46 protein-coding genes (1 of these 46 running past the window's edge) are annotated in these 57,671 nt (G+C 43.4%); 19 read left to right on the top strand and 27 right to left on the bottom strand.

The window, feature by feature from the left end; all coding sequences use genetic code 11:
* Nucleotides 1–137 precede the first annotated feature (137 nt).
* From ACFFGT_RS22785 to ACFFGT_RS22835, 11 genes are all read right to left on the bottom strand, one after another.
* Nucleotides 138–2,420 (bottom strand): GH92 family glycosyl hydrolase, encoded by a 2,283-nt coding sequence (locus tag ACFFGT_RS22785; RefSeq protein ID WP_377024821.1) that lies wholly within the window; start codon nucleotides 2,418–2,420, stop codon nucleotides 138–140.
* A gap of 103 nt (nucleotides 2,421–2,523) precedes the next feature.
* On the bottom strand, nucleotides 2,524–4,026 hold the full coding sequence (locus ACFFGT_RS22790; RefSeq protein ID WP_377024822.1) for a RagB/SusD family nutrient uptake outer membrane protein: 1,503 nt from the start codon (nucleotides 4,024–4,026) through the stop codon (nucleotides 2,524–2,526).
* 24 nt (nucleotides 4,027–4,050) lie between these two features.
* Nucleotides 4,051–7,452, bottom strand: a complete 3,402-nt coding sequence (locus ACFFGT_RS22795) for a TonB-dependent receptor (RefSeq protein WP_377024823.1) — start codon at nucleotides 7,450–7,452, stop codon at nucleotides 4,051–4,053.
* A gap of 274 nt (nucleotides 7,453–7,726) precedes the next feature.
* Nucleotides 7,727–8,926 carry a FecR family protein gene (locus ACFFGT_RS22800; RefSeq protein ID WP_377024824.1) on the bottom strand — a complete coding sequence of 400 codons (1,200 nt, stop codon included), beginning with the start codon at nucleotides 8,924–8,926 and terminating at the stop codon, nucleotides 7,727–7,729.
* A gap of 95 nt (nucleotides 8,927–9,021) precedes the next feature.
* Nucleotides 9,022–9,618 (bottom strand): RNA polymerase sigma factor, encoded by a 597-nt coding sequence (locus ACFFGT_RS22805; RefSeq protein WP_377024825.1) that lies wholly within the window; start codon nucleotides 9,616–9,618, stop codon nucleotides 9,022–9,024.
* 187 nt (nucleotides 9,619–9,805) lie between these two features.
* Nucleotides 9,806–10,357, bottom strand: coding sequence for a pyridoxamine 5'-phosphate oxidase family protein (locus ACFFGT_RS22810; protein WP_377024826.1), 552 nt, complete (start codon nucleotides 10,355–10,357; stop codon nucleotides 9,806–9,808).
* A 135-nt stretch (nucleotides 10,358–10,492) separates the two neighbouring features.
* Nucleotides 10,493–11,095, bottom strand: coding sequence for a TMEM175 family protein (locus tag ACFFGT_RS22815; RefSeq protein WP_377024827.1), 603 nt, complete (start codon nucleotides 11,093–11,095; stop codon nucleotides 10,493–10,495).
* A 15-nt stretch (nucleotides 11,096–11,110) separates the two neighbouring features.
* Nucleotides 11,111–12,319, bottom strand: a complete 1,209-nt coding sequence (locus tag ACFFGT_RS22820) for a glycoside hydrolase family 88 protein (protein WP_377024828.1) — start codon at nucleotides 12,317–12,319, stop codon at nucleotides 11,111–11,113.
* Between the two features lie 300 nt (nucleotides 12,320–12,619).
* The gene (locus ACFFGT_RS22825) at nucleotides 12,620–13,456 is read right to left on the bottom strand and encodes an alpha/beta fold hydrolase (protein WP_377024829.1); all 837 of its coding nucleotides are present in this window, start codon (nucleotides 13,454–13,456) and stop codon (nucleotides 12,620–12,622) included.
* 7 nt (nucleotides 13,457–13,463) lie between these two features.
* Entirely contained in the window at nucleotides 13,464–14,111 is a 648-nt protein-coding gene (locus ACFFGT_RS22830; RefSeq protein ID WP_377024830.1) for a LamG-like jellyroll fold domain-containing protein, read from the bottom strand.
* A gap of 16 nt (nucleotides 14,112–14,127) precedes the next feature.
* On the bottom strand, nucleotides 14,128–14,778 hold the full coding sequence (locus tag ACFFGT_RS22835) for a hypothetical protein (protein ID WP_377024831.1): 651 nt from the start codon (nucleotides 14,776–14,778) through the stop codon (nucleotides 14,128–14,130).
* A gap of 133 nt (nucleotides 14,779–14,911) precedes the next feature.
* On the opposite strand from ACFFGT_RS22835, the gene ACFFGT_RS22840 reads away from it, so the two are divergent.
* Nucleotides 14,912–16,192: a hypothetical protein gene (locus ACFFGT_RS22840; protein WP_377024832.1), complete on the top strand. Its 1,281-nt coding sequence runs from the start codon at nucleotides 14,912–14,914 to the stop codon at nucleotides 16,190–16,192.
* Nucleotides 16,193–16,228: 36 nt separating this feature from the next.
* Here the strand turns inward: ACFFGT_RS22840 and ACFFGT_RS22845 are convergent, their stop codons facing one another.
* The 8 genes from ACFFGT_RS22845 to ACFFGT_RS22880 form a co-directional block, all read right to left on the bottom strand.
* Nucleotides 16,229–16,690, bottom strand: a complete 462-nt coding sequence (locus tag ACFFGT_RS22845; protein WP_377024833.1) for a PIN domain-containing protein — start codon at nucleotides 16,688–16,690, stop codon at nucleotides 16,229–16,231.
* Nucleotides 16,683–16,901 (bottom strand): UPF0175 family protein, encoded by a 219-nt coding sequence (locus ACFFGT_RS22850; RefSeq protein ID WP_377024834.1) that lies wholly within the window; start codon nucleotides 16,899–16,901, stop codon nucleotides 16,683–16,685. Before ACFFGT_RS22850 ends, ACFFGT_RS22845 begins: the two co-directional genes overlap by 8 nt.
* 75 nt (nucleotides 16,902–16,976) lie before the next feature.
* Entirely contained in the window at nucleotides 16,977–17,423 is a 447-nt protein-coding gene (locus tag ACFFGT_RS22855) for a hypothetical protein (RefSeq protein ID WP_377024835.1), read from the bottom strand.
* A gap of 9 nt (nucleotides 17,424–17,432) precedes the next feature.
* On the bottom strand, nucleotides 17,433–19,637 hold the full coding sequence (locus ACFFGT_RS22860; RefSeq protein WP_377024836.1) for an outer membrane protein assembly factor BamB family protein: 2,205 nt from the start codon (nucleotides 19,635–19,637) through the stop codon (nucleotides 17,433–17,435).
* Between the two features lie 207 nt (nucleotides 19,638–19,844).
* The gene (locus ACFFGT_RS22865; protein WP_377024837.1) at nucleotides 19,845–21,419 is read right to left on the bottom strand and encodes an alginate lyase family protein; all 1,575 of its coding nucleotides are present in this window, start codon (nucleotides 21,417–21,419) and stop codon (nucleotides 19,845–19,847) included.
* 663 nt (nucleotides 21,420–22,082) lie between these two features.
* Nucleotides 22,083–23,441: a hypothetical protein gene (locus ACFFGT_RS22870; RefSeq protein ID WP_377024838.1), complete on the bottom strand. Its 1,359-nt coding sequence runs from the start codon at nucleotides 23,439–23,441 to the stop codon at nucleotides 22,083–22,085.
* 48 nt (nucleotides 23,442–23,489) lie between these two features.
* Complete coding sequence (locus ACFFGT_RS22875; protein ID WP_377024839.1) at nucleotides 23,490–24,785, bottom strand: hypothetical protein; 1,296 nt, start codon at nucleotides 24,783–24,785, stop codon at nucleotides 23,490–23,492.
* Nucleotides 24,782–25,423, bottom strand: a complete 642-nt coding sequence (locus ACFFGT_RS22880) for an RNA polymerase sigma factor (RefSeq protein ID WP_377024840.1) — start codon at nucleotides 25,421–25,423, stop codon at nucleotides 24,782–24,784. The genes ACFFGT_RS22875 and ACFFGT_RS22880 overlap by 4 nt, the downstream gene beginning before the upstream one ends.
* A gap of 300 nt (nucleotides 25,424–25,723) precedes the next feature.
* On the opposite strand from ACFFGT_RS22880, the gene ACFFGT_RS22885 reads away from it, so the two are divergent.
* Together ACFFGT_RS22885 and ACFFGT_RS22890 are read left to right on the top strand one after the other, a co-directional pair.
* The gene (locus tag ACFFGT_RS22885) at nucleotides 25,724–25,900 is read left to right on the top strand and encodes a hypothetical protein (RefSeq protein ID WP_377024841.1); all 177 of its coding nucleotides are present in this window, start codon (nucleotides 25,724–25,726) and stop codon (nucleotides 25,898–25,900) included.
* Nucleotides 25,901–26,017: 117 nt separating this feature from the next.
* Nucleotides 26,018–26,818, top strand: coding sequence for a glycosyltransferase family 2 protein (locus tag ACFFGT_RS22890; protein ID WP_377024842.1), 801 nt, complete (start codon nucleotides 26,018–26,020; stop codon nucleotides 26,816–26,818).
* On the opposite strand, the gene ACFFGT_RS22895 is transcribed toward ACFFGT_RS22890, so the two are convergent.
* Both ACFFGT_RS22895 and ACFFGT_RS22900 read right to left on the bottom strand, forming a co-directional pair.
* Nucleotides 26,815–28,029 (bottom strand): glycosyltransferase family 4 protein, encoded by a 1,215-nt coding sequence (locus tag ACFFGT_RS22895; protein ID WP_377024843.1) that lies wholly within the window; start codon nucleotides 28,027–28,029, stop codon nucleotides 26,815–26,817. The genes ACFFGT_RS22890 and ACFFGT_RS22895 overlap by 4 nt on opposite strands.
* The gene (locus ACFFGT_RS22900) at nucleotides 28,026–29,438 is read right to left on the bottom strand and encodes an oligosaccharide flippase family protein (RefSeq protein WP_377024844.1); all 1,413 of its coding nucleotides are present in this window, start codon (nucleotides 29,436–29,438) and stop codon (nucleotides 28,026–28,028) included. Before ACFFGT_RS22900 ends, ACFFGT_RS22895 begins: the two co-directional genes overlap by 4 nt.
* A 199-nt stretch (nucleotides 29,439–29,637) precedes the next feature.
* On the opposite strand from ACFFGT_RS22900, the gene ACFFGT_RS22905 reads away from it, so the two are divergent.
* From ACFFGT_RS22905 to ACFFGT_RS22930, 6 genes are all read left to right on the top strand, one after another.
* Nucleotides 29,638–31,326 (top strand): hypothetical protein, encoded by a 1,689-nt coding sequence (locus tag ACFFGT_RS22905; protein WP_377024845.1) that lies wholly within the window; start codon nucleotides 29,638–29,640, stop codon nucleotides 31,324–31,326.
* Nucleotides 31,319–32,341, top strand: a complete 1,023-nt coding sequence (locus ACFFGT_RS22910; RefSeq protein ID WP_377024846.1) for a glycosyltransferase — start codon at nucleotides 31,319–31,321, stop codon at nucleotides 32,339–32,341. Before ACFFGT_RS22905 ends, ACFFGT_RS22910 begins: the two co-directional genes overlap by 8 nt.
* Nucleotides 32,331–33,533 (top strand): glycosyltransferase family 4 protein, encoded by a 1,203-nt coding sequence (locus ACFFGT_RS22915; protein ID WP_377024847.1) that lies wholly within the window; start codon nucleotides 32,331–32,333, stop codon nucleotides 33,531–33,533. Before ACFFGT_RS22910 ends, ACFFGT_RS22915 begins: the two co-directional genes overlap by 11 nt.
* On the top strand, nucleotides 33,472–34,596 hold the full coding sequence (locus tag ACFFGT_RS22920; RefSeq protein WP_377024848.1) for a DUF1972 domain-containing protein: 1,125 nt from the start codon (nucleotides 33,472–33,474) through the stop codon (nucleotides 34,594–34,596). Before ACFFGT_RS22915 ends, ACFFGT_RS22920 begins: the two co-directional genes overlap by 62 nt.
* Nucleotides 34,574–35,839, top strand: a complete 1,266-nt coding sequence (locus ACFFGT_RS22925) for an O-antigen ligase family protein (protein ID WP_377024849.1) — start codon at nucleotides 34,574–34,576, stop codon at nucleotides 35,837–35,839. Before ACFFGT_RS22920 ends, ACFFGT_RS22925 begins: the two co-directional genes overlap by 23 nt.
* Nucleotides 35,840–35,900: 61 nt before the next feature.
* Entirely contained in the window at nucleotides 35,901–36,863 is a 963-nt protein-coding gene (locus ACFFGT_RS22930; RefSeq protein WP_377024850.1) for a hypothetical protein, read from the top strand.
* A gap of 282 nt (nucleotides 36,864–37,145) precedes the next feature.
* On the opposite strand, the gene ACFFGT_RS22935 is transcribed toward ACFFGT_RS22930, so the two are convergent.
* The 4 genes from ACFFGT_RS22935 to ACFFGT_RS22950 form a co-directional block, all read right to left on the bottom strand.
* Nucleotides 37,146–37,967 carry a class I SAM-dependent methyltransferase gene (locus ACFFGT_RS22935; protein ID WP_377024851.1) on the bottom strand — a complete coding sequence of 274 codons (822 nt, stop codon included), beginning with the start codon at nucleotides 37,965–37,967 and terminating at the stop codon, nucleotides 37,146–37,148.
* Entirely contained in the window at nucleotides 37,964–39,427 is a 1,464-nt protein-coding gene (locus tag ACFFGT_RS22940) for a B12-binding domain-containing radical SAM protein (protein ID WP_377024852.1), read from the bottom strand. Before ACFFGT_RS22940 ends, ACFFGT_RS22935 begins: the two co-directional genes overlap by 4 nt.
* Before the next feature lie 193 nt (nucleotides 39,428–39,620).
* A complete protein-coding gene (locus tag ACFFGT_RS22945) occupies nucleotides 39,621–40,673 on the bottom strand; it encodes a radical SAM protein (protein ID WP_377024853.1) in 1,053 nt (350 codons plus the stop codon).
* A gap of 3 nt (nucleotides 40,674–40,676) precedes the next feature.
* Nucleotides 40,677–42,179 carry a B12-binding domain-containing radical SAM protein gene (locus tag ACFFGT_RS22950; protein ID WP_377024854.1) on the bottom strand — a complete coding sequence of 501 codons (1,503 nt, stop codon included), beginning with the start codon at nucleotides 42,177–42,179 and terminating at the stop codon, nucleotides 40,677–40,679.
* Between the two features lie 250 nt (nucleotides 42,180–42,429).
* Here ACFFGT_RS22950 and ACFFGT_RS22955 point away from each other — a divergent pair, with 250 nt between their 5' ends.
* From ACFFGT_RS22955 to ACFFGT_RS22980, 6 genes are read left to right on the top strand one after another with little or no spacing between them, the layout of a single operon-like run.
* Nucleotides 42,430–43,254 carry a class I SAM-dependent methyltransferase gene (locus tag ACFFGT_RS22955; protein WP_377024855.1) on the top strand — a complete coding sequence of 275 codons (825 nt, stop codon included), beginning with the start codon at nucleotides 42,430–42,432 and terminating at the stop codon, nucleotides 43,252–43,254.
* Nucleotides 43,241–44,398, top strand: coding sequence for an amidohydrolase family protein (locus ACFFGT_RS22960; protein ID WP_377024856.1), 1,158 nt, complete (start codon nucleotides 43,241–43,243; stop codon nucleotides 44,396–44,398). The genes ACFFGT_RS22955 and ACFFGT_RS22960 overlap by 14 nt, the downstream gene beginning before the upstream one ends.
* Nucleotides 44,395–45,399 (top strand): polysaccharide deacetylase family protein, encoded by a 1,005-nt coding sequence (locus ACFFGT_RS22965; protein WP_377024857.1) that lies wholly within the window; start codon nucleotides 44,395–44,397, stop codon nucleotides 45,397–45,399. Before ACFFGT_RS22960 ends, ACFFGT_RS22965 begins: the two co-directional genes overlap by 4 nt.
* Nucleotides 45,392–46,327 (top strand): GNAT family N-acetyltransferase, encoded by a 936-nt coding sequence (locus ACFFGT_RS22970; protein WP_377024858.1) that lies wholly within the window; start codon nucleotides 45,392–45,394, stop codon nucleotides 46,325–46,327. Before ACFFGT_RS22965 ends, ACFFGT_RS22970 begins: the two co-directional genes overlap by 8 nt.
* Nucleotides 46,328–46,335: 8 nt before the next feature.
* Nucleotides 46,336–47,256, top strand: a complete 921-nt coding sequence (locus ACFFGT_RS22975; protein WP_377024859.1) for a hypothetical protein — start codon at nucleotides 46,336–46,338, stop codon at nucleotides 47,254–47,256.
* Nucleotides 47,256–48,356 (top strand): glycosyltransferase family 4 protein, encoded by a 1,101-nt coding sequence (locus ACFFGT_RS22980; RefSeq protein WP_377024860.1) that lies wholly within the window; start codon nucleotides 47,256–47,258, stop codon nucleotides 48,354–48,356. Before ACFFGT_RS22975 ends, ACFFGT_RS22980 begins: the two co-directional genes overlap by 1 nt.
* Nucleotides 48,357–48,712: 356 nt before the next feature.
* Here ACFFGT_RS22980 and ACFFGT_RS22985 read toward each other — a convergent pair whose 3' ends face one another.
* Together ACFFGT_RS22985 and ACFFGT_RS22990 are read right to left on the bottom strand one after the other, a co-directional pair.
* Nucleotides 48,713–50,377: an ATP-binding cassette domain-containing protein gene (locus ACFFGT_RS22985; RefSeq protein ID WP_377024861.1), complete on the bottom strand. Its 1,665-nt coding sequence runs from the start codon at nucleotides 50,375–50,377 to the stop codon at nucleotides 48,713–48,715.
* 218 nt (nucleotides 50,378–50,595) lie between these two features.
* A complete protein-coding gene (locus tag ACFFGT_RS22990; protein WP_377024862.1) occupies nucleotides 50,596–52,266 on the bottom strand; it encodes an alpha-amylase family protein in 1,671 nt (556 codons plus the stop codon).
* 396 nt (nucleotides 52,267–52,662) lie between these two features.
* Here ACFFGT_RS22990 and ACFFGT_RS22995 point away from each other — a divergent pair, with 396 nt between their 5' ends.
* From ACFFGT_RS22995 to ACFFGT_RS23010, 4 genes are all read left to right on the top strand, one after another.
* Entirely contained in the window at nucleotides 52,663–53,211 is a 549-nt protein-coding gene (locus tag ACFFGT_RS22995) for an RNA polymerase sigma factor (protein ID WP_377024863.1), read from the top strand.
* Nucleotides 53,212–53,278: 67 nt separating this feature from the next.
* Entirely contained in the window at nucleotides 53,279–54,313 is a 1,035-nt protein-coding gene (locus tag ACFFGT_RS23000) for a FecR family protein (RefSeq protein WP_377024864.1), read from the top strand.
* Nucleotides 54,314–54,452: 139 nt separating this feature from the next.
* On the top strand, nucleotides 54,453–57,644 hold the full coding sequence (locus tag ACFFGT_RS23005; RefSeq protein WP_377024865.1) for a TonB-dependent receptor: 3,192 nt from the start codon (nucleotides 54,453–54,455) through the stop codon (nucleotides 57,642–57,644).
* A gap of 24 nt (nucleotides 57,645–57,668) precedes the next feature.
* On the top strand, nucleotides 57,669–57,671 hold the beginning of the coding sequence (locus tag ACFFGT_RS23010) for a RagB/SusD family nutrient uptake outer membrane protein (protein ID WP_377024866.1). Its footprint extends 1,578 nt past the window's final position; the window shows 3 of its 1,581 coding nt (coding positions 1–3); its start codon is at nucleotides 57,669–57,671; its stop codon lies off the right edge, out of view.

The raw sequence follows: 57,671 nt of genomic DNA on the forward strand, positions 1-57,671 counted from the left end.
ATCCTTTATCAGCAAACGATACGTTTGCAAATAATTCCGTTTTAAGGTTAGATCATTTGTGTTGATTCGCATAGCTTTAAGTTAGGCTATTTTGTCTCCGAATTATCTAACCTTTACAGCAATGACGAAAATATTTATTACTTCTCCGTACTCAATGAATACGGTACATCGCTCACTTTTACTGCCCTTGTTTTATTAGGCTGAGGTGCCATATTAAAGTTAAGAACGGCGCCCTTTTTAAGCTCTGAATGGCTTAACCAGGTATAATCATACGGTTTACCGTTAACAGTTAAGGTATTAATATATTTATTAACCGGACTGTTGTTTGCTGCATTGATCACTACGGTTTTGCCGTTTTCCAAATTCAATGTTATTTTTTTGAACAGCGGCGTACCTAATACGTACTGGTCGCTGGCCGGAGTTACAGGGTAAAAGCCCATTGCCGAAAATACATACCAGGCCGATGTTTGCCCGTTGTCTTCATCGCCGCAATAACCATCAGGAGTAGCTTTGTAAAGCTTGCTCATAGCATCACGTACGTGGAACTGGGTTTTCCATGGCTCGCCTGCGTAGTTATACAGGTAAATCATATGCTGGATTGGCTGGTTCCCATGCGCGTACTGCCCCATGTTCATGATCTGCATTTCGCGGATCTCGTGGATGGTTTCGCCATAGTAGCTATCATCAAATACCGGCGGCATGGTAAATACCGAATCAAGCTTGGTGATAAACTTCTGCCTGCCGCCCATCAGGTCAATTAAGCCCTGCATATCCTGGAAAACACTCCAGCTATAATGCCAGCTGTTACCTTCGGTAAAGGCATCCCCCCATTTAAAAGGACTAAACGGTGTTTCGAACGAACCGTCTTTGTTTTTACCACGCATCAGTTTGGTTTCCGGATCGAACAGGTTTTTATAGTTCATGGCACGCTGTTTATAAATGCCAATCTCCGATTCGGGCTTGCCCAGCGCTTTACCTAATTTGTAGATAGCAAAGTCGTCATAAGCATATTCCAACGTACGTGCAGCATTTTCATCTATCTTAACATCATAAGGCACATAACCTAATTTGTTATAGTACTCCACTCCCTGCCTGCCTGTGGCCTGCGGACCGGCATTATTGGCACCATGTACCAAAGCCTCCCACAAAGTACTGATATCATAACCGCGTAACCCTTTTAAATAAGCTTCAGAAACTACCGATGCCGAGTTATTACCGATCATCACTGCCGAATAGCCCGGACTTGACCACTCAGGTAACCAGCCACCTTCTTTGTAGTCATTAATGAGGCCTTCCTGCATTTCTTTATTGATGGATGGATAAACCAGGTTCAGGAAGGGATATAAAGCCCTGAAAGTATCCCAAAAGCCGGTGCCGGCAAACTTATAGCCAGGGAACACTTTGCCCGTTGATGCACTGTAGTGCACGATTTTGTTGTCTTTATCTATCTCATATAACTTGTTCGGGAAGAACACCATGCGGTAAAAGCATGAGTAAAAGGTGCGCATCTGATCAACAGAGCCGCCTTCAACCTGTAAGTGGTTAAGGGTTTTATTCCAAACGGCTTTTGCTTTTTGGCAAGTTACATCAAAGCTGTCTTCCCCTTGCTCGCGCTCCAGGTTAAGTTCGGCTTGTTCAATACTAATAAATGACGAAGCTACACGCAGGTGAACCTTTTCGCCTTTTGTAGTTTTAAAACCTATCAAAGCGCTTGCATGCTCGGCTTTCAGCTCCAAACCATCAGCCTGGGTAGTATCGCTGAAAGTATGCGCATAGGTGATAGGCTTATCTACATAAATAACAAAGTAGTTTTTAAAGTTTTTAAGCGGACCGCGTGCGTACTTGGTTGAGTAGCCTACGATCTTTTTCTGATCGGGCATGATCTTTACGTACGAACCTTTGTTCAGCGCATCTATCACAACAAACGAGCTATCCGTTTTAGGATAAGTAAACCTGAACTGCGCCGAACGCTCGGTTGGCGTAATTTCTGTAGTTACATCATGATCGGCAAGGTATACACTATAGTAATATGGTTTGGCGGTTTCGGCTTTATGTGAGAACCAGCTGGCCCTTTTATTTTGCCCTACCACTGCATGTCTGGTAACCGGCATAATAGCAAACTGCCCATAGTCGTTCATCCATGGTGATGGCTGGTGAGTTTGTTTAAAACCGCGGATCTTGTGCGCGTCGTAGGTATACGCCCATCCGTCGCCCATAACACCGGTTTGCGGTGTCCAGAAGTTCATACCCCAGGGCAGGGCAATTGCAGGATAAGTGTTACCATTTGAAAGATCGTAGTGCGAATCGGTACCCATCAACGGGTTGATGTACTCAACAGGGTCGGTAACTTTATTTACCTGCTGAGCAAAAGTACCGGAGGCCAACAACACGGATGTGATAAGTACCAGGGCTTTTTTCATTTTTTTAAGTATTTGATTTGTGGTGAAACGTTTTACCAGCCGTAAATATAAAAGACTGGCTTGATATGGCCAGTCTTTTATGTGTATTATTTGCAATATACAATTACCAACCCGGATTTTGGGTCAATTTACTGTTAGTGCTGATTTCACGCTGCGGTATCGGCCACAGGTAATATTGTGCTTTAAAAGTTACCCCCTGCTCTGTTTGTGAAGCTGTAGGATCGGCAAAGGTGTTTGATTGCGGCAGGTAGGCCATATGTGTACGCTGCATATCAAAGTATGCCTTGTTTTCATAGGCAAGCTCATGATAACGCTCCCTCCAGATTGCTTCGCGGAAGGTATCCTTAGTTAAATTACTTAACGGAGCCAGCTTAGCACGTGCACGGATAGCATTAACAGCAGCATAGGCTTCTGCAGTCGGGCCGCTTACTTCGTTAGTTGCTTCGGCATAGATCAGCTGAGCCTCAGGTAAGCGCAATAAAGTCCAGTTTTCATCACTCTGACCACTTTGGGCTGCACTCTCTACATGAAAGTATTTATAAAGCGCATGCTCGCCAAATTGAATTATGTTATTAGGATTACCAAATTGAGGATAGCTTGAGAAATAGAACTGACGCTCTTGTGTACGAAGGTCGCCGGCCTCATAGCTTGCCACAAACTGGTTGGTAGGGATCATAGCACCCAGGTGGTCACCATAAGCACCAACCAACAAATTGAATGGAATGGTTAGCTGAGGGATAGCATTAGTTTGAGTACCTACCAGGTAATTGATCTGGAATATTAATTCCTGCTGATTTTTGTGATTATTATCATGCAGGAAAGCATAATCCGAAAACAAGGAATACCAGCCTAAAACAGGCTCAATTTCAGATGCTGCCTTAGCATAATTTTCGGTTTGTTTAAGCGGGAAGCCGGCAGTTGTTAAATAAACACTGGCCAGCAAGGTTTTTACCGCACCTAAAGAAACACGGCCGGTTGCATCGGTATTTGGCATACCCGACGCTTCGGCTGCCTGCAAATCACTGATAATTTGTTTGTAAACATCGGCTACAGGCGAGCGTGAAGGGTAAAGGTCGGGGCTGTTTACTGTTTGCGACTTAGTAATCAGCGGTACATCTCCATATAAACGCACCAGGTGATAATAATAAAATGCCCTGAAAAAGTAAGCCTCCCCAATTAATTTTTTCTTCAGCCCATCATCCATAGGTGATATAGCCGGGATATTCTCAATGGCAAGGTTAGCATTGGCTATGCCCCTGTACCAATTATACCATATGGTTTCAAAACCAGGATTAACAGCATCTGTACGCTGATGGATCACGTTGCCGTTGTTAACGCTTTGCCCTAATGATGTGGCATGACCGGCAAATAATTCAAGCGTTATAAATGGACTTTCACCATAAGCATCACCATTCTGGAAAGAATACATTACGTTATACAAACCGTTTACAAAGGTTTGTGCCTGGTTTGAGCTGGCAAAATAATTACTCTTAACAAAGTTGCTCTTATCTTTTTCATCAAGATATTTTTTGCAACCACTGCCGATAGTAGCAGCAAGGATAAGTAAAAGGCCACCTACCCCGTATTTTTTTAAGTTAAATTTCATAGTATGATATTTTAACATTTTTAATTAAAGACTAACATTAACACCTAACAGGAAAGTACGTGGTTTTGGATAATCATAAAACTGGATACCCTGCGTAAAGTTACTTGAGGCATTGTAGGTTGATACCTCAGGATCATAACCGGTATACTTGGTTATCAGGAACAAGTTTTGCGCCTGTGCATAAACTCTTAAGCGGCTTAATTTTAACTTTCTAAGTATGTTATCGTTAAACGTATAACCCAATGTTACCGCCCTGCCGCGAATGAAGTTTCCGCTTTCAACTTTGGTTGAATAAATTTCGGTTTGGTAACGTACATAAGCAGGCCTGTCTTCGGCAATGCTGGTGTTTTGGTTTGTTGGTGTCCAGGCGTTCAATACAGTTGCATAGCTGTTAGCTTGCCCTGTACGGTCCTGACCCGAGTGACGGGTAAGGTTCATGATCTGGTTACCGTAGTTAAACTGCAGGTCGACACCAAGATCGATGTTTTTATAACGGAAGTTGTTGCTGAAAGTACCGTAACCGTCAGGTATTGATTTACCCAATACCACTTTATCGGCAGCACTAACTTTACCATCACCATTGGTATCCTGGATTTTCAAATCACCAGGTAACAAACCATATTTTGCAGCTTCGGCAGCCTCGGCTGTTCCCCATGTTCCAAGCACTTTGTAACCATAAAAGCTACCGGCCGGAAGACCAACACGCATCAGGTTAAATTGCGACAGGAAGGTTGGGGCAAGGAAGATATCGTCATTAGATGCACCTAACTGAAGGATCTTGTTTTTAAGGAACGATATATTAAAGGTGGTGTTCCAGGTAAAATCCTGAGCTTTTATCGGAGTTCCGTTTATTGTAAACTCCAGACCTTTATTTTGCAGCTTGCCTATATTTTTATATACTGTTTGAAAACCGCTTGTTTCGGGCAGTGGTGCATTTAACAGCAACGCTTTTGTTTTTTTCAGGTAAGCATCTGCTTCAATGTTTAAACGGTTGTTAAACAAGCCCAATGAAAAGCCTAAATCATACTCAGCTGTTTTTTCCCACTGCAAATCCTCATTACCAATAGAAGTTTGAGTGGTACCTACTGCACTGTTGCCGCCAAAGGCATAGCCAACTGTATTAATGTTTGCCAGTGAACGGTACTCGCCAATTTCGGAGTTACCGGTTAAACCATAGCTCAACCTTAATTTAAGGTCGGATATATTTTTATTATCCTTCAGGAAATCTTCCTGAGATACGCGCCATGCAAAAGCTGCCGATGGGAAGAAACCGTACTTTTTGTTGGTACCAAAACGAGATGAACCGTCTTCGCGGCCTGTTAAGGTCAACAGGTATTTTTCGTTGTAGTTATAGTTCAACCTGCCGAAGAAAGACTGCATTTGCCATGCATCATAATCAGACTCTGGCTTATTAGGTAAAATACCCGCAGAAAGGTTATAGTACTGGTAAAAGTCATCAGACAAAGTACCGGTTGAGCCTTTTAAACGAAGTTGTTCATAGTTTTGACGCTCGGCACCTACAACCAGGTTTACATTATGTACTTTGTTAAAGGTTTTGTTGTAGGTAAAGTAGTTTTGCCATTGCCAAAATGTTCTGTTAAACTCCTCTATCGAGGCAGAGCTGTAGCTTTGTCCTGCAACCGGGCCACCAACAAGACCGCTCTGTGAAGCAGGGTTATAGTTTGCTGATGTGGTTACACCTAAAACGCTGCGGAATTCAAGGCCAGGGATAATGTTCAGATTCAAATAACCATTACCGCTAAATATACGGTTGCGGGTAAGAGATTGAATTTCGTTGGCTTGGGCTACCGGGTTATCACCGCCCTCAAGGTTTGGATAATCGGTACGTTTGCCATAAGTTCCGTCAGGGTATCTGACAGGGATAAAAGGTACCATCTCAATCAACATACGCGGAATGTTGTTACCGCCTGTTCCCTGATCCTGGTTACGGCCATCCTGGTAGTTATAGTTTAATGTAGCACCAACTTTTACCCATGGTTTAATCTGGTTATCAACAGTTAAACGCACATTATAACGTTTCAGGTAGCTGTTAAGGATAATACCTTCATCATCGGCATAGTTCAGGAATAAACCATAGTTTACATTTTCGGCGCCGCCGGTAAACGAAACGTTATGGTTTTGACTTACCGAAGTACGGGTTGTTGCTTTTTGCCAGTCAACATCATACAGTGGGTTCAGGTTTTGGTCGAACAGTTTGCCTATCAGGGCAGTTCTTTGTGTTACCGGATTACGGTCGGTATAATCACCCGCAGCCCAACCGGTAGGATCGTACTTTTTGATATTGGCGTAAGAAATATCCTCAACCTGCATAAACTCTTTTGAGTTAAGCACCGGTATTTCTTTAAACATATGGTTTACGGCTACATAGGCATCGTACGAAATAGTACCGCCTTTTTTGCCACGTTTGGTAGTTACCAAAATTACACCGTTTGCACCGCGTGTACCGTAAATAGCGGTTGATGATGCATCTTTCAATACGTCGATAGTTTCGATATCGTTAGGGTTGATAGCGTTACCACCCTCCGTCCAAACCACACCATCCACAACATATAAAGGGTCGGTATTGGTGTTGATAGAGCTGTAACCACGGATCCTGATCTTGGTTGCACCGCCTGGTGCACCTGAGTTGCTGGATACGTTTACACCGGCAATTTTACCTGATAATTCCTGCTCAAGATTGGTTTGGGGGCGCTCCTGCAATTGCTTTGCGCCAACGCTGCCTACCGATCCGGTGAGGTCAACCTTTTTAGCGGTACCGTAACCAACTACCACCACCTCGCTCAATGCTTTTGGCTCTTCAGTTAAAACAACATCAATCTGCGTTTTACCTGCAATAGGCACTTCCTTCGTTGTGTATCCAATAAATGTAAATACAAGAGTGCCATTACCATCGGGTGCGGTTAAAGAGTATTTACCATTAATATCGGTTTGCACACCAACATTGGTGCCTTTTGCCCTAACAGTAACCCCCGGAAGAGGGCCTTTGGCATCGCTTACCGTACCCGTTACCTTAATGGGGGCAACGGCTATCTGCGCGGCAACCGGTTCGTCTTTCTTTTTTACAACAATGGTTTGATCAAAAATTTTGTAAGTAAGCGGCTGATCTTTAAAGCATTGATCAAGCGCATTTTCTATAGATACGTTTGCAACTTCAATGTTGATTGCCCCGGCTTTTGATACATCCTGCTTATCATACATGAAATGATAGCCAGTTTGTTTTTCTATTGAGCGGAGTACTTTTTCAACGGTAGTGTTTTTTTGGTGCAAAGTAACTATCTGGCTATAACTTTTGGCGCTCACGTTGGTAAGGGCCGCAATTATAATAAAGGCAGTTAGCTTCATGGCCAATATAAATTTGCGTAATTGGGGCCATGCCAAAGGCGTGGCCTTAGAATTAAAATTCATAAGTTTGTAGAGTTTGGGTTAAACATTAACTTTCAATTCGTCGATTGTAGATTTTTGGGACCCAAATACTTAGGCCGGGAAAGTACTGCGAATACTTCCCGGTTTTTTTATATGGTTATTTTGTGATTTAGCACATGTGTTTAAACACATGATAAACCGTTTTACCATTTTGGGCCCAGGGGTCGGCTAACTTATCTTAGGTATTTCTTCCATCATAGGGTTGTTTAAATTGTTAACGATTGGTTGTTTAATATAGTAGGTATAATAACTATGCTTACTGTTGTATAGTAATGCGCTTATTTTCAATTTTAAATTTCACCCCGGCGTAGCCAAGCATGTTCATTAATTCGGATGCTTTTACATTACGGGAGATCCGGCCTGTAAATTCGCGCTGTGGTATTTTGCCTTCATAGGCCACCTCCACATCATACCAACGGGCGGCCTGCCTCATAATAGCATCTATCCCCGCATCCCTGAACTGAAAAATGCCGTCTTTCCAGGCTATTTCATCATCTACATCAACATCGCTAAGTACTTTCAGCCTGCCCGCTTTATTAAGTAAAGCCTGCTGCCCCGGCTTTAAAATACCGCTTGCAGTGCCGTTGCTTATTTTTACAGAGCCTTCTAATAAGGTAGTTTTCATTTCGGCTTCGTCACTATAAGCCATGATATTAAAATGCGTACCTAAAACCTCAACTGTTGTGTTATCGGATTTAACCCTGAAAGGCATCTTCGCGTTTTTAGTAACCTCAAAGTAAGCTTCGCCGGTGATGGTGACCTCACGCGTTTTGCCCGTAAACCTGGTTGGAAAACTTAATGACGATGCCGAATTCAGACAAACCTTGCTCCCATCCGGCAAAACCAGCTGATACTGGCCGCCACGCGGAGTTGAAATAGTATTTATAACCGGAGCCTGGGCATCAGCATTAGTACCGGCTACATAAACCAGCTGGCCGTTACGTGTTTTATTAACCTTAGTGGCGCCCTGCTGTGCCAGCAAACCATTCTGGGCACTATCAAGTGTAATGGTTTTACCGTTGGCTAATGTCAAAACAGCTTTGTTGCTACCCGGCAAAGCATCATTTTTAGGATATGTTTTGGCAATAGTTTTTTTTGTAACAACCTGCCTTTTTTGATTGCTGTAAATGTAAGCGCCAAAGCCAACAAGTAATAAAAACGAAGCAGCCACACCTAATCTTCTCCATGGCAAACTATTACGTTTGGCCGGAACCGGAACAGGTTGCGCGGTATTAGTCCTTAAAATTTCATTGAGCATACCCTCACTTTTTGAGCGGTCAAAAAGTGGCCCGTTATCATCAAGGTTATCCCAGGCCTGGTATATGAGCGAGGCAAGCTCCGCATCAGTTGCCGACGAATTGATGATCTGAAAAAGCTCATCAAGCTCGGCCTGTGTAGCGGTGCCGTTATAATAACCATTAAATAAATAGTCCAGCCTGGCGTAAAGTTCGCTCATAGTAAATATTTTTCGGTATAACTGTATAATTGGCTACAGTGAGGCAGATCTCATATACATGACACCTGTGGGATTAAAAAAGGGGGTACTACTTTTTAAAAAAAATAAAAAAAGTGGATCAGCGCCATTACCAATGCTATAACTTCCATATGCTCATGCACATAGTCTTTTATTGAAGTAGTAGCAATTTGTAGGTATTTTTTAACGGTTTCGCGGGATAGCTCCAGCTCATCGGCAATTTCATGGTACTTTAAACGGTTATGCCTGCTCATCAGGTAAACCTTTTGCTGCTGTGGGGGCAGCTGATCAATAGCTTCGTCAATTAAATTATAGTAATGGTCTGTTGGCTGTACTTCTGTGCTAAAAGGCACCATGCGGGTTTCTTCCAGCTTTTTAAGTTGCATCTGCTCCCGTGCAACTTTTCGTAAACAATTTAAAGCATGATTTTTGGAGATCACAAACACGTAAGCTTTGAAATTATCAACATGGGTAAGGGCTTCGCGGGTCATCCAGATCTTCATAAAAACATCCTGAACCACCTCTTCTGCCAGTTCAGCAGAGTGGGTAATGCGCAAAATGTGTACGCCTAAACGCTGATGATACGCTGAAAACAACTGCCGGAAAGCAAACTCATTACCTTGAGCCACCTGCATAAGCAGTTCCTTCTCATTTAATTGAGTAAATTCAAACATAGGTTAATGTATGGTTGCTGCAAATATTATAAAATTCGCAGTATTTGCAGCATTAATAATTATATCGACGAAACCACCATATAACTATAAGGAAATTGAAAATGTTTTAAAAATATAACAAACCTATATTCCTTAAAGTTGTCTCAACTATGTTTTAACTATTAAGTATATATTATATAAAGCGTTATCAATACAATGGCGTTGGCAAACCATCTAAACTAACGCGGTTTTTCTCCTGCTTATAGTCGGCCAGCCCCTGCTCACCTTTCTTTTCGGCCCACTTTATGGCATAGTCGCGTTCGCCTAAATATTCATAAAGCGGTACGCTGAACCCGCATGAAGTTTGCACCATATCAATATCGCCCACTATAATCTGGCGTGTAGCCATGTGGATATTGAAATACGAAGACAGCATATTCCACTCATCATTGCTATCATCGGGTAAAATGCTGTAACCTTTGCCATACAGGCGCAGGATATTGGGCGGCCCGTCAAAAGCACAAAACATAAAAGTTATCCTTCCGTTTTCGAGCAGGTGGGCGGCGGTTTCATTCCCGCTGCCAATAATATCCATATAAGCTACCCGGTTATTGGAAAGAATGCGGAAACTCGCGTTATCTTTTGGCGAAAGATTTACATGCCCGTTTGGTGTTAGCGGGGCTGTAGCCACAAAGAAGATTTTTTGATGGGCAATAAAATCCTTGTGGTGATCAAGTATCTCATTAAAAAACTTACCCATGATACAAGGTATTTAATTAGCAATACTCAAAGTTACAAAAATTAGGTTAATCTAATATCAAAAATTAGATTAATTGTATTTTTCAAAAAAACCATACCAGTGACTTTATCCTTTTCCAACCCGGTTCTTCGGTACTTACCCGCCTTCCCCCTGGCTTCCATCGGCTAACCTGCGTTCAAAACGTTTATCGGGTATAAACCAGCTTCCTGCTACCATAACGTAAATTACAACACTGATAGTAGGATTTAACCAGGTACATAAAATAGCGACTGCGTATAGCACCACAGAAATTTTACCTTTAAAATCATTTCCGAAGGCTTGAGCTATCAATGAGTTTTCGCCGTGATGTTTGATAAGGGTAAGCGCTAAAATACGGTAAGCTATACCGTTCATGATCAATACTATCCCATAAAAAAAGACCGGCCATTGGGTCAAGTGGTTCTCCCCCATCCAGCTGGTTACAAATGGTATCAGCGACAGCCAGAACAACAGGTGCAAGTTAGCCCACAATATTTTACCATTTACCGACCGCACGGCCTGCATGGTATGGTGATGGTTGTTCCAGTAAATACCTACATAAACAAAGCTTAGCAGATAGCTTAGAAAAACAGGGATAAGCGGCTTTAAATCTTCCAGGCTTTCGCCGTGCGGAACCTTCAGCTCTAACACCATAATGGTAATAATGATGGCTATTACGCCATCACTAAATGCCTCTAATCTGCCTTTACCTAATGCCATGGGCTAAATATAGCATTATTTGGCAAAAGCCTTATAACGCTGCATAGCTTCAATAAAGTAGTAATCGGCATAGGTTAGCGGCACATCAATTTCGGTACCTGCCGGGAAGTGGCCTACGCTGTGTTTCAGAATAAAACCGCCATTGGTATTCAAATCAGCTTTATATGCCGGAGCAGATAGATTTTTGATGATGGTTTGTGCGGTGTTAAAATATTCCTGGCCATCCTTTTTATCAACGTAACGGCAAAGTTCCAGTAATGCCGAAGCCATGATAGATGCCGCAGAGGCATCACGCAAAGCGTTAGGGATATTGGTTGCATTGTAATCCCAGTATGGGATTTTATCGGCAGGCAGGTTTGGATTGGTCAATAAGAAATGTGCAATGCCCTTAGCTTGCTCAAGGTATTTTTTATCTTTAGTTTCGCGGTACATTACAGTGAAGCCATATAAGCCCCATGATTGTCCCCTTGCCCAGGCCGACTCGTTAGCAAAGCCCTGCGCGGTTTTCTTTTCTTTTACCGCTCCTGTATTCGCATCGTAATTGATTACGTGGTACGAGCTAAAATCCGGGCGGTAGTGGTTTTTCATGGTGGTATTGGCGTGGGTAACCGCTATTTTGTAAAAGCTGGAATCGCCGGTTGCTTTTGTAGCGTAGAACAATAACTCCAGGTTCATCATGTTATCAATGATCACAAGGTAATCATCGGCCTTTGAATTCCATGAGCGGATACAGCCTACTGTTGGGTTAAACCTGGTTGAAAGCGATTTGGCACTGTTAACCAGGATCTCTTTGTATTCGGGCTTTGGCTCAAAACGGTTTGCCGTGCCGAAGCTGCAATACATCATGAAACCAAGGTCATGTGTGCCTTTGTTGTACTGCTCTTTTTCAAGGCCTTTTAAATTTTTGTTAGCCTCGTTAAGCAGTTCAGTATCTTTAGTTTGCTGATAGATATCAAGTAACGTACCCGAGTAAAAACCGCTGCACCACCAGCTGCTGTTGCTTGTTTCAAACTTATCCTTATCAGGATGATAGGTTTTGGGAAACTGGCCATCGGTAAATTGCTTAGTCATGTACTTGTATTGCACATCGGCATCGGCAAAGTTTTTTTTGATGGTTGCCAATACCTCTTTTTGGGGCTTAAAGCTATTTTGAGAAAAAGACTGGAGACTCAGCGCTAATAAACAGGCAGTAAGTGTCGATTTGTACAGGTGCTTAAATTTCATAGACGGTATATAACTGGTTAAAGTGCTTATGCAGGGCACATTTCAAGTCATAAAAGTGCAGATTTTGCACGGACAAAAACAAGCACCAGGCAGGCATTTGGTCATATTTTTCTACTACATCGATGTAGTGAGGGGAATTTTGCACCGATGTGATATCTCCACTACGTCATTGCGAGGTACAGCCTGTCCCGAACTTGCTTCGGGAAAGCAATCCCAAACTGTACAGGGCGACCTTGTATAGCCGCTCTGCTTATAGGGGATTGCTTCGTACCTCGCAATGACGGGAGGATAATATATTCCCTACTTCAACACAAACCCTACCACCATCGTTTCTATCAAAGCCGGCTGGCGGTAAAAAATAATATGATCAGAATTTGGGATGATAGCCAGTTGTGCCGATGGCAGCAGTTTATAAATATTTACAAAACTTTCAATGGGGTTATACTGATCGCGATCGCCGGCGGTAACCAGTACCGGGCATTTGATATTTTTTATCTGTTCGGGAGGTATTGTGGTTTGATTGATCCAGGCATGTTTGAGCAGATCGACAAACTCGCCCCAGCGTTCGGGCTCGGGCATCAGCTTTTTTCGCTCCCGCACAAAATCAGGAGCATCACGCTCAAGCGATGCGCCGGATAAACGTTTCAACTCCTCCATTTCGCCGGGGCGGTAGCTTGCCGCCGAGACATTGCCGCCTGCAAATACCAGCTTCTTCACCAAATCCGGATGCCGAATGGTAAGATCAAGGGCTATTACTGCCCCGTCGCTGAAACCGATGAGGGTAACACTGTCTTTAGTAACATGCCTGATCACCGTATAAGCATCGTCCGACATCAGCTCATAAGTATAAGGCTGATGCCCTATCTCTGATTTGGTATGCCCGCGGGTGGCTACGGCTATCACCATAAAGTTTTTACTCAACACCGGGATCAGGTTTTCGTATTCGCCAATTTCGCCATAAAGCCCGCCGTGCAGCAATACCAGCGGTTTGCCAGTTCCGTAGGTTTCGTAATAAATGCGGGTACCGTCCTTTACTTTTAAATAATTGCCTGCAGCGGGATTATTGCCATAGGGGATATTTTGCGCTTTAACTATCGCCGGTATAAAAAACAGCAGTATCAATAAGATCTTCTTCATAACAGAATTAGTTAAAGGACTTTACAACAAGGTTTTTATAAGCGCCCTGTGGGCAGTTTCCGTGCCAATAACCTACCGCACCGCTTTTTAATGATGCATCAAGCGCAGTATATACCATGGCAGGCTTTGCGGCATTATCTACATAAACTTCCATTTTACTGCCCTGAACAACTACTTTGATATGGAACCATTTATTTTGCGGAATTATCGCTTTAGCCTGGTATTTTGTAGCCTCGTAATCCCACCAGTTAAATTCGGCTTTCTTTTCGGGCATGTACTGGATGGCGTTTATAGTGCCTGACGACCCCGGCCTGAAATAAACTGTTTCATAATGATGGGCATCCCGGATATGAAAGGCAAGACCGACAAAACCGCCCTTCGGAATGGTACAGGCCACATCCATTTCAATAATGCCGTCTTTAAAGTTTAAACCTGGTTTATAGGCTAAACTGGCCGATTTGTAGTTTTGGATTTTCCGTTTGATGATTAGCGCTTTTTGTCCGTCAAAAGCACCCAGCTCATAATCGAGCGTATCATTTTGGGGGATGATCCATTGTTTGGGGTTTACTACCGAAAGGTTATGCACCTGGTACTTTTGCTGTGCCTGTGTTTTTGCAACAGCAAACATCGCTAACATTAAGATTAATTTTTTCATGATGATTGGTTTATAATTATTGAGTGATGACAAGATTTGCAAAATCGCCGGGCAGGCCTGACGACCAGAGGCCAATGAGTCCGCCCTGCCGGTTGTTCAATTTTTTTACGGTGAGCGATGGTTTGTCTGAATGGTCAACGTATACAACAATATCACCGGCATTAACCACAATCCGCGCATGGAACCATGCTGTAGCCAGCGGAGAAGGGTTCACCTCGTTTTCATAAACCAATGGATGCTCTTTGCGGAGTTTATCCCAGGGAAAATCCGGAGAGCACATGTATTGTACCGAGTGTTTTCGCCGCAGGGTATCTGTCGACTGGAAATTAAAAGGGCGGAAATAAATAACATCATTGGTTGTGGTATCAACCCCGTGAAAGGCTATGCCTAAAAAACTTTGCTGAAAAACATCCCTCCCACGCAGGTCTATATCGATAGTGCCTGTTTTAAAGTTTACATCTTTAAGCCATAAAATATAGTCCAAGGTAAGGCCTTGTTTACTGCCATCCGTAAGCCCGGTAACAGTTTGGCGGGTGTAGGGTTTAACCAGTTTATTTTCCTTAAGCAGGCGGTTAATATCATATGTAATTTTTTTCTGCTGGCTGTAACAAAAACTGCTGCCAAGCGTCATGCTTAGTATGGCAATCAATAAAATCTTGCTGTTCATGGGTTTTGGTTTTAACTTTAATCAAAACTTGCAAATTGCCTTTATAATAAAGCGCGGGCGGCGTTTCAAGTTAAGTTCAAGTTTGTTCAAAGCATTTTAAGGATTTTTAAACCGCATTATTACCTGTAGATCAATGGAAAAGGAAAAACAATTGCTTTTGCTATGCCGGCAGCTTATTGAGCAAATGTTAAACTGGGGCGACAGCAGTATTTGGGGCAATGATGATTTTGAGCAATTAAGCCAGCAGATCTTTGATAAAACACGGGTACAGCTCAGTGTATCAACCCTGAAAAGGATTTGGGGTAAAGTACGATATGAAAGTTTCCCTAATGCAGCCACGCTGAATGCCCTTGCCGGTTACCTGGATTACACCAGCTGGCGCGATTTCAGACAGCACTACCAGGTTAACGGTGTAGTTGAACAGCCTGTTGAAAGCATTGATTTGAATCCACAGCCGGTCATCCCTCAGTCAAACACCCGTTTACGGTACGTATGGTTTGGCAGTGCTGCATTGCTGGTGCTTGGGGCTTTGTTTTTTATGAGCAGCAAGCGCAATAAACCTGTTGATCCGGCTTCAATTAAGTTCAGCTACAAAAAGGTTTCTGATGATTTGCCCAACTCCGTAGTGTTTAATTACGATGCTTCGGCATTTCACTCCGATAGTGTTTTTATCCAGCAGTCATGGGATCCCGAACGCCGTGAGCAGGTGCCGGGAGATGGCAAACAGTTTACCTCAATTTATTATAATCCGGGCTATTTTATTGCTAAGCTCATTGTGGATAATCATATAAAAAAAACAACATCGGTATTTATCAAAACCAAAGGCTGGAAAGGCATCCTTGACCATCAGCCTGTACCTGTTTACCTTTCGCCCGCAGAAATTAAAGGGCAGGGCTATATGGGGATCACCGCCGACCTGATGCAGCAAAAGCTGGGTACACCTGTTTTTAACAATACCTGGGTAAAGTTTGCCAACATCCGCGAATTTCCCGGCATCAACGCCGATAACTTTACGCTGGATTGCACATTGCGCAACACTTCAACGCCCGGCCAATCTGCCTGTGCCAAAGCCGATCTTACCATTTTAGGTAACGGCACCGCTATTGTAATCCCCATAGTAAACAAAGGCTGCATTGCCGATATGGGCATTTTAACCGGCGAGGAATGGGTTGGCGGCAAAGACCATGACCTGAGTGCTTTTGGTACAGACATGTCGCAGTTTCAAAACCTGAGGTGCAGCGTTAAAGACCATTTCCTGAGGATCTATCTCAACAATAAACAGATCTTTGAGTTCAAACAAGCCCATACCATGGGGCGCATTGTGGGCATCAGGTTTGAGTTTGAAGGGCCGGGGCAGGTTAAAAACTATAAACTGGAAACACCGGGAGGGGCTGTTTATGAGGAGCAGTTTTAGATTTCAAAGCATATAAGGTAAAAAGAAACTCAGCAATTACTCATTTGCTTCTGAAAGTAGTCGATCAACAAGGGATTGTGATATTCGAAAATTAGTTTGCTGAATGCGATCAAGGCAGGGACGCATTAGTGGAATTACTTTTTGCTGCTTAGCATAAAGCAATACGCCAGCCGAACCTTTAACCGTGATACCTCTTTGTTCAGCAAACTTTCTGGCGGCACGGTCGTCAGTCAACAGGTAATCACATTTAACTTCTTCAGCCAAAGCTATTGCGCTCGCTTCGCCCGGATCAACAATTTCTTTTATTTGATTTTGCAGTTCCGAATTTTGAACTCGCTGAATAATTACCCAATCAGGCAATGCTTTACCGAATTCATCTGCTATTTCGGGGGTTGTGATCACTTTAGAGAATAAAACCGGGAGCAAATACAATGCGCTGATTTTGTCTAAAATAATAAAACAGCTTGTATCGGTAATAACAACAATCCTCTCAATCACGATCTAAATCAGCTTTTACACTTGAGTCAAGATAATTAACGCCGAAATTGATAAGAATCTCTGCAAAATCCCACTTTCTCATGCCACACATTTCGGCGGCTTGAGTTAAAGATAGCTTTCCCGCCTCGTAAAGCTTAGCTGCTATAAGACGAACAGTTTCATCATGCTCTTTTTCCAACGCTTCGGGAACCTGTAATATCATCGTTGTCATGATATAAAGATAAGTATTATTAAAATGAATTTATGATTTCACAAAGCAAGATCCCGTTAAAGCACTTCTGCTAAATTAATTTATTGAATTATCCTCCACCTTAAGATCATAACCCTGCACCAGTAAATCGCTTACGCTGCCGGTAAAAGGCTTAATGAAATACTCTATCCTGCTGTAAGCTTCTTGTACTTCAGCATCATTTTGAGGATCAAAAACAAGCTCATCCAAATTGCTGATTATCTTGTTATCACCGTGGTGTACGTCCGCGATCAAAAATACGCCTTTGGCATCATTCTTATGATCGGGGTGATTAGGTTCTGTTTGGGCGTTGATGGAAAACACCAGCCCATAATCGTCATCAGAGCTGTTTTTTAAAACAGTGATCTCCAGTACGAGGCAAAAGGCGCCATTATCGCTGTAACATTGCTGCGTGTACTGGCATTTGATCAGGTCCTGAAAATCATTTTCGGCCTTTAACCTTATTTGCTCGTATAAATCAAAAACTGCTTCAAATAAATCCATAATGAGGTATTAGTCGGGTAATCCAAAACAAACATAACTATCTCCCGACTTACTTCCAATTTTTCCGCCGCCGCAGGCAATAACAACGTACTGTTTACCATCAATTGAATAAGTTGCCGGGGTAGCATAACCGGCTGCCGGCAATTTAGCCTCCCAAACTACTTTGCCGGTACGTTTATCAAACGCGCGGATCTTTTCATCTTTAGTTGCTGCTATAAACACCAACCCGCCCTTAGTAACCAGCGGACCGCCATAGTTTTCAGTACCGGTTACCGGAATCCCTTTTTTGGTTAGCTCGGCATATTCACCCAAAGGCACCTTCCAAAGCAGCTTGCCCGATGTAAGGTCGACAGCGTTAAGTGTGCCCCATGGTGGTTTTATACCCGGATAGCCGTCCTTATCCAAAAAGCGGTTATACCCATTCATGGCATAAGGTATTTCATCAACCATTTTTTTCTCCGCAGCCGAACTGGCTGTACGATCGCTGGTTGGCTCTTTGGCTACTTCTTTTGCAGCTTTGGCTTCCGGAATTTTGAGCAGGAACGCCAGCAGGTTCTTTTTATCTGCAGGTGCAATTTGTTTAAACGATGGCATCATGTTGCGGCCGCTGGCAATAATACCGCTTACCTGGTCGGCACTGTATTTTTTGCCGATGTTTACCAGTGATGGATATGACGTTCCGTTACCTTTCAACTCTGCTCCGTGGCAGCCAATGCAATTGGTATTATACACTACATGCCCCAATGCCTGGGCCGAATGATCATTAGCATTGTTTTTAGGAACATCTATCATTACCTGCGCCCATGGCATTTCTGAACAGTTTACATATAGGATCCGGCTTTCAGGGTCAACAGCTGCCCCGCCCCACTCACCACCACCGTCAAAACCGGGAAAAATCCATCCCCCCTCTTTACTTGGCGGCGTAAACATAATGCGATTTTTCACCTGGTTATATTTAGCAAGCATTTCCTGGTGTGCTTCGGGCGTACGATCTGTAACATCCTCAGGATTGAACGTTTGCCTGGCAAAAGGCTGCGGCAAAGTTGGGATGGGTTGTGTAGGCCAGGCCTCTTCGCCGGGCAGGGCTTTGGTTGGCACAGGTGTTTCCACTATCGGGAATATGGGTTTACCGGTAGCCCTGTCAAACATGAATACATATCCATGTTTGGTGATCTGCGTTACGGCATCTATCTTTTTACCATCTTTAATAATGGTTATTAGGTTAGGATTGGCAGGCAGGTCACGGTCCCAAAGGTCATGATGTATAAACTGGTAATACCATTTCAGCTTGCCGGTAGCTGCATCAAGCGCCAGCAATGAATTGGCAAAAAGGTTTTGCCCTTTCCGGAAGCCGCCGTAAAAGTCGCCGCCTATGGAGCCCGTTGGGATATACACCATCCCCAGCTTCTCATCCAAAGCCATGCCCGACCAGTTATTGGCCCCACCAAACTTTTTGTAAGCCGCAGTATCTGCCCAGGTGTTATAACCCACTTCGCCGGGATGAGGGATAGTGTGGAAAATCCAACGTAACTTACCTGTACGGGTATCATAAGCACGCACATGCCCCGGAGCAGCATCTGCCGATTCAGATACCCGATCACCCACTATCAGTACATCTTTATAAACTACGCCCGGTGTGGTACCGGCTACAAACGATTTGGTATCCCTGTCCAAATCTTTTGTCAGATCAAGGTAGCCGCCTTTGCCAAATGAGCGAATCGGAATCCCGGTTTCGGCATCAATAGCCCAGGTTTTAGCACCTACGCTGTAAAAAATCCTTTTTTCGCCGCCCTCATCATTTTGCCAGTAAATTACGCCCCGGCTCACTTTATAATAAGCCATCGGGTCGCCGTTATTGGTGGTATCATCCTTCGCAGGATCAAACAGCCATTTTTGCTGACCGGTGGCGGCATTCAGCGCAAACAGTTTTAGTTTAGGACTGGTACCATACAAAATTCCATCAACCATAATTGGGTTACACTGATTTTGGCTGAGGTTGGCGGTATCCTTATCGCCCGTGCTAAAAGTCCACATCACTTTTAGCTTGCTTACATTATTTAAAGTGATTTCCTCATTTGATGAATACCGCAAGCCTTCCTTTGAACCAGCATAAGCCGGCCAACCGCTATAAGAATTATTGTTATGCTGATTTTTACAGGACGTGTAAATACCTGCCAAAAAACATATGGCTATAAAATACCGGGGCTTAATCATTTATAAGGTAATATTTGGTGTTAAACTGGTTCAATATATTCAGCGCAGATGGTGCAGCTGTTTTGGCAACGATGCCCTCTAAATGTAGGAATAAAAATTATTTTACAAATATTCATTTCGTTTAATTGCTCATGCCGTTTTTCAAATAAAAAATGCCATGGCTCATAAAAGCCACGGCATTACAGGTAGATGCAGGGTGTATTATATTTATTGATTTAAACCAAATGATTCCCAGCCCGATGCTGTAACGCGGGTACAGGTCATGGCCTGGGTGCCGTTTTCACTTGAAATAAACTTACCATTGTTGCCCTGCAAGGTAATGGTGCCATCGGCATTAACTCCCCAGGTAAATTTCTCCCAGTCGCCGGGAGTGTTACGGTTACAGGTAATAGCCTGGGTACCGTTTTCTGACGATACATACTTACCCATGCTACGCAGATAGATCTTGCCTGCACCTGCGTCAAGTACCGTAAAATGTTCCCAGTCGCCGGCTGTGGTACGGGTACAGGTCATGGCCTGGGTACCATTTTCACCGCTTACATATTTGGCGTTAAAGCCTTTTAAAGAAATCACCTGCCCTATTGGCGGGTTATTATTTGGCGGAGGGGTTGTACTACCGCCCCCAACATTATAATGCGTATAGGTAGTAAAGCCAAGGAAGGTATTATCTGCAGGCACATATACCGGAGTGGCGTTTGAGCTCACTGTACGCAGCGAAGCCATGTTTGCTGTAGCATAATGATGATATGCCACTTCAAGCCCAGGGTAAACGGTGCTTGAAGTTGAGCAGTAATTACAGCCGGTACTTTGATTATACGCACTGCGCATAAAATCATAACCCTGGCTTATCCTGTTGGATAGTGCCGTATAAAGCGAGTTATCGCCCTGCATATTGGCAATTTCGGCAGCAAATGTCAGGCCGGTAAGCGAATATTGATAATGAACGCAATCCTGCCTGTCGCAAAGTTCGGGCATGGTGCCGCCCGCCTGGATCACACTGTTAAACACATTGTTTAATATAGTTTCGCCGTCATTAAACACATTGGCGCTGTTCAGGAAGACACCGATAGCCATTTTTGCATAACCGGCAGATACATACCAGTTGTTATTATAGCCGGTATTTACCGTGTTGTTGATGTAGTTGTTTTTAACATTATTAAGATAATTACTAAATGTGTTGATATCTGCAGCCGACCAGTTGGCCGATACGCCATTTGGCAAATAATACCGGATGATCTCGGCAGCAGCTACAAAGCTTGGCGTTGTCCATGAGGCTTCCAGATCGGGCTGGTTAGGGTTATCAGAGGCATCGATAGTGGCATAATTCTGAAAGGTAGACGCCCAGCCATTAAGGATAAACTTGCATTTGTCGGACCATTGGGTGTCTCCCGTTTTGGCAAAACGCAATGCCAGGGCATAAGCCAAAATCGCATCCTTCCTGATCTGCGATTTGGAAGGACTTGTATGCCCGTTCGAGCCCACATATACGGTTGAGTAAAACTGCGTAGGCATGGCATTGTTATTAATAAAATCCACCACTTTTTGATAAGCCGCGTTACGGGTGGCATCACCGCTGTTTACCTGCGAGGCTATCAGATCAAGATTTGCAGCCGTGTTAAGCACTCCGGGATGCACAAACGAGGTTACAGAACGGGGAATGGTAGTAACATCTGTACCCGGGGCATTATTTGCCAGCGAGGATTTTTTACACCGGGTAAAAACTACGGCGGCTGCAAGCAGCAGGACACAGCCCAGCCAGTAAGAAAGGTTGCTTTTCTTCATAAAAAAAGTAATAATTGGTTTATAAGATGTAGTTAATTGTTAACTGGTTTATTATCCTCACGCGGTGGTTCCCGGCGTTCGGAAAAATTGCTTATCAGCAATATCGGCCTGCACTGTTATATCAAATCTATTTAACTAAAGGATAATATTATAACACTGAAAGGAATTTATTTACTACAACGTTGTCGTAATTAATTGTTAAATAAACACTTACAGCGAAAGTTAAAGATATTTCAAAAGATTTTCTCTGCTTTTGTCCAAATTATTGGCTTTGAGGGTTTTTAATTCCCTCCCAAAGGAGGAGCGCGTTGGGTTGAGTAATGGCAGGGAGGAGTTTATGTGCCATTCTAACGAATAGGTTATGAAACCCATCCCCTAACCCTCCAAAAGCTACTGTGTGTGCACATCTTTTCGATGAATATCGATCAATAAAACCGAATGTCATTTCGACGAACCGGTTGGGAATGTGCGGGAGCGGTGAGGAGAAATCTTGTACATCATGCTCGGAACCTTGTATACGGCTCTACAGGGCGTAGAAGATTTCTCTTTCGCTCCAGCGCTTAGGCCTACTCTGCTCTATCGAAATGACATTTTTTATTGAAAACTTACAGGTACACGGTAGGTTATAAACGAGTGTAGGATTAATAGAAAGAAGCAGTATCCCTACTTTTTCACCAAACTAACCGGCTCAACCTCCTGGCTCAGCAGTTTTCCAAATAACTCCCAGCGTTTGGCAGGGGCTTTGGCGGTGCCTCCGTTTGATTCAATGTAGTTTTTCACCAAATCCTGACCGTAATTGTAGTTGATAACGTAGCTGCGGTATTTTTTGATGAAGCTGATTGATTTTTGGGCTGTTTCATCATTCATAAGGCAATACTTTTTGAGATATGACAGTGCTTTGTCCTGGCTCATGGTATTATTGATGAGCCCTCTTGCAGCCTCATTGCGGGCGTAGTTTAAAGTACCTTTTATGGCGAGGGCTTTGAAGTACAGGTCCACACCGGCGGTATCCAAACCGGCCAGCGGTAACAGTACATTTTTGGCAAACTTTATTTTATCATCACCGGGGAAAGCCACTTCAATACCATAATTGGCACTGCCTTCGGCGATCAATGATTGCGGACTGAACAGCGGGTATAACGAAATTTCAACCCAGCCTTTATCATGATAAAGATTTTTCTCCAGCAGCATGTTGTACACATGGTGGCCTGGATAGCTTTCATGGCTACCTACATCAATGGCGCGGTCAATAAAGATCTTCAGATCGGTATTGATCTGCACGGTACTTTTATAACCTCCTTTGTACCAGTTATAGCCAGACCATGGTTTATTGGTTACATACTCCAGCGTAAATGTTTCGCCGGCAGGCAGCTGATAATGGGCAAGGGTGCGTTTACGTGCTTCGGCAATGGCGGCTTTTATAACCGGGTCCAGTTTATCTTTGGGGATGATGAATTTATTGGCCAGCTTTTGGAACCTGTCGTTCACATTGCCTTTGCCTGGTAAAATACTATCAAGCAGGGTTACTTGTCCCTTAAAAAAGTCGTCGGTATAAACAGGGGCGGCTACGCCAAATAGCTCGCGCGATTCTTCGTCAAAAGGCCTCTCCTCTCCCGAAAAAATGCGGATGCGGCGACTGAAAGCGATCAACTGATCGGCCATCCAGTTGGCACGGATCTTATTGGTATCAATTTTTGTGGTATTGGCAATGGCACGCAGATCATTCATCAGGCTGTTTGCCGATGCCAGCAGGCTATCCTTTGGGAAAGTTTTCAGCGGCTCCTGTTTTGGCTTTAATGAATCCGGGCCGTAGTAAGCATCAACAAAATCACCATCATACTGCCCAATGCTAAGGCCAAGCTTTACGTATTCGACAGCAAGGCTGTTCAATTTTTTATTTTCGAGCTTTTGAGCCGGGTCGTGCCCGCATGAAAACAGTAATAACAGAGGTGCAAAAAACAGTAGTTTTTTCATGGCGAATGATCTTGTGCGGGTAAATGTGGCGCAAGATAATAATTCCATTTATTATAAGGGGGATGCAAGCTTCAATGAACAGTTGTGCAAAACCGTTTAAGGCTTCCTAAACGAATTAAGATTATAGGTTACCCCCACCGCTACACCTGTTGATTGCAGTTTGATATCTGAATATCCAACTCCTGAAATTGGCACTTTCATATACGGCTGCACGCTTACGCCAAACTTTGAGTTTATTTTATGTTCGTAAGTAGCATTGATATTGATAATACTTAATAAATATCCCTTGCTGTTTGGTACCGTATAAGTTTGAGGCCATGCGGCACTGTTAGTACCATCGGCATAGTTATAAGTATACTTTTCATGCAGCATCAGGTATGAGGACAGACCAGTACCAACCGATAATTTATTATGAAAATTACCGTACACCTGGTAACCTATATTGATAGGGATATCAAGCATTTTACAATCGGCAGTTACATCGGTTGGATCATGTTTAAAGTTATATGTTGTAACATAGTTAGCAAAGCTTGTATTGTAAGGTTTTGAGGAATATACAACACCGCTTGTAATAGTTAACTTTTTAGTAACGCCGAATGAAAGCAGTAAACCATAATTACTGCCAACTTTACCCTGAAAAGAGTTTGTACCGTTAACATCAGATGAAGCCAGCGCGGTTATAGCCCATTGCGGCCGGTAACCAAAACTTTGTTTGGTTATCTTTTTATCAGGTTTGGATACAGCAAAAGGAACACGCGGCCTGTCCAGCTCTGTTTTAAAATCGGGAGCTGTTGAAGAAACCGGTTTTACATCAAGAGATAATGAGCGGCTTGCCAGTAAGTTTGAAACAGAACCATTATGTTCTGCAGGATCAGTACCTGCCATCAGGAAAGGATCACGCCGCATGATAGTATCGCGGCCGGTAATCCCCCTTTTGCCTGCACCGGTAACATTACGGCGGGAACCAGCAGCAGATGGCGTTAGTATTGTTTGGCCTGTATTAACCTGGCTGCCTGCATTGCTGTTTGCAGCCACGTTGTTATTTTCAGGCTTTGTTGTTGTTTGGATACTATCTGTTTGAGATTGCTGCATGGCCCCGCCGCTTGTTCCGGGATTTGTTTTAGGCGCAGCAGGCTTAACATGGGCCTGTTGTTGCCCTGATGTATTATTATCCTGTACATGAGGTTTAAAAACCCACCATCCTAAAAACAGCAGCAACATAGCCGCTATTCCGCTTGCTATTGGCAACCAGTAAACAATCCCACGGCGTTTTTTGCCCTTGTCAAGCATTTGCTCAAGCGCATCCCAGTCATCCTCGTTAAACGCGCGATGATTTGCCGGGTCTTCCAGCCCCTTCTTAAAAATGTTATCTAAATCTTCTTCGCTTTTCATCCTCTGATACCATTATTAAAAAAAGTGGTCCTTACATCTATGCCATTATAGGCAACAATCGGGTTAAAATCCATGCCCCTGTTGTAATTGGTTTTATTAGCAGTTTCCTCTGCTTTTAATATCATTTGTTTTAGTTTCTGTCGTGCTTTGTGCAAGTTTGATTTTGATGTGCCCGGATTAATATTTAACATTTCACCAATCTCTTCGTGCGAATATCCGTCAATCGCAAAAAGGTTAAACACCGTACGATAAGCCTGCGGCAGCTGCTGTATCATGGCCAGCAGGTCTTCGTAATTTAAATTTTTATCTGTAAGGTCCCCTTCGCTCACATTTTCCGCCTTCTCCAGATCCTCCGTATAAGCCATTTTTAAATTGGCCCGGTAATAATCAATAGAAACATTCATCATAATGCGGCCAATCCATGCCTTAAACGGCCTCGAAGTATCAAACCTGTCAATATGGGTAAATACCTTCATAAAACCCTGGTTCATTACTTCTGCAGCCTCATCACGGTTACCTGCATAACGGAGACAAATGCCCATAGAAAAGCCGTAAAACGCCTTATAGAGCATTTTCTGACTTTTTCTGTCCTGCTTTACGCAGCCATTGATCAGTTGATGTAACTCTTCTTCGCCCATATGGGGTTTTATAAACTCAGAATAAAACGCATAAATTTAACCTAATCTACGCACATCACGGTAACTATTATTAAAAGGTTGCCTGCTATGTAAAATAATTTTAATTTTTCACATAGTTTGATAAAATATACCTGCTTTTCTCACTTATGTAAATCATTTATACAAAATATGTACAAGTTGATACATCCCGGATAAATCCTCACAAATAATTATATTTTTGATAATGAAGGCAACTGGTACATGCGTTTATAGCGTAATGTTCATATATTTAAAATCCCCGGCTGTTTTTAAAGGCCTTTTATGAAAATCGAAATAAACCCAAATTTCCCGGTTAAAAATTGTAAAATCTGCGGGGCACGCCCGGTAGTTGAGCAAACCAAAGATCGCTGGACCATACTATGCCCCTGCCCCAGCTGTAAAAATGCGGTTTCTGATAAACTGCTTAATATAATAGAGTGGAATAAACAAAATCCATAAATTATTTTTTTTCAGGTTTACCTACCCCAAGGCAACCAAACTCCATACCTGCACGATATATATTGTAAAGGGCTGTAGCAAGTCCTTAATAATATATACTACTAATACTACTGCTGCATGGTACCAGTGTCTGTTGTGATCATTACTAAAAACGAAGCCGCCTTAATTAAAGATTGTATAAAAATGGCTTGTTTAATTACCGATGATATTGTTGTGATTGATAATGACAGTACCGACGGTACCCCACTCATAGCCTCACGTTACGGCTGCCGGGTATTTCAAAAAAGCTGGAGCGGGTATGGCGCAAACAAAAACAAGGGCATAACCCAGGCCCGTTATAACTGGATCCTGAGCATTGATGCCGATGAAGTACCGGACATGGAACTTGTTAAAGCACTTCATAATTTAAACTTTGACAATCCGAATACTGTTTACGACATCAAATTCAAATCGTACTTTGGTAAAAAGCTGATCCGCTACGGCAATTGGGGGAACGACCATCACCTGCGTTTGTTTAACCGTTTGCTGGTAAAATGGGGCGAAACCGAAGTTCATGAAACGTTGCTTTTACCTTCCAATGTACAAATCAAAAGCATAGCTGGTTATATCCACCATCACTCGGTAACCGATATTGGCGACTTTAAACGTAAGGCAATTCATTATGCCCAGTTAAGTGCGGCTAAATATTACAAAGCCGGTAAAAAGGCAACGTTTGTAAAGCTGCATTTTTCGCCTGCTTTTGGCTTTTTACGTAATTACATTATCAGGCTTGGTTTTTTGGATGGGGCCGAGGGCCTGGCCATTGCGCGTGTTATTTATAAAAACACACGCCTTAAGTACGCCTATCTGAAACAATATAAAGAGCAGCCTCAAAAGCAAAATACCTATCATAAAGAACTGGTTATAGAGCAGGTTTAACCAATCCTAACAGCCAAAACCTGCTCATAAAACTGCAGCGTTTGCCTCGCTATTATATCGATATCAAAATATTGTTTTACCTTTTCATTGCCTGCTAAGGCAAGTTTCAACCTTTTTTCGGGTTCATTAAGCAGTGTAATTATTGCCGATGCCAATTGCGCTACATTGTCAGGATCTATCAGGATCCCGTTAATGCCGTCATCAACCAGTTCGGGGCCGGATGTACGGTTTGAGTTGATCACCGCTGTTCCGCATCCCATGGCTTCTAAGGGTGCAAGTGCAAAAGCTTCGGCATATGAGGGGAATACTGCTGCTGCCGAGTTAGCTAAACAGGCATAAAGCTCATCCTTGCCAACATGCCCTTTAAACGTAACACTACTTTTTGCGTACTCCTGCAAAAAAGCAGTTACCTTATTTACCGGGCCTTTCCCCAATACCAGCAACCGGGCATCGGGGACCTGTTTGATTACTATATTCCAGGCCTTTGCTAATTGAAAAATGCCTTTCTTTTGAACAAGGCTCCCCGTAAATACTACCTGCTTAGTACCTGGTACGCTGCTGCCCCTAACGGCAATATCTGTATCGATGCCATTATACAGCACCTTAATGGGTTTGCTGTATGACAGATAACCGGCACTTTTACCCGCAGTATAGGCACTTGCACTGCTTACGGCGGCTGCACGGTTTAAAATATCCTGTTCCATTTTCAAAACATGCGAAGCAACTGGTTTTCCCGCCTCGCTATTGAAGTAGGTAATAGAACCATTCATTTTAACAATTACCGGAACCGGCAATTCAGGGAAGGGAACATATGACCTGCAAAACCTGGTATAATCATTATAATCAGGCATTTCAATAATATCTATCTGTTCATCGCTAATAATATGTTCCAGTTTTTTTTGATAGGTAGCAAGGCTTTTTTTGATATCCCATTGTGTTATGCCGGCATCCAATAATACCTTGTTAAGTACTCGTACACTTAAGGATTGCTGATTTTCAAACCATTTACCATCAATACCCCAGCGGTACCTGAAAACCTTTACTCCTTCATCCTCAAATTCATCGGGACCTCCGTACCCGCGGCTATACAGCCCGGCAACAATTACCTTGTGCCTAAGCTTTGCCATTTGCCGGGCAATAAGCCGCACATAGGTACCAATACCGCCATGCGGCCCGGGAGGATATTCATCGCACAGGTATAAAATGTTCATTGCGCTAAAAACTGTTTACTGTTTTGAATAGTACGCCTGCTTAACTGCTTTGATACCAGGGCTACTAATAAATAAAAAGCTATCCCTAATAAAAGCCTGAACAAAAAATGGATGTTTATAGAGGAAGTGATAAACCAACCGGCCAAAGCAGTTGGGAGTAATATCATAAATGGCCGTAAGCTGATATGCATGATATGTTTGTTCACCAGCCGGTAATAAAGCACAGCCTGTAATATATTGGTAATTAAAAACGCCACTGCCGAGCCAATACCATTAAACAGCGGGATCAAAATCAGGTTAAGGGCGATGTTTGTTATGGCACAGGCTACAGTAACAGACGATACCGCTTTATACTTTTTAACGCTGAAACTTAATGACCAAAGCAGGTTTATAAAAAACTGCAGTGGGATACATAATGATAGTACCAAAAACTCGGCAGCATTGGTAGCGCCGTATTTACCGCCGGTTATCATGCCTACTACGGGTGTCCAAAGGATATTAAATACCAGGGGTAGCAGCATAGCCAGCAGCAGTTCGGCGGTATTAAATGAATTTACCTGCTCCTGTAATTCGTTGGTTGGTTTCAGGGTCATTAACCTCGACAGGCGCGGTAAAATTACAGGGGCAATAATAAGCATGGGCAACCGCGAAAGCTCATAGGCACGGTAAGCAAAACTATAGTCGGCCAAAACGGCTTTGCTTGCCATAAAACCCAGCAGCAGCCAATCCATCCGCGAAAGGCTCATATCAAATATAACGGATACATACTGCGCGGTGGATTCTTTAATCAGCTTTTTATAAGCCTGAAAACGGAATTTAAAACTAAAATCGGTTTTGGTGATAACATAAATGAGCAGGGCCAGCAATTCGGCCCCGGCTGTACATATCATCACCATGATGATGGAACGAACCTGCAGCTGATGAACAGCAACAAGATAAAATGCGCCGCAAACTCGTAAGCTATTGCTTATAATAGCTATGACACCATAAGGGGTAAATTTTTCCTTGGCATTTAAAAATTGCTTTAGCGGGATCCCCATGAAAAGCAAACCCTGCGCTATAAAAAACCAGGGCAGCACATGGTAAATTTCACCATGCAATACTAAGCTTAACAATGCCAATAGGGTTAGGGTTACAAGAAAAGCGGCCAGGGAATGGAACAAAAATGCCGCAGCCGCCCAGTCCGATCGTTGTGAGGCTGCTATCCGCCTGATCACCACCTGCTCCAGCCCAAACCCCAGGATGGTAGTAATAAATATGGATAAGGCGTTCATCCAGCTTATGGCGCCAAAACTGTCCTTGCTTAGGTAAACGGAAATAACATAAAAAAAAACGCTGCCCAGCACCTGCAGAGCGAGTGCCTGCAATCCTGATGAAAAAAACCTGATGAACGCTTTATTTCTGAGCAATGCTGTGTAGTGTTTATACCCTTATACTATTGTTTTTACCGGCCGGTTGCCTGTAACATTTTTATATCCCGGTTAAATATCTGCATATATCAGCATAATAACGAGGCAACCATTCCATTTTTTGGTACGTAACCTCATTAAACAAAACAATTGCAAAAAGGCCGGCAAAACCGGGAACAGACACCAACAAATAAGAGTAATGACAATCAGCTTGCCGGGTTTTGATATTAAGAAATGGAAAAGCTATGCCGATTGGCGGCTGCTGATCTTCCTGTTGCTGTTTATTAATGTGCGCATTCCATTTAAGATAGTAGCGCTGCTTTTTGTTTATATAACCCAGTTTGATTTAAAATTTGCCTTTAGGGCACATAATTCAAGAATCCCCTTGTTTTATCTGTTCGTTTTCCCGATAGCTGTTGTTGCTGCTGTTGTCAACAAAAACTTTGTTGATCTGTACTATGTACCCGTTTTTGCATGGGCACTGGTATGCTGGGCGATGGCCTTACTGGCAATTCATCAGGTTAAGCTCATTGTTGATAAAACAGATGCCCAAACCATTTACCATACGCTGATCCTCTTTTTTATTATAAACGCAGTTTTTTCGGCAGGTAACCTGGTGCACATCATGTGGATAATCAAAAGCATTAACCCTTATGCCTTTATGGGGATGCACCAGCGCTACTTTATCAATACCGGCGACGATGTCATGGGCATCAGCTTTGATCTTTCATCAACCAATGCCGTTCTCTGTGCTTTTGGTGTATTTTACTTCATTTACAAGCGCAATTTGGCTATGATGATCGTGTGCATGAGCACGCTGGTATTAACATATAGTAACCTTATCAGCATATTGTTTCTGCTTATCCTCGCTTTTATGTTTGTTTTCAAAACCACCCGCAATCAAAAAAGCATGATTGTAGTCGCATTGATGATATATGTTATTTCCATGGTCAAAATATCGCCGCAAAATGGAAAGTATATCAACGAGGTTACAGAAAGCGCCCTGCGCAAAAATCGTGTTGAAAAAAAGGATCAGACTACAGTACAGGCAACAACCGCAAATCCCGGCACGCAATTATTAACCAGGGATGAACAGCGAAGAAAATTTGCGCAAAACTACCTGGATAGCCTGAGCACGATAAAAGCCAGGCAGGAAAAACCCAGTACGCTTGATAAAAAGATCAAAAATCTGCCGCTTACAGATAATGGCCGGCTGTACATCCCCGAGCCCAATACCCACTTTGCCGAATTTTATAACATTGGCGAAATAACTCCCGACAGGCAGCAATTGATTGATTGTATAACTATTTACCGGGCACAGTTACCGCTTTGCCGGATTGAACCTTTCAGGCCTTCACTACCGGGAAAGATCACCGGTATTATACAAACCTATAATTATCTCAGCAGCCATCCGCTGCAAAGCATAACAGGGTTAGGCCCCGGAAACTTTTCATCAAAAATAGCTTTCAGAGCGGTTGGTGCCGGCATCAGGGGCGATTACCCCCCAAAATACACTTATATCCACCCTGCGTTTATGCACAATCATTTAGACCTGTACCTGAGCTTTTTCAGCAAGAATGCAGATTACCGTTCGGTGCGCAACAACCCCTACTCCACTTACGACCAGATGTTAAGCGAGTACGGCATCCTCGGGTTGCTTGCCTTGCTTATACTTTACATGGGCTTTTATGCACGGCATTATAAAAAGCTTAGTTATGGTTTGCCCATACTTATGATGGTAGCGGGCATATTTTTTCTTGATTACTGGTTTGAGCAGCTTTCGGTACTGGTAATTTTTGAACTGATGCTATTCCTCAACATAAAAGAAAATACCCCACCCGATTTGAAAACAAAACCTGCAGTGCCGGAGGAGCTTACCTATGCATAGCCCTCAAATTACTGTTTTAATGCCGGCTTATAATGCCGGTAAATATATCCGCGAAGCTATTACATCGGTGCTTGAACAATCGTTTACCGATTTTGAACTGCTCATTGTAAATGACGGCTCAACCGATGATACGCTTGAGATCATTAAATCATTTACCGATGAGCGCATAGTGGTTTTAAGCCAGCTGAATAAAGGCGTGGCGGCGGCATTAAATAATGGTTTACGCCATGCCCGGGCACCCTATATTGCCCGTTTTGATGCCGATGATGTATGTTACCCCTACCGTTTGCAGGTTCAGTATGATTTCATCACTTCGCACCCATATTACAGCATTATAGGTTCGGGGGTTGATTATACCGATGTTCGCGGCAACCTGATATTTACCTGGCAGCCTGATGCCATGAGCCATGCCGAAATCAGGCAGTTGAGCTACAGGATCTGCCCTTTCATTCACTCAAGCGTATTTTACAAACGTGAGGCTGTTTTAAACGCCGGTGGCTACAATGAACTGGCCTACACTTTTGAAGATCATTTTTTATGGGCCGGCATCCTTAAACACGAAAAGGCTTTTAACCTTAACCAGCCGCTCATTAAAGTGAGGCTCAATGCCGAATCTATCACCATTGATGAAAAATGGCGCACAGGCAAATTCAGGCAGATCAAGTACAGCACCCTGCGCAAACTGAGCATTACCGAAGCCGAAGGCAGGCAATTATCTGAGATCGGGATTAAACAATTATCGCCGCGCATCAAAAAAGGAGCTTACTATGCCCTGCTGGGCAAAAAATACCTGTGGAATAACTACCAGCCTGAAAAGGCAAGAAAAAACCTGCTTAAAACATTATCCATCAGTCCGCTGCATGTTAAAAATTATTTTTTACTGCTGATGTCATACTTGCCCGAGCGTACACTGATCAGGCTATATCAACTGGCTAAGGGCAATTTCCGTTTAGCCGAAGCTGATGAACCACCAACCGCTGTTTTAAATCAAAAGGAACTGAACTATGGCAGCTAAAAGGATAAAACTGTTTGTTGATGCGCACTCCTTTGATAAAGAATTTCAGGGGGCGCAAACCTTTATACGCGAGCTATATAACCATTTATTGGCCGAACGCCCGGACATAGATATTTACATCGGTGCCCGCAACACTGATAATATCCGCAGCCTGTTCCCGATGCTGCCGCCACAAAACATACTGCCTTATAAAAACCGCGGCGTTAACATCCTGCGCTTTATTTTTGATATACCGGCCTATATCAAAAAATACAGGTTTGATTTTGCGCACTTCCAGTATATCAGCCCTAAAAAAATAGCAGGCTGCCAGTACATTGTAACCATGCATGATATGCTTTTTAACGATTTCAGGAAGGATTTTCCTATCCTGTTCAGCATACCACGCAATTACCTTTTTGGCCGCAGCATTAAAAATGCCGATGTCAAAACCACGGTATCCGATTATTCAAAAGACCGGATCTGCGATTATTACCAGATCCCTGCCGATGATGTACACATTATTCAAAACGGGGTAAGCAACTCGCTGCTGCAATACCAGGCCTCAAAGCAGGAAGCTGAAGATTGGATAGCAGAAAAATTCGGCATCCGGAATTTCATTTTGTATACAAGCCGCATTGAGCCCCGCAAAAACCATCTTTTACTACTTCAGAAATATTTAAAACTGAAGCTGTATGAAAAGGGTACCGGGCTGGTGTTCATCGGTAAAGCATCTATAAAAACGCCGGGCCTGGCCAAACTCATCAAAAACCTTACTCCTGAGCAAAAGCAATTTTTCAGGTGGATCCCACAGGCAGAGCAGGCCGATCTGGCAGCTTTTTACAGGGCTTGCAAACTGTTTGTATATCCATCAAAAGCCGAAGGCTTTGGAATCCCGCCGCTGGAGGCTGCCCTTTGCGGCGCACCGGTGTTGTGCTCATCAGAAACGGCTATGAAAAACTTCAGCTTTTTTGCGCCATATACTTTCAACCCGGCCAACCATGCCGATTTTGAGCAAAAGCTTGCAATGGCCATTCAGCAGCCACCCGGTTATGCCTTTACCAGCCGGGTAGCACAACATATTGAACAGCAATACCACTGGCAAAAAAGCGGTATCATATTTTACAACTTATTACAAGCAAACTTTCATTGTCATGAAACTAAAAATAGCGATCTTAGGCACACGGGGCATCCCGAATTACTATGGCGGGTTTGAGCATATTTCCGAGTATGTATCTGCCGGTTTGGTAAAAAAGGGACACTCGGTTACTGTTTATAACTCGCACAATCATCCTTACAAAGCCGATAAGTGGAACGGTGTCAACATTGTACATTGTTACGATCCGGAATATTTGATAGGCACCGCCGGGCAGTTTGCCTATGATTTTAACTGCCTTATGGATGCACGCAAACGTAAGTTTGATGTGGTGCTGCTTATGGGCTACACCAGCAGTTCGGTTTGGGGCCACCTTTATCCGCCAAACAGCGTTATCATCACCAATATGGACGGACTGGAGTGGAAACGCTCCAAATACTCAAAACCGGTACAAAAATTTTTAAAGTACGCCGAAAAGCTGGCCGTAAAGCATAGCCAGTATTATATATCCGACTCAAGGGTGATCCGGTCGTACCTTAAAGATAAATACGAGGTTGACAGCCGTTACATCCCCTATGGTGCCGATCTGTTTTCAGAACAGGAACGTGAGCTGTTTGATAAAAGCGAAGTACTTAAGGAGGATTACTTTTTGCTAATGGCCCGCATGGAGCCCGAAAACAATATCGAAACTATTTTGGAAGGTTTTAACAGCAGCTCATCTAAAAAAAGCTTCATGGTTTTGGGCGATACCAGTAACCGCTTTGGTAAGTTCATTACCCATAAATTTAAAAACGACGACCGTATACAATTTAAAGGCGCCAATTTTGACAATTCGGTTGTGCGTGCCCTTCAAAACAATAGTTACCTGTATTTCCATGGGCATAGCGTGGGCGGCACTAATCCGTCTTTGCTGGAAGCTATGGCCAGTGAAGCGCTTATAGCAGCGCATAATAACCCGTTCAACAAGGCAGTGCTTAACTCAGATGCATTTTATTTTGATAATGCCACCGAGGTGCGCCACCTGGTTGAGAACGTACAGCGCAAGGATACTGAACGCGAAATGGTAAAGAACAACCTTCACAAAATCCAATACCAGTTTAACTGGGAAGTAGTGATAAACGACTACGAAGATTTTATACTGGAATGCTATCGGGAACAATATGAAAAAACTATTAAGGCCTGATGATACCCTGAACAACAGGATCAGCTATTACCTGCTGATGCTGTTGTTGCTGAGCCTGCCATTCAACCTGTTTTACAGTCACCTGTTTTTAATAGGCCTGGCTTTGCATACTGTTATACAAATTCGTAAAACTGCTATAAAGCCCCTTTTAACAACCGCCAATATTGCTTTGGCAGCTGTTTTTTTTGTAACACTGTTCAGCATTATTTACACTACCAATAAGCCCCAGGCTTTTACAGAGCTGGGCAGGCAGGTTACCATTTTGCTTATCCCCTTAATTTTTTGCTTTAACCCGCTTGATGTAAAAAAATACAGGCATAATTTTTTACTCGTATTTTCATTGGGCTGCACCATTACTATTATCTACCTTTTTTTAAAGGCACTCCTTACTATAAAATATTATCATCTGCCCATAACTGCATTGGCTTCCCCTTTGTTCACGAACCACAATTTTTCGGAACCATTGGAAATCCATGCAACTTTTTTCTCCATGCAGATAGCCATAGCGTTAATTTACCTGCTGTACGTTTTCATAAAAGAGGAAGCAAAAACTTATAAGCTTTTCCTGCTCATCTGTTCAGGTATTTTGGCTGTGGGCATCCTGCAGCTTAGCTCAAAATCAATATTTATTGCGCTGCTGCTTATTATAAATATCGCGTTGCCCTGGTTTATGCTAAAAGGGCGCAGCCGGATCTGGTTCACAACCATCAGCGCGTCATTATTTATCGCGGTAATGGCCGGTATTTATACCAGGGATGTTTTTAAAGAACGCTATATAACTGAATTAAAAAAAGACTTAAGCCAATCAACCGATGCAGAGCTTACCGATCCTCGGCTGGCGCGCTGGGGGGTGGCTATTAGCGTAGGCGCACAATCACCGGTTATAGGTCATGGTGCAGGTACCGAAATTGGCTTGCTTAAAGACCCATTTTTTGATCACCAGTTTTACCGGTCGTACCTGGCGGGGTTAAATGCGCACAACCAGTTCATCAGCTTCTTCATTAAATCGGGGATTGTTGGTTTACTGGTTTACCTGTTTGTGCTTGCTGTTGGTATCAGGAAAGCCCTTGCAAAACGCGACTTATTATTGATGGCTTTTATGGTTATTATAACTGCTGTTTCCTTTTCCGAAAACTTTTTAGATGTGGATAAAGGCATCTTTTTTTATGGTGTATTTTTCTCATTATTAATGTTTTCTGTAAGGCCGGAAACAACCGAAACCGGGACTAAAAATATTGTGTAATTAGTTTATTCACAGGCAACCAAAGCCATTAGGGGTACGTCATCATTATATATACAAAGACGTGAAAAGTACAGTCACCTTAGTTGAACAAAACAATAAACGATTGTTAAACACCAGGAACAATATTTTAGCTACCCTTGCCTATTTTGACATGTGGGATTATCCGTTAACCTACGGCGAAATATTCCTGTTCCTGGAAAATAAATATGGGCAGCATGATTTCACCGAAGCCCTTGATCAGCTCATAGTCAATAAGCTGGTATTCCATTTCGACAAGTTTTACGCGCTCAAAAACGACTATATGATTGCTGTGAGGCGCAACAAAGGAAATAAAAAAGCTGCTGAACTGATCATTAAGGCTAAAGAAGTGGGCGCTTTCCTGATCAGGTTTCCTTTTGTACGCGGCATAGGCATTTCGGGGTCATTATCAAAAAACTGTGCCGACGACAATTCTGATATTGATTTCTTTATCATTACCGAACGCAACAGGCTCTGGCTTGCACGCACATTCATGCATATGTTCAAAAAGCTTACCTTTTTGGTTGGTAAGCAGCACAACTACTGCATGAACTATTATATTGACGAAGCACAGCTGCAGATAGTTGAAAAAAACATTTATACTGCTATTGAGGTGGCCACTATTATCCCGCTTGAAGGAGATACCACCTTTGAGCATTTTTATAAAGCCAATGCCTGGATGCATGATTTCCTGCCTAACAAATGCATGCGCCTTGCTACCGCTAAGCCATTAAAAAAACTATGGTACAAGGCCATTTTAGAAAGATTGTTTAATAATTCGTTTGGCAATTGGCTGGATAACGCTTTTATGGGAATCACGTCCGGACGGTGGAACAAGAAAACTGAAATGAAAAAGCTGAACATGCGAGGTTCAATAATGAGCATGGCAGCAAGTAAACATTTCGCCAAACCATCTCCCGAAAACTTTCAGATTAAACTGATAGAGCGGTACCGGATTAAAGTTTCCACGTTATTGCAGCAATTTGAAGACCGGATGGCGCAGTGATCTCCTAAACAAGTTTGGGACAAGCTTATACACCACGTCATTGCGAGGCACGAAGCAATCGCGAACTATATACAGAGAAACCTGCTTAGCCGCTCTACTAACCGGGGATTGCTTCGTACCAAAGGCAATGCATATCGTCATCATGTCATTGCGAGCGTAGCGTGGCAATCGCATACTCTACAGAACGAATCTGCACAGTTCGCGATTGCTTCGTACCTCGCAATGACGTTTTTGAAAAGACTGTCATGCCGAGCTTCGTGAAATTCATTAAATGAAACTTTCCTACTTTTTTCTCAACGAAATAATATAATAATCCCCCACATACTTAAACGGCCAGGTAGTCTTCAATCTATCTTCCCACCGGGCAAGCATTTTATAAACACGCGGATGTTTTTCGGCAAAACCTTCAATGTATGATGGTGGCACTATCGTACACAATCCCTCAACGCCCAACACTTCAAAATCCTGCTTTAAACGTTTTTTGATGTATGACGGATTGTAATAGAAGCAATCAAAATAAACACCTTCAACATGTGCCTTGCGGCCTTTACTGCTAAAAAAACGGCGGAAAGCTGTTTTGAATTTCCCTTTAAATATTAGTAAAGTTTCCCAAAGACAAAACTTAGGCAGCACTACCAGTGTTACCATGCCTCCCGGGTTTAGCAAGTCTGCAAATGAGCTTAATACTTTATCCAGTTCCCCTGTACAATTAAGGCCTGCAAAATTGGAAAAAATCAGGTCGTAAGGGCCTTTATTATTCAGCTGCTCCAATTGGGTATATGAACAAAGTTCATTGCTTACTGCATGCTGCACACCATGCTTTATCATTTTTTCGCGGAGTTGCTGCTGCATCCCTTTGGAAATATCTGTAGCATGTACCCTAAAACCTTTTTTTGCAAAAAACAGGGCATCTTCACCGGTACCGCTGTTCAGCTCCAGGATACTCCCTGCCGGCTTCACGTACTGCAGAATATGGTCGCGTACCCGTTTGCGTTTGTAGCCGATGATGGTATCGGCAGCGTATAGCTCATCAAAAATTACCGACTGGTTGCTAAACGCCGCTTCGGCAAATTGTTCATTGATATGTGGTGAAGCGCCGGTCATATTGCCTTTTCAAATTTTTCCAGCTTCAGCTTTTCAAGATAGGTAAGCGGAGCATAGTAGAACACCGACAATGCTTTTTTTATACTGTTTACCGAACTTCCGAAGGGATCTTTAAGCAGTTTTTGCATGCTGTTTTTAGCCAGGTGTTTGTGATAATTACGGTGCACGTATTTATGCAATTGCTTGTAGTAGAAAGGCGGATAGGTGTTTTTAAACATCAGCGCCATCTCGTCAGAGTCTGTCCAGTTGGTTTTCTTTTTAAGCTCGGTTTTAACACGCTCATAAAAACCGGTACCAGGCAGTGGGTATGATACCGAAATACCAATCTCAAAAGGAAGCAACCGGTTAATCATATCTATGGTAAGCGTAATATCATCACGGGTTTCCTCGGGATAGCCAAACTGGATAAAGAACGACGGCTTGATGCCATGCGCTTTCATGAGATGAGTAGAAGTATGGATCTGATCGATGGTGATCCCCTTATCCATAGCATCCAACACTTTTTGGGATCCGCTTTCGGCCCCTATCCAAACATTTTCACAACCGGCAACGGCCAGGGCTTCGACTGCTTCTTCTTCGGCCAGTAAATCGGCCCGCGACTGGATCTTAAAGCGGATCTTAATCCCTTCCTGCGCCAGCAGTTTGGCAAACTCCTGGACCCAGCCGGGCTTCAATCCAAAAATATCGTCACAAAACCAGATATGATCCATCTGGTACTGCTCCTTAAGCATTTTAAGCTCATTAACAATATACTGCGGACTATGTGAATTATACCGATTGCCATAAATAGGCTTGGCACACCAGTTACACTTAAAAGGGCAGCCACGTGTAGTAACTACATTTACAGAAAAGTAACTGGCATTTTTCAGCCACATATCGCGGTAGGTGTTCATGTTCACCAGGTCCCATGCGGGCATAGGCAAGCTATCCAACTCCTTCATTACCGCGCGATTGGGCGTTTTAATGATCTCGCTGCCGTTCATATAGGCCAATCCTTTTATGGCAAAATAATCGCTATTGCCACTTCTGATGTATTCGGTAAGCTCAAGCAGGGTTTGCTCAGCCTCGCCCAGCATTACAAAATCGGCACCCTCGGCAAGATAAGCCGCATACCGGTCGGTTGAATCGGAGCTGGAAACAATAACAGTACAACCACGTTCCTTAGCCAGCTTACACATTTTAAACGCGGCCTCGCGCATATTGGTGAGGCACATTTTGGTGAGGTAGTTGAACCCATCATCATAGATCACGAAAAAATCGGGCTTATTCAACTCAATTGCAGCTATTACTTCATCAGGGTTGCTCACAAACATGGTATCAAACAGGCTAACCCGATAACCCAGTTCCCGCATCAGTGCGGCGGCGTATATAGTACCCAGCGGCGCATAAGGTTGCCCTATGCCCCATTGCTTGGGGTCGAAACGTAAAAAGTAAGAATGTGTAAACAGTATATTGTTCATACGTTTTTCAAGCCTGTTAAAAATCTCAGGAAATGTTCTATTCCCTCCCTTGGGAGGGGTGTGCAGGACTGTGATGTGGCAGGGAGGGGTTTATCCGCCTTTCAAAACGTTTAAACTTGTAGATGAAACCCCTCCCTACACCCTCCCAGGGGAGGGAATCGCACAATCCCGCGCTTTTATAATTTCTATTTTATCAATCCAACCTCGCCAACGGCGATAAATTAAGCGAGCACACGCATTTAACACAGGTAGGGTTATTACCCATATCCAGTGTTTTGCGAAAATTGATCGCCTCTTTGCTATTCAAAATATCATCTAATGAATTATCCCTGATGTTGCCCATCGCCTCATGAAAAAAGCAAGGCCTTACGGCACCATCAGCCTCAATTACAGCAGATACCCATGGCGCATTGCACTTTTTAAACGGGAACGCGTTATGACCGTAAAAGGCAGCATAATACCCATAAATATCCTGGATCTTAGCTGGTGATTCGGCGATGAACCAGTTGGTAAAATCGCTTTTGTTGGCGAGTACCTGGTTCACTATGCCCTGAAACTCGGCAAGTTCATTTTCGCCGGGCAGGATCTCGTGCTGCTTAGGCTCGGCCCATGCCGTTTGGCGGTTAAAGGCATGGCTGCTTACATCGGCAGGTAAAAAACTTACCTGGTCAATACCCATTTGCCTTGCCGCCTCAATAATGGCCGGCCAGTTCCTGTAATTTAACCGGTGGATCACCGTACGGGCCGTAATGCGGTATTTTGGTTCGATAGATTTGATATACTCCACTCCTTCCCGCAGCTTATTAAACGCGCCGGGAACATTGCGGATAGCATCATGCAAAAGCTCGTCACCATCTATCGAAACAATGAGGTCGTCAACCCATTTTAAAATATTGAAAGCATTTTTTTTGATAGAAAGACCGGTCGACAGCAGCGTAACCTTGATCTTTTCGGCCCGTAGTATCTCACAAAGCCTGAAAAAATTGGTATTCAGTAAGGCCTCGCCGCCCGACATCAATACCTGTTTGGTGCCGAATTTCCGAAGCGCACCAAGCAAGTCGGTTACATCAGCTTCGGTAAGCTGTTTCAGGTTTTTGTTATCCTTCCAGATATCGCACATTACACAGCGGCAGTTGCAGGCACTGTGCGGCATCAAAATTACGATGGGCAGCGCGGCAATGCGGTGCGTTTGCAGTGTACGAAAACGCTGAAAAGTATGATATAACGATTGGCCGGTCATCTGCATAAATTAAAATCCCTGTATTTCGGGCTGCCTGTAACGCCAAACCTTTTGCAGCAGCTTTATCTCGTACGGGTACTGGTACATGCTTGCCTTATAGCGCATAGTAGCTACCAGTTTAATTGCCATACGTTTAATCATATTGAGCCTGATATCGGTTACCGTTGGATATACCCCGTTAAGCACCGTTTCAAAATTTCTTATCTTATCAATCATATCGGGTGTAAGCCACGGTGTAAGCGGGTTTTTGCGCAAATCAAAGGCCTCCCAGGCCGGACTAATCCAATCTTCCAGTGTTTCGGGGAAACGGAAGCCGCTTTTCATTACCTGTTTAAACAATTCCGAACCTTCGGTAGGCACAGGACTATAGGTATAAATCACGATCTCGGTTTTCGGGTTCACCGCTTTCACTTTTTTAATAAAATCTATCTCAAAATCAATTTGAGCTTGTACCTGTTCCTGCGTAGGTGCAGGTGTACCAAGCACAAAAGAATATTCGGGGATGATATCAAACTTTTTAAGACGCTCGGCAAACTCGATGATCTGGTCGCCGGTTTGGGTGCCCCCCTTATCCATCTGTTCAAGGATGGCATTGTTACCGCTTTCGGCCCCGAAAAAGATGATCTTACATCCCGACTCACGGATGGCTGCCAGTGATGAATCTTTAAACTTTGACATGGTATCGATGCGGGCCATGCCCCACCAGGTCATGTTTTCAGGTTTGATTAAACGGGCAAATTCAACCGCACGCTTTTCTGATACAAAAAAGTTGTTATCATGAAACTCAATAGCATCGGCACCCCATTTATCCTTAATATATTTTACATCCTTATAAACATTCTGTGCCGATTTTGCCTTCCACCTTGCCTCATAAATTGGCACTACAGCACAAAAGGAGCAAGTGAACGGACAGCCGATGCTCGAGTGGTAAGCCATCGTTTTTTCGCCCAAATAGGTTTTACCCAAAAACTTGGTGATTGGATAAAAAGTATTCAGCTTATCATAGGGCAATGGCGGCAGTTTGTCCTGGTCTAAAAGGTCTTCCTTGGCGGTTTTGATGATTTTGCCATCAGTTGCTTTATAAATGAGGTTACGGATAAACTCATAAGGCTCATTATTCTCCAACGCATCTATCAAAGCGGGGAAAGCATTATCGCCGGGGCCGTTGATAATAAAATCAACATAGCCCGAATATAAAACCGCGTTAGGTTGATTTGAGGGAAAGTATCCGCCCCAGATCATTTTGGTATCCGGGTATTTTTGTTTAATAGTTTTGGCGGCTTTAATAGCCTGCCTTAACTGCGGACCAGGCATAACCGTAAACCCAAAGTATTTAAACTCACCGGTGCTTAAATAGCTGTCAATCTTCACCATCGGGTCAAGCTCACAATTGCCGTCAACAATAACCCAGTCATATTTTCCATCAACCGATGCCGCTATATTCAATATCGAATTAGGTATGCGGTACTTATTATTGGCACTGCGCGGGTTGAATAATAATATTTTGTTCATCTGTTAGTATTAATACTTTAGCTTTTGCCTTCAATCCCCCGGCAATGGATTTATTTTTCAGTTTATGCGGCCTGTAAATGCACCCCTGCCATTACATAGCCAACATCAAAACAACCCATTGCCATACCCAATCACAAATGCGGGGGATTGCCCATACAACAATTATCTCTGAGCCCACCTCTACAATATCGCTTTCACATTAGTAAATACGCCCCCCTTTAAACGCGGGTTGCCTGCCTGTATAAATAAAATGACTGGCAACCATTATTATTTAACTGCCGTATTTAATGATATAAGGTTGTTAACTAAATACGCCGTAATTGTGATCCAAACTGTAAAAAACTATATTAAGCAGCGCTTTTTCCCGCCAAACATCCTGGAGAAAAATTCGGTTGAGGCCTATGATATCTGGGCCGGGAATTATGATGCACAGCCCGGCAACCTCATGCTCGATCTGGATGAAGTTTTGTTCCCCCGGTTGGTTAGTGATACAATCATCACCGGTAAAAACGTAGCTGATATAGGTTGTGGTACCGGCAGACACTGGGAAAAGCTGTTTGCATTAGGGCCCGGAGCTTTAACCGGCTTTGATACTTCGGGCGGGATGCTGGCCCGTTTACAGCAAAAGTTCCCATCGGCAAATATTTACCGTATTATCGACGACCTGTTCAGCGATATGCCACCGGGCAGTTTTGATACCATAGTTTCAACACTTACTGTTGCCCATATCAAAAATATTGAGGCTGCCCTGCTGGCCTGGATGCGCATCCTGAAACCAAACGGAGATATCATTATCACCGATTTCCATCCGCATACGCTGGCTAACGGCGGTAAACGTACATTTAAACACGGCAGCAGTTTTATAGCTGTCGAAAACTACGTACACCCGGTAAATACCATTAAAGATTTAATGTTGAATAACGGTTTTACGCTGATTGCCGAAGAAGAGATTAAAATAGATGAAAGCATGAAGCATTATTATGCTGATAAAAACGCGCTTCATGTTTATGATAAATATAAAGGCTTCCCAATTATCTATGGGCTGCATTTGAGGAGAACTGATGGTACTGAATAATGTGATGATACCGGGAAACGATGCTGTGCTGGGCATAAGCATAAGTGAGGGCAAAATTAAACAGCTTGCCCCCGCCCTTGCTGATGACCGCGAACAGCTGACTTTGGTAGATGCCATTGCTTTTCCGGGGCTCATCAATTCGCACGACCATCTTGATTTTAACCTTTTCCCGCAATTTGGCAATCAAACTTATGAAAGCTATACCGAATGGGGAAAGCACATTCACCGGGAATATGCAGGTGAGATTGCATCTGTATTAAAAATCCCCATTGCCCTGCGCGAACGCTGGGGTGTTTATAAAAACCTGCTTTGCGGGGTAACTACAGTCATAAATCATGGCGAAAAGGCAGTAATAAATGATCCGCTGATCACCATATTTGATAATTGCCAGAGTATCCACTCGGTCCAGTTTGAAAAAAACTGGAAAAAGCGGCTTAATAACCCGCTCAAAATAAATAGCCCGGCAGTGATCCATACAGGCGAAGGCACCAACAATGCCGCCCATGCCGAAATTGATGAGCTGATTAAATGGAATTTGCTCAAACGCAAACTCATCGGTATTCACGGCGTGGCCATGGATCCAGTACAGGCCAAACATTTTAAAGCTTTAGTTTGGTGTCCAGAGTCAAACTACTTCCTGCTCAATAAAACAGCGGCCATTGATCAGCTTAAAACAAAAACAACTATTTTATTTGGTACCGATAGCACGCTTACCGGGCATTGGGATCTTTGGCACCACATCCGCCTTGCACGTAAAACGCAAATGCTTACTGATGCAGAATTGTACAATTCTCTTACCTCGTTGCCCGCCAAAACCTGGAAACTGAATACCGGTAGTATTGCAGATGGATTTGATGCTGATATTGTTGTAGCCAAAGCAAACCGTAAGGCCGGATTACAGGCATTTTACGAGGTAACACCCGATGATATTTTACTGGTGATGCATAAGGGCGAAATCCTTTTATTTGATGAATCGCTTTATCACCAGCTTACCGGCATTATTAGCCAAAACTACAGCAAGGTTTTCACCGGTAATCGTTTTAAATACGTACAGGGCGATATCCACGGATTAATATCCGAAATAAAACGCTACAAACCCGACGCCGGTTTTCCTATACCCTACCCAGCCCAGCCCGCAGCATGAGTATCATCAAAAAAATATGGTCGAGATCAAAGCGCAAGGCAGCTTATTTAAGCGGCAATGCACGCCATGTTTTGGGCTTGGATACAAAAGCATATCAGAATGCCCGCGGAAGCCGCATTATCCTTTATCACAATGTTTGCAAAAGCGATCCGCATAAATTCAACACGCTGTTTTTAACTATTGAAAGATTTGAAGAGCACCTGCAGTACTATAAAAAGTACTTCAACGTGGTTTCACTCGATGATTATTATGCAGGGCGGTTCAGTAACGATAAGTTTAACATCTGCCTTACTTTTGATGACGGGCTGGCCAATAACTACCACTATGTATTGCCTTTATTAACTAAATACCGGGTACCGGCCACTTTTTTTGTGACAGCCATCCGCGATGCCGGTTTTGATATTTTATGGAACGATATGCTGAGCATTGCCGGTTACTACGGGCCCAAAAAGTTCACTTATAAAAATCAAACCTATCGTAAAAACAGGAACAATAAATACGTAGACGAAAGGGGTGTTTCCTACGCTGAAAAACTAAGATCGACCGGGTTTAACGAAAAAGCCGCATTGATGAGCTTTCTTGAACAGCTCACCAGTTTTAAGACAAACAGGCATGATGATGATTACTGGCTGCAAATGACACCCTCACAGATCAAAACCATGGCTGCCTCGGCCTATGTTACCATTGGTGCGCATGGTTACTATCATAATGATCTTGCCCGCATTTATCCTGCAAACGCGGCAGGCGAAATAACCATGTGCAAGGATTATCTTGAAAATATAACCGGCAAGCAGATCAGCAGCTTTGCTTTCCCTTATGGCTCATATAACGAGCAGGTTTTAAACAATGCCAAAGAAGCCGGTTACACCCAGCTACTTGCTACAGATTTTATTAAACCGGATGACGGGCAGGATAACACCATGCGCGAGCGCTTTACCGTGAACCCCTTTATATCAACACCTAACCAGTTAAACGCCATAATAAGGGGGAGATATGCATAACGAGGGATACAGGATAGAACGCTTAACAGAGGAGCGACTTGCCGATATGACCAGCCTGCATAAAGCTGTTTATGGCAAAGCTTTAGCATCCGATTTTTTTAGCCGGAAATATAATACCGCTTTTACCGGGGTTATGTATACCGGATACCTGGCCTACGCAGGTGATATACCCGCTGCGTTTTATGGTGTGATTCCCTGTTTTATCGATTGCGGCGGACAGCCTGTTTTGGCCGCCCAATCGGCAGATACCATGACCCATCCCGATCACCGCGGCAAAGGCCTGTTTATTAAACTGGCCGAACTTACTTATGAGCTTTGCTACGCCGAAGAGATCCTGATATTGTTTGGGTTCCCTAATCAAAACTCCCTGCCAGGCTTTGTGAACAAGCTCGACTGGCAGGTAGCCACCCAAATGGAATGTTTTATCATCCCTGTTAAAACGCTTCCACTGGAAGGATTAGCGAACAGGCTTCCGTTTTTGAAGGGGTTATACAGGTTTTATACGCTAAATGTATTGAAAAAGCATGTCGCCCCTCAAAAAGGGGTAACAAGCACTTTAATTAACGAAGGCTTTTATGGCCTGCAAAGGGATAGCTATTACCTCGGCCATAAAACGTATACTGAAAGTTTTACTATCAAAACGGGAGGTACTTCAATTTGGTTCAGGATAGCCGATGGAATGGTGATAGGCGACATTGACATTGCGGTTAATGACATGCCAGATATTATACCCAGGCTTATAAAAATAGCCCGGCAGTTGGGATTAAGAAAAATACAGTTCCAGGCCGACAGGAGATCGGCACTAAATACATTTTTGAAAAAATTTGCAGAGCCTATCCCTTCGTTCCCGGTAATTATTAAAGACCTTGGTGCGAGGTTATCGCCCGATAATATGGCATTTGCTTTTGCTGATATAGATATTTTTTAAATAGAGATATGATAACTCAACCGATCAGAAAACTTCTGTTTAACGGAAGCCCCATTAAAACCTTCTATATAACCCGTCTGCAGCAAAGCCAGATCAGGGAGAAGGTTTTTTTGAACGTTGCCGGTAAAAGCTTTGATATCACCCGCAACAACAGCATGATCTGCCTCGATCCGTTTTGCATGGCCGCCTGGTTACCGGCCGCGGAGGTAAATACCATCAAACCTGACAATGCAATTGTTGAGTTTAAGACCGGGAATATATTGAATGCCTCTATCAATGTTTCCTTAATAGAGCAGATAGACACCGGTAAAGGCAGCTTGTTGCTATTCCGGGTTGAAGAGGTAAAAAACCATCAGCTTAATATCTTAAAACGGGAAATGCTTTTCAGGTATTTTTTGCGCTCCAAAAAGAACACCTACGACAGCCGCAGGATTGTGAGCGCGCTATACTCCTACCCGCGCAGCATTATCATTGTTTCTTATGCCGATGATGAATATTGTAATGTATTCCCTATGGATATTCACGGTTATATTGAGGAAGAGGGCATTTATCTTTTAGGCCTGCGCACAACCAATATTACTTTAGATAAAATCCTGAATGCCGGCAAAGTAGTGGTATGCGATACCGATACAGTTGATATCAATTCGGTTTACAATTTAGGCAAGCATTCCAGCACCGCTCCCACTCCTGTTGATGAGCTGCCTTTCAGTACAATCAAAAGCGAGGTATTTGGCTTTCCGGTACCGGCATGTTCTGGAGGCTATAAGGAAATAGAGGTGTTTGAGCATAAAAAAATGGGCTATCATATGTTGATGATGGGCAGGGTGATCAATAACAAAGTTTTGAAGCCCAACCCCGAATCCTTATACCATGTGGGTTTCCTGCAATTTCAAAATAGCAACTATAGCAGTATCGAGGGTCTATTTTAATGAGGTACGTTTTTATCAGTTATAATTACTCGGCAGATTTCAGTAGTCCGGAGGCATGGTTCACCCGTAATTTGGGCTATGCCGGGGTTATGGACAACCTGAGTAAAAAACACGAGGTGATCAACATTAAGCAGATCAACTATGAGGGTATCGTTACGCATAACAACATTGCCTATCACTTTGTGAACTTCAGCAAAAAAAAGCTTCATTTTAACTTTCAGCTTAACCGCTATGTTAAAAGCCTGAACCCAGATGTTGTGATATTGCATGGCCTGCATCAGCCCCTGCAGTTAATTCAGCTTGGGTTGATGCTGGGCAAACACACCCGCATCATTGTTCAGAATCATGCCGAAAAACCGTTCCCAGGAGGCATAAAAAAAAGCCTGCAAAAACTTGCCGATAAATATGCCGACGCTTACCTGTTTGCCTCGCATGATATGGGAATGGAATGGGTAACGGCAGGTAACCTGAAATCGCTCGGTAAAATACATGAGGTGATGGAAGTTTCCTCAGTATTTTTTCCTATTCCCCGCCCTGTAGCCGAATCTCAAACAAACGTAAAAGAGGCCCCTGTATTTTTATGGGTAGGTCGTTTAAATGATAATAAAGATCCGTTAAATGTGGTCAGGGCCTTTTTAAAATTCGCTGAATGTTCGCCCGAAGCAAAGCTGTATATGATCTATCATACAGAAGAGCTGTTGCCCGAGATCCACGAATTACTAAACTCATCCCCCAACAAAGAAGCTATTGAGCTGATAGGCAAAGTACCTCATGCCGATTTATTGTACTGGTATAACAGTGCCGATTTTATCCTCTCCGGTTCGCATTATGAAGGCAGCGGTACTGCTATTTGCGAGGCCATGTCGTGCGGATGTGTGCCGCTGGTTACCGATATCCTTTCGTTCAGGATGATCACCAACAATGGCGAATGCGGTGTATTATATGAACCGGGAAATGAAGCTGCCTTGCTTGAAGTACTTATGCAAACCAAACAAATGAATGTGCCGGAAAAGCGGCGTTTATCTATTGAACATTATAAGCAGAACTTATCGTTTGAAGCTATTGCAGAGAGGATTGAGGGGATAGCGGGTAGGCTTTAAATTTCAAATATTGCGTGTTCAAATACTTGCGCTCATTTGCAACGAGTGCTTAACGTGGGTTTACGTTTGTAACGTAAACCACAAGCGATGCAATCGCTAATCCATATTAAGCACACGTTGCAAACGTGCGCAAGATAGTTGGGTATTTGGAAGCAGGATGCTTCCACTGTTTTAGGTCGAAGTTACGCTATCGCTAAACTTCGACCAGTAGTTAAAATGACTCGATCCAATAACTCTTTGTCATCCTGAGCGATAGCGAAGGATCTTCTTCAATATGCAAAGCCGCTATGCAGAGCGAAGAAGATGCTTCGTACCTCAGCATGACAAAAAGGTTTAAACTTGTTATGGATATTTTATTAGTTCCCATCCGGCGAAATCACTTTATTACAGATAGCTAAACTGGCCTTATTATGCGTAATGAGAATAATCATTGTACCCTGACCCGCCAGCTGCTGCAATTTGGTTAACAGTTCATTTTCAGCATCCGCATCCATTTCACTGAAAGGTTCATCCAATATCAACAGATCATGATCATGATAAAGCGCCCTTGCCAGCATGATCCTTTGGCGCTGACCGCCGCTGATATTTTTACCGTTTTCAGTGATGATCTTGCCAACGCCTTCCGGATATCCGGCAATCAGTTTGTTTAAGCCGCAAAACGCCAGTACCTCCGCCAGCTTTTCCTCATCGGCAGTAACTTCATCAAGTAATATATTTTTAAGGATGGTATCGTATATAAAAAATGGCTGCTGTTTTACCAGCGAGATATTTTTACGGTAAAGCCGGCGCATCTCAGCACTTACAATTCTATCATTGATATAAATTGCCCCTTCAGTTGGCGTTAAAAAGCCGGTTAACAGGTTTATGATGGTAGTTTTCCCCCTGCCCGAATTACCAGAGATCCCCATAATATCTCCGGGCGCCACCTCAAAATAAAGCTCATTTAAAACAGGCTTATCCGGGTAACTGAAACTTACTTTTTCAAATTTTAATGACCTGATCTGTTCGTCGACAATCTCATTAACCTGGGGCTTATCGCTTTGTTCGACAATTAGGTCGGCAAGGATAAATTCATAGGTTTTCATTTGCCCGCTGCTGTTCAGGATTTTTACGATGCCCGGGATGATCTTATACGCTGCCGCTACAAAAATACCGATGGTCAGGATACTAACTACGGGTGTATCACCCATTAATTTATTTACAGCGATGAGGATAAAAAAGCCCAGGACGGCAAAAACCTCCATTAAACGCGAAGGCAGGTTTTGCCAGGTTTGCTGCGAGGCTATATTTTGATTTAACTGCTGCTGATAACTAAAAAACCGGCGACTGAAGAAGTCATTTTTTTGATAGATATTACTCTCCACATAACCTGATAAAGACTCATTTAAATGCTGAAGCGTTTTTTCGCTCACCGTTTTGATTTGCCCCCGGATGGATTTTAGTTTGGTTTTGATGAACCAGCCCAAAACTGCCACAGGCGGCAGCAATAACACAAACAGCAAAACAAACAGTGCCGGATGGTACAACATGATTGCCCCAATGGTAAAAAGGATCAATACCGCCTGGGATATTATTTGCTGGAAATTGGTGAGGATATAATGGCTAAACTCAATAGGCTGCTGGCTAATGCGCCGGGTATGGATAGATGAATCGGTATGTACATACGCAGTGTAATCGTCATCAAGGTAATTCCTGATATTCCGTTCGGATAACCGGGAAGCCACATCATAAAAAAAGTGGTGCTGGGCGTTTTGGGAATAAAAACCAATCCAGTTTTTTAAGGCAAAAAGCACCAGGAAGATCCCGATGAGCCATAGTGATTGATTATTAGCAATTGATGCAGGCAGAAAACCAAGATTATGGGAAGTATTTTGGGTATAAAAATTAACGATGAGCAGCAGCAAACCTAAAAAAACAACATCAAGCAAAGCAATGGCAATATCAGCAATGATAAGCCTGATGAATTTTGCTTTTTCCTGTTGATTGAGGATTAGGCTTATGCTTTTTAAGATCTGCTTCAAGGGAATATTAACAATAAAGCCAGGTTTATTACCGGCTTTATTGTTAGTTACGATTATAAAGGTATTGGGGTTGCCTTCAACCCGGTAGATATAAAAAGCGGCGTCATTGCGAGGTACGAAGCAATCCCAAACTGTACAGAGGGATTTGCATAGCCGCTCTGCCTCTTGGGGATTGCTTCGTACCTCGCAATGACGTTCTCTTCATATACTTTACTATACTAACTCCAATCAAAATCCACCACCCTGCCGTTCAGTTTCCATTTGGCCGGCAGCATGGTTTCCATCCAATCCAATGGCTGACCAAGGGGTTGTACTTTAGCGGCCTGTGCAAATGCTGTTTTTACAGCTTTCTTTTGCTCCTCGCCCATGGCCTCGGGCTGGCCTGAAATAAACAGCGGGGCACCGCTTTCGGCCAGTAATTGCAGCCATTGCTTGTTTCTTTTCCATTCAATATCTGTGGTCAGGCCTACGCAATCTCCATCAACCGCATAAAAAGCATTGTGCTGCGGAAGGCGGAAGGCAAGCGTATTAACACCCATTTTGCGGGTGCGTGCCCATTCATGGCCGCTGGTATCATCACCAATACGGCAAAGCTCAAACACTCCTGCCGATAGGTGGCTCATGGTATTACAGCCAATCACATAAATATTTTCACCTGCGGCCTCGCGGATAGCGCGGTACAGGTTAAGGATGATCTCGGCATTGGTTTTTGTCCTGTCGCTGAAGTGCCAGCCTGGTGAAGTAAAACTATCCTTCATATCAAAGCCCCAGCGACCGGCAATATCATAAGTCGTAAAATCGTGCTTTACCATTTCATAGCCCCATTGCTTGTATGCATCAAAGTTATGTTTGATGCGGGCTATATTTTCGGGGATAGTTGGATCGAGTGTCGGGTTTTTAGGATTGTCCCTGCCGGGGATTTTCGGCGCTAACAGGCTCGCTTTTTCATCATGCCTTGCACAAAGCGGGCGCATCCACAAACCGGGACGCATACCCATTTTTTTGATCTCATCGCCAAGGGCATGCATATCCTTAAACTTATCGTTTGGCTTTGAAAAATCATCGTTCCAGCCGCCATCACCCGGCAGCAAAGGCGAATAGGTTGCCCAACCCGCATCAATCACCGAAAATGGCTTATTGCTATGATTGGTAACCAGTTCGGCCATCATGGCGGTAGTTTTTTTAATCAGTTCGGCCGAGTTGTTGCCATAGGCAAAATACCAATCGTTAATGCCATAAACCGGTCGTTTTGGGATGCGCGGCTTTTCGCACATCATTTTACAAAAGCGATGGGTTGCGGCAAAAGTATCTTCCCCGGTTTTAGCATTAGCGGTGATGACATCGGCAGCATGCAGTTGCCTGTCGCCCAGCAATACACCTACCCCGCCCGAAGTTGTATCTAAAATAAGTTCGATACTATCAGCATTAACACCCCACCAGCAAATACTGTTAGTACCTGTTTTTACGCCGAAACAAGCCGTTTGCTTATCATCATGTACAATTACATACCATGGATTTTTAATGCCCGCAGCTACGGTTTTCCATTGCAGGTCGCCGTAAGAGCGCTCCCAATGATCGCCTAAAAATTTAGCAGATGCCGGGGTATTATGCTTCCACTTTAAACGCACCGCATTGAGTTCCTGCTTTGGCGATGATGCATAAACGCCAAGCGCGTTACCATTGGTTTTTAAGCTTACATGAATCTCCTTATAAGCATAATGTAATCCATTTGATGGCTTAAGTTTAACCCAATCAGTACCGGATTGCGCCCAAACCTCATCGGGAGCATTCATCATAGCAGCCCCGTTTGAAGCCGAATAAGTAAGCCTGCTGAAAAGCATGGCAGCAGATGTAGTTGCAGAAAGTTTTATAAAATGCCGTCTTTGCATGGTAATGTAATTGCAGTATGCTTATCTGTTAAAGTAACATTTAAATTGGTTTACAACATTACTAAAAGGATTAAGCAAAAACTAATACGATCTTATTAATTTATAAAAAAAATGCTAACCTGTTTACTCACCCCGACATCGCTGCGCTTGTCACCCCTCTCTACGCTGCGCGTAAAGAGGGGATTTTTGGTGTTTTATTTTTCTCAAGTCCTTTTCTAACCTTCTTTGCGGCTTGCCGGAGAGAGGGTGGTCCAGCGAAGCGTAGACCGGGTGAGTAAATTGTACGCCATACCAAAGGGCCCGTCTCCCTCCATCCAAAGTTTAACAATAACTTAATCTACAAAGCCAGGCATTGTAACAGCTTAGTTATATAATTGCTGCATTGACAAAATGATAATGGAGGATATAGAATTACTGTCGCAGGTTAAAACGGATGACAGGGAAGCATTTAATTCCTTATTTTTAAAATACTATCCGTTATTGTCAGATTTCTGCAGGTTTTTAGGTGTAGACAGCAATGACGGAGAAGACATTATCGCTGATGTTTTTTTAGACCTATGGGTAAGAAGAGAACGGCTGCAGATCCATACCTCCCTAAAATCATACCTGTACGGTGCGGTAAAAAACAGGGTTTACACTTTGAAAGGTAAAAACCAAAAAATGGAACTTCTGCCCGAAGAGTTCGCATCAGATAAACCGATCAGTGATCACCTCCGCCCTGATGAGATCCTGTTCAGAAAAGAACGCCGCCTCATTATTGAACGTTTTATAGATGAACTGCCCGAGCAGGGCAAGCTTATTTTTTTAATGAACTGGCAGCACCAGCTTGAATACCACGAAATTGCCGAAATTTTAAACATCTCGCCCAATACGGTAAAAACCCATATTTACCGGGCCATCAATTATTGCCGGAAGCGCCTGCTTTTGTTAAATAATCAGTCATAATGTTAACATTACATTAAATCGTAAAATCATGTAATCTGATTGTGCCCTTTTGAATACTTACTTCAAAATGGCATACATGGATGAACATCATTACCTATTGATCATAGGCTACCTGGAGGGAAAAATATCCGAAGAGGAAACTCAATACTTACTGCAAAAAGTTCAAACTGATAAGGAATTTTCTGACGCGTTTGAAGATATAGCCGAGATCTGGTCGGCCAGGAAAGCTGTTCCCAATAACAGCATTAAGGCTCATGATGCCCTGAACCGCCTCAATAAAAAAATAGATCAACTGGATGCCCTGCCAAATGAACCTGTGGCCCAGCGTATCAATACTCTCATTTTAAAGTTCAGGCCATTGCTTGCCGTAGCGGCCTCTGTACTACTATTAGCTTGTGCATTTTGGTTTTATAACACCCTGATCAATAATAAACCTGCCAATGCATTAGCCCTCATCGAAAATCGTACTGCACCCGGCCAAAAGAAGAAGATCAATCTCCCGGATGGTACCGTTGTTACCCTTAACGCGTCAAGCAGCCTGCGCGTTGCCGGCAATTTTGGCGATGAAAAGCGTGAGGTTTATTTAGATGGCGAAGCGTTTTTTGATGTAAAACGAAATCCCCAAAAGCCATTCATTGTGCATACCGGTAAGGTTGCCACCCAGGTATTAGGCACACATTTCAATGTATCGGCCTATGCTAATGATAGTAATATCGTGGTATCCCTTGTACAGGGTAAGGTTCAGGTAGATATGAATGACGACCTGTCCAAACGCATTATCCTCGATCCCGGCAAGCAGATGACCTATTCAAAAACTGATGGACAGGCCCATGTTACCGATTTTATAACCGAAGATATTACCGGCTGGAAGGCAAATAAACTGGTATTTAACTATGACAGCTGGACTGATGCCGCTAAAAAACTGAGCAGGTGGTACGGTATACCGGTACAACTGGAAGACAGCACCTTGCTGCGCTGCAAGCTGAAAGGCACTTTTGATAATATCCCGCTTACAAAAGTGATGGAGCAAATCAAAATGGTTTCGGATATATCATGGAAAATGCAGGGCAATACTATGATCATATCCGGTAAATGTAACTAAACACAAGAAAGGTAAAACTTAATGAAATAAAGAAAGCATAAAACAAAAACAGGCAGTATGATCAGATCACACCACCTGCTCCGTAATCAGGTCCTCGCCAAAGGACTCAATTCAATTTAGTATTAGCAATCTCAAAAATATGAAAAAATATATATTCTCGCTTTTTAGTGCGATTTATTTGACGTGCGCGGTTATGCAGGCCGGCGCAGCAAACCAAAACCGTACTTCCGACCCGGTATGCACCATCCAGGTTTCAGGAAAATCAATCAAAGAAGTGTTTTCCTTAATTGAAAAACAAACCGGGTTACATTTTATACACAATGCTACAGAAGCACAGCTGAGCAAAAAGATAAGCCTTTCTGAAAACAATCAGCCTATTGACGAAGTATTAAAAAAAATAGCCAAACAATCGGGTCTGTCGTTTAAAAGGGCCGATCAAACCATATACGTTCAAACCTCGTCGAGAGTACTGCGTGTTACCGGCAAAGTAACCGACTCACAAACAGGCGAAGCCCTGCCCGGTGTTTCGGTAAGGATAAAAGAAAGCGCCGACGGAACAGTTACCGATGTTACTGGTAACTATCATATCGAAGCAGACGAGAACAGCATTTTAGTGTTTTCCTTTATAGGTTATCAATCACAAGAGGCAGCCGTTTCAGGCAGTACCCTTAATATTTCATTAAAGGCCGATCAGGCTGCTTTAAAGGAAGTTGTTGTTGTTGGTTACGGCAAACAATCGCGTAAGCTGCTTACCAGCTCTATCGTAACCGTTCAAAATAAAGATTTTAACCGGGGGGCATTAAGTAACCCGGCGCAGCTGCTGCAGGGTAAAGTTGCCGGATTAAATATCACCCGCTCCGGCGATCCGAATGAAAGCCCCTCTATCAGCTTACGCGGCCCTTCAACCCTGCGTACCGGCCAGGCACAGGAGCCTTTTTATGTAATTGACGGTATAGCCGGCGCCGATGTAAGACTTGTAGCCCCCGATGATATTGAAACTATCGATATATTAAAAGATGCTTCTGCAACTGCGATATATGGTACCCGTGCGGCCAATGGTGTAATCATCATCACCACTAAAAAAGGTAAAAGCGGTCAAACTGCTGTTGCATACAATGCCTATGCAGGCGTTGAAAAAATTGCCAACAGCATTAAAATGATGAATGCCGCGCAGTTGAGCGATTACCTGAGCAAAAACGGGCTGGCCCTTGACCCATCCGATCAAAAAGGCGCTAATACCGACTGGCAGAAAGAGGTAAGCCGCACAGCTTACTCACAAAATCACAACGTTGCCCTTACCGGTGGCTTTAATCAAACTACCTACAGTGCCTCGGTTAATTATTTTGATGATAAAGGTATTTTGAAAGGCAGCGCACTCAACCGCTTCACCACCAAAATGGCGGTAGAGCAAAAGGCTTTTAATGATCGTTTAAAACTGGGTTTATCTGTAAACAATGCCACCAGCAATTCAGATATTATCCCCAATCAAAACATCGTGTTGTATAATATGCTGCGCTACCTGCCAACAGTACCGGTAATGCAAAACGGCGCTTATACAGAAAACCTGCAGCGGATACAATACTATAACCCTGCAGCTTTACTGGCCGATGCGTATCAAAAAACCAAAAGCAAACTGAGTTTAATAAATGCCACTGCCGAGCTGAAGCTTCCTTTGGGGTTTACTTACAACATCAGCCTGTCAACCCAAAACGAGCAGGTTAACGGCGGATCTTACTACAATAGCCAGTATACGCTTGACCAAGGAGTGCATGGTGAAGCTTACCGCTCATCATTTGAAAACACCCGTAAAGTAGGCGAAACGTTTTTGACCTATGCTAAAACCGCGGGTAAGCATGACATCAACGTATTGGCGGGTTACAGTTTGCAGCAGGATGTGAATGGCGACGGTTTCCAGGCCAATAACCGTAATTTCCCTACTGATGATATCGGTTACCTGAACATCGGCCTTGGCTCGCCTGCCGGCGATTTCAGGACCGACTGGGGAACAACCCCGTATCAAAAACTGCGTTTAATATCGTACTACAGCAGGGCTAAATACAGCTATGATAACAAATACCTGGTGCAGTTATCATTAAGGCGTGATGGTTCATCGGCTTTTGGGGCCAACAACAAGTGGGGTACCTTCCCTTCGGCATCATTAGGATGGAGGATCACCGAAGAATCATTTATGCGCAATCAGCATTTGTTTAATGAATTGAAATTGAGGGCAAGTTATGGTATTACCGGTAACTCGCTGGGTTTTGATCCGCTGATCTCACAGATCAAATACGGCTCGGCTGGTGCTTTTTATTATAACGGCGTGTTCACCAACTCAATCGGCCCATCACAAAATGCCAACCCCGATCTTAAATGGGAAAAAACCACTATGTATAACTTAGGCTTGGATTTTTCAATGTTTAATGGCAGGCTGAGCGGTACTATCGAGGCTTATGATAAAAAAACCAACGATCTGATCTACTTTTACCCGGTATCAACCACCCAGTATTTTGTGGGTACCTTAACCGCCAATGTAGGTTCAATCTCCAACAAGGGATATGAGGTTACCATTAATGCTACACCTGTAGCATCAAGCAGTTTCAGGTGGAATACTTCGATCAACATAGCGCACAACAAAAACAAGCTGGTATCGCTGTCAAACAGCAGCTTTAAACTTGATTCTATTCCGCAGGCAGAGCCTGGCGGCCAGGGCGAAACGGGTTATAAGGTACAGATCCTGAAAACAGGTTACCCGGTTGGCCAGTTCCTGTTATACAAATATGCAGGTAAAGATGCAAACGGCGTATCGCAGTTTTACAGCCACAGCGGCGGCGTTACTACCACGCCAACATCCAAAGATTATTTTTATGCCGGTAACGCGCAGCCTAAATTGGTATTCGGGTTTAACAACAGCTTTACTTATGGCAATTTTGATCTGAACGTTTTTGTACGCGGCTCACTTGGGGGCAAGATCCTGAACGCTACCCTGGCCGATCTGAACCGTACAAGCGATGTAAGGAGCTATAACCTGCCTGCATCATCGGCCAATGAATCGCCAAAGGATGTGAACGCTTATCTATACTCTGACCGTTACATTGAAAGCGGCTCGTATTTACGTTTGGATAACGCTACCCTTGGTTATACCTTCCCGAAATTTACTCCGGGCATCCGCAACCTGCGTGTGTATGTATCGGGCAACAACCTGGCCGTTATAACCGGCTACAAGGGTATCGATCCGGAGATTTCATCAGGCGGACTTACACCGGGTATCGATAACAAAAATTATTACCCGCGCACCAGGGCTTTCCTGTTCGGTTTAAGTGCATCATTTTAAATCATCCACCATTAAAAGATCAACATG

The organism is Mucilaginibacter angelicae, from assembly GCF_042434235.1.
GTDB classification, from domain to species: Bacteria; Bacteroidota; Bacteroidia; order Sphingobacteriales; family Sphingobacteriaceae; genus Mucilaginibacter; species Mucilaginibacter angelicae.

Excerpts from the sequence above, each read along its gene's own strand:
- ACFFGT_RS22785 (WP_377024821.1), bottom strand. The coding sequence starts at position 2,420 with ATGAAAAAAGCCCTGGTACTTATCACATCCGTGTTGTTGGCCTCCGGT.
- ACFFGT_RS22790 (WP_377024822.1), bottom strand. The coding sequence starts at position 4,026 with ATGAAATTTAACTTAAAAAAATACGGGGTAGGTGGCCTTTTACTTATC.
- ACFFGT_RS22795 (WP_377024823.1), bottom strand. The coding sequence starts at position 7,452 with ATGAATTTTAATTCTAAGGCCACGCCTTTGGCATGGCCCCAATTACGC.
- ACFFGT_RS22800 (WP_377024824.1), bottom strand. The coding sequence starts at position 8,926 with ATGAGCGAACTTTACGCCAGGCTGGACTATTTATTTAATGGTTATTAT.
- ACFFGT_RS22805 (WP_377024825.1), bottom strand. The coding sequence starts at position 9,618 with ATGTTTGAATTTACTCAATTAAATGAGAAGGAACTGCTTATGCAGGTG.
- ACFFGT_RS22810 (WP_377024826.1), bottom strand. The coding sequence starts at position 10,357 with ATGGGTAAGTTTTTTAATGAGATACTTGATCACCACAAGGATTTTATT.
- ACFFGT_RS22815 (WP_377024827.1), bottom strand. The coding sequence starts at position 11,095 with ATGGCATTAGGTAAAGGCAGATTAGAGGCATTTAGTGATGGCGTAATA.
- ACFFGT_RS22820 (WP_377024828.1), bottom strand. The coding sequence starts at position 12,319 with ATGAAATTTAAGCACCTGTACAAATCGACACTTACTGCCTGTTTATTA.
- ACFFGT_RS22825 (WP_377024829.1), bottom strand. The coding sequence starts at position 13,456 with ATGAAGAAGATCTTATTGATACTGCTGTTTTTTATACCGGCGATAGTT.
- ACFFGT_RS22830 (WP_377024830.1), bottom strand. The coding sequence starts at position 14,111 with ATGAAAAAATTAATCTTAATGTTAGCGATGTTTGCTGTTGCAAAAACA.
- ACFFGT_RS22835 (WP_377024831.1), bottom strand. The coding sequence starts at position 14,778 with ATGAACAGCAAGATTTTATTGATTGCCATACTAAGCATGACGCTTGGC.
- ACFFGT_RS22840 (WP_377024832.1), top strand. The coding sequence starts at position 14,912 with ATGGAAAAGGAAAAACAATTGCTTTTGCTATGCCGGCAGCTTATTGAG.
- ACFFGT_RS22850 (WP_377024834.1), bottom strand. The coding sequence starts at position 16,901 with ATGACAACGATGATATTACAGGTTCCCGAAGCGTTGGAAAAAGAGCAT.
- ACFFGT_RS22855 (WP_377024835.1), bottom strand. The coding sequence starts at position 17,423 with ATGGATTTATTTGAAGCAGTTTTTGATTTATACGAGCAAATAAGGTTA.
- ACFFGT_RS22860 (WP_377024836.1), bottom strand. The coding sequence starts at position 19,637 with ATGATTAAGCCCCGGTATTTTATAGCCATATGTTTTTTGGCAGGTATT.
- ACFFGT_RS22865 (WP_377024837.1), bottom strand. The coding sequence starts at position 21,419 with ATGAAGAAAAGCAACCTTTCTTACTGGCTGGGCTGTGTCCTGCTGCTT.
- ACFFGT_RS22870 (WP_377024838.1), bottom strand. The coding sequence starts at position 23,441 with ATGGAATTATTATCTTGCGCCACATTTACCCGCACAAGATCATTCGCC.
- ACFFGT_RS22875 (WP_377024839.1), bottom strand. The coding sequence starts at position 24,785 with ATGAAAAGCGAAGAAGATTTAGATAACATTTTTAAGAAGGGGCTGGAA.
- ACFFGT_RS22880 (WP_377024840.1), bottom strand. The coding sequence starts at position 25,423 with ATGGGCGAAGAAGAGTTACATCAACTGATCAATGGCTGCGTAAAGCAG.
- ACFFGT_RS22885 (WP_377024841.1), top strand. The coding sequence starts at position 25,724 with ATGAAAATCGAAATAAACCCAAATTTCCCGGTTAAAAATTGTAAAATC.
- ACFFGT_RS22890 (WP_377024842.1), top strand. The coding sequence starts at position 26,018 with ATGGTACCAGTGTCTGTTGTGATCATTACTAAAAACGAAGCCGCCTTA.
- ACFFGT_RS22895 (WP_377024843.1), bottom strand. The coding sequence starts at position 28,029 with ATGAACATTTTATACCTGTGCGATGAATATCCTCCCGGGCCGCATGGC.
- ACFFGT_RS22905 (WP_377024845.1), top strand. The coding sequence starts at position 29,638 with ATGACAATCAGCTTGCCGGGTTTTGATATTAAGAAATGGAAAAGCTAT.
- ACFFGT_RS22910 (WP_377024846.1), top strand. The coding sequence starts at position 31,319 with ATGCATAGCCCTCAAATTACTGTTTTAATGCCGGCTTATAATGCCGGT.
- ACFFGT_RS22915 (WP_377024847.1), top strand. The coding sequence starts at position 32,331 with ATGGCAGCTAAAAGGATAAAACTGTTTGTTGATGCGCACTCCTTTGAT.
- ACFFGT_RS22920 (WP_377024848.1), top strand. The coding sequence starts at position 33,472 with ATGAAACTAAAAATAGCGATCTTAGGCACACGGGGCATCCCGAATTAC.
- ACFFGT_RS22925 (WP_377024849.1), top strand. The coding sequence starts at position 34,574 with ATGAAAAAACTATTAAGGCCTGATGATACCCTGAACAACAGGATCAGC.
- ACFFGT_RS22935 (WP_377024851.1), bottom strand. The coding sequence starts at position 37,967 with ATGACCGGCGCTTCACCACATATCAATGAACAATTTGCCGAAGCGGCG.
- ACFFGT_RS22940 (WP_377024852.1), bottom strand. The coding sequence starts at position 39,427 with ATGAACAATATACTGTTTACACATTCTTACTTTTTACGTTTCGACCCC.
- ACFFGT_RS22945 (WP_377024853.1), bottom strand. The coding sequence starts at position 40,673 with ATGCAGATGACCGGCCAATCGTTATATCATACTTTTCAGCGTTTTCGT.
- ACFFGT_RS22950 (WP_377024854.1), bottom strand. The coding sequence starts at position 42,179 with ATGAACAAAATATTATTATTCAACCCGCGCAGTGCCAATAATAAGTAC.
- ACFFGT_RS22955 (WP_377024855.1), top strand. The coding sequence starts at position 42,430 with ATGACTGGCAACCATTATTATTTAACTGCCGTATTTAATGATATAAGG.
- ACFFGT_RS22960 (WP_377024856.1), top strand. The coding sequence starts at position 43,241 with ATGGTACTGAATAATGTGATGATACCGGGAAACGATGCTGTGCTGGGC.
- ACFFGT_RS22965 (WP_377024857.1), top strand. The coding sequence starts at position 44,395 with ATGAGTATCATCAAAAAAATATGGTCGAGATCAAAGCGCAAGGCAGCT.
- ACFFGT_RS22970 (WP_377024858.1), top strand. The coding sequence starts at position 45,392 with ATGCATAACGAGGGATACAGGATAGAACGCTTAACAGAGGAGCGACTT.
- ACFFGT_RS22975 (WP_377024859.1), top strand. The coding sequence starts at position 46,336 with ATGATAACTCAACCGATCAGAAAACTTCTGTTTAACGGAAGCCCCATT.
- ACFFGT_RS22980 (WP_377024860.1), top strand. The coding sequence starts at position 47,256 with ATGAGGTACGTTTTTATCAGTTATAATTACTCGGCAGATTTCAGTAGT.
- ACFFGT_RS22990 (WP_377024862.1), bottom strand. The coding sequence starts at position 52,266 with ATGCAAAGACGGCATTTTATAAAACTTTCTGCAACTACATCTGCTGCC.
- ACFFGT_RS22995 (WP_377024863.1), top strand. The coding sequence starts at position 52,663 with ATGGAGGATATAGAATTACTGTCGCAGGTTAAAACGGATGACAGGGAA.
- ACFFGT_RS23000 (WP_377024864.1), top strand. The coding sequence starts at position 53,279 with ATGGCATACATGGATGAACATCATTACCTATTGATCATAGGCTACCTG.
- ACFFGT_RS23005 (WP_377024865.1), top strand. The coding sequence starts at position 54,453 with ATGAAAAAATATATATTCTCGCTTTTTAGTGCGATTTATTTGACGTGC.